The 57,671-nt window shown below is 35.0% G+C and carries 48 protein-coding genes, 6 tRNA genes, 3 rRNA genes and 17 pseudogenes (2 of these 74 cut by a window edge); 7 read left to right on the top strand and 67 right to left on the bottom strand.

Features of this window, described 5'->3' with window-relative positions:
* On the top strand, window positions 1-1,097 hold the 3' portion of the coding sequence (locus ABLV90_RS14485) for a mannitol-1-phosphate 5-dehydrogenase (protein WP_460872818.1). 7 nt of this gene lie to the left of the window's left edge; only the last 1,097 of its 1,104 coding nucleotides appear in the window; the start codon falls outside the window, past its left edge; it ends in the stop codon at window positions 1,095-1,097.
* 99 nt (window positions 1,098-1,196) lie between these two features.
* On the opposite strand, the gene glmM is transcribed toward ABLV90_RS14485, so the two are convergent.
* The 19 genes and pseudogenes from glmM to ABLV90_RS14580 all read right to left on the bottom strand — a co-directional run bounded on the left by glmM (window position 1,197) and on the right by ABLV90_RS14580 (window position 17,920).
* A complete protein-coding gene (gene glmM, locus ABLV90_RS14490; RefSeq protein WP_427706774.1) occupies window positions 1,197-2,552 on the bottom strand; it encodes a phosphoglucosamine mutase in 1,356 nt (451 codons plus the stop codon).
* A gap of 29 nt (window positions 2,553-2,581) precedes the next feature.
* The gene (locus tag ABLV90_RS14495; protein ID WP_427706772.1) at window positions 2,582-3,514 is read right to left on the bottom strand and encodes a CdaR family protein; all 933 of its coding nucleotides are present in this window, start codon (window positions 3,512-3,514) and stop codon (window positions 2,582-2,584) included.
* A gap of 1 nt (window position 3,515) precedes the next feature.
* Window positions 3,516-4,322, bottom strand: a complete 807-nt coding sequence (gene cdaA / locus ABLV90_RS14500; RefSeq protein WP_460872819.1) for a diadenylate cyclase CdaA — start codon at window positions 4,320-4,322, stop codon at window positions 3,516-3,518.
* 137 nt (window positions 4,323-4,459) lie between these two features.
* Complete coding sequence (gene rocF / locus ABLV90_RS14505; RefSeq protein WP_046466187.1) at window positions 4,460-5,365, bottom strand: arginase; 906 nt, start codon at window positions 5,363-5,365, stop codon at window positions 4,460-4,462.
* A 289-nt stretch (window positions 5,366-5,654) separates the two neighbouring features.
* Window positions 5,655-5,727, bottom strand: a tRNA-Lys gene (locus tag ABLV90_RS14510).
* Between the two features lie 4 nt (window positions 5,728-5,731).
* A tRNA-Gln gene (locus tag ABLV90_RS14515) sits at window positions 5,732-5,806 on the bottom strand.
* Between the two features lie 4 nt (window positions 5,807-5,810).
* Window positions 5,811-5,894: transfer RNA gene (locus tag ABLV90_RS14520), tRNA-Tyr, on the bottom strand.
* Window positions 5,895-5,910: 16 nt separating this feature from the next.
* Window positions 5,911-5,986: transfer RNA gene (locus ABLV90_RS14525), tRNA-Val, on the bottom strand.
* Window positions 5,987-5,994: 8 nt separating this feature from the next.
* A tRNA-Glu gene (locus ABLV90_RS14530) sits at window positions 5,995-6,066 on the bottom strand.
* A 3-nt stretch (window positions 6,067-6,069) separates the two neighbouring features.
* Window positions 6,070-6,144, bottom strand: a tRNA-Asn gene (locus tag ABLV90_RS14535).
* An 11-nt stretch (window positions 6,145-6,155) separates the two neighbouring features.
* Window positions 6,156-6,270: ribosomal RNA gene (rrf, locus tag ABLV90_RS14540) — 5S ribosomal RNA — on the bottom strand.
* An 81-nt stretch (window positions 6,271-6,351) separates the two neighbouring features.
* Window positions 6,352-9,276, bottom strand: a 23S ribosomal RNA gene (locus ABLV90_RS14545).
* A 289-nt stretch (window positions 9,277-9,565) separates the two neighbouring features.
* A 16S ribosomal RNA gene (locus tag ABLV90_RS14550) occupies window positions 9,566-11,118 on the bottom strand.
* Together the 16S, 23S and 5S rRNA genes with 6 tRNA genes alongside form the textbook arrangement of a ribosomal RNA operon.
* Window positions 11,119-11,612: 494 nt before the next feature.
* Window positions 11,613-12,677, bottom strand: coding sequence for an Mrp/NBP35 family ATP-binding protein (locus tag ABLV90_RS14555; RefSeq protein ID WP_277582589.1), 1,065 nt, complete (start codon window positions 12,675-12,677; stop codon window positions 11,613-11,615).
* A 339-nt stretch (window positions 12,678-13,016) separates the two neighbouring features.
* A pseudogene (locus ABLV90_RS14560) lies at window positions 13,017-13,468 on the bottom strand (SepA family multidrug efflux transporter).
* A gap of 237 nt (window positions 13,469-13,705) precedes the next feature.
* Window positions 13,706-15,035, bottom strand: a pseudogene (gene sdrM / locus ABLV90_RS14565) (multidrug efflux MFS transporter SdrM).
* Between the two features lie 375 nt (window positions 15,036-15,410).
* Window positions 15,411-16,095 (bottom strand): annotated as a pseudogene (trhA, locus tag ABLV90_RS14570) (PAQR family membrane homeostasis protein TrhA).
* A 19-nt stretch (window positions 16,096-16,114) separates the two neighbouring features.
* The gene (locus ABLV90_RS14575) at window positions 16,115-17,302 is read right to left on the bottom strand and encodes a UTP--glucose-1-phosphate uridylyltransferase (protein WP_427706766.1); all 1,188 of its coding nucleotides are present in this window, start codon (window positions 17,300-17,302) and stop codon (window positions 16,115-16,117) included.
* Window positions 17,303-17,416: 114 nt separating this feature from the next.
* On the bottom strand, window positions 17,417-17,920 hold the full coding sequence (locus ABLV90_RS14580) for a metal-dependent hydrolase (RefSeq protein ID WP_285323802.1): 504 nt from the start codon (window positions 17,918-17,920) through the stop codon (window positions 17,417-17,419).
* Window positions 17,921-18,097: 177 nt separating this feature from the next.
* Here ABLV90_RS14580 and ABLV90_RS14585 point away from each other — a divergent pair, with 177 nt between their 5' ends.
* Together ABLV90_RS14585 and ABLV90_RS14590 are read left to right on the top strand one after the other, a co-directional pair.
* Window positions 18,098-18,358: a SunI/YnzG family protein gene (locus ABLV90_RS14585; protein WP_002507009.1), complete on the top strand. Its 261-nt coding sequence runs from the start codon at window positions 18,098-18,100 to the stop codon at window positions 18,356-18,358.
* Window positions 18,359-18,528: 170 nt separating this feature from the next.
* Entirely contained in the window at window positions 18,529-18,843 is a 315-nt protein-coding gene (locus tag ABLV90_RS14590) for a heme oxygenase (protein ID WP_046465798.1), read from the top strand.
* 140 nt (window positions 18,844-18,983) lie between these two features.
* On the opposite strand, the gene ABLV90_RS14595 is transcribed toward ABLV90_RS14590, so the two are convergent.
* From ABLV90_RS14595 to ABLV90_RS14605, 3 genes are all read right to left on the bottom strand, one after another.
* Window positions 18,984-20,357 carry a YjiH family protein gene (locus ABLV90_RS14595; RefSeq protein WP_285323800.1) on the bottom strand — a complete coding sequence of 458 codons (1,374 nt, stop codon included), beginning with the start codon at window positions 20,355-20,357 and terminating at the stop codon, window positions 18,984-18,986.
* A 493-nt stretch (window positions 20,358-20,850) separates the two neighbouring features.
* The gene (locus tag ABLV90_RS14600) at window positions 20,851-21,912 is read right to left on the bottom strand and encodes an alanine/ornithine racemase family PLP-dependent enzyme (protein ID WP_427706764.1); all 1,062 of its coding nucleotides are present in this window, start codon (window positions 21,910-21,912) and stop codon (window positions 20,851-20,853) included.
* A 2-nt stretch (window positions 21,913-21,914) separates the two neighbouring features.
* The gene (locus tag ABLV90_RS14605) at window positions 21,915-23,672 is read right to left on the bottom strand and encodes an IucA/IucC family protein (RefSeq protein WP_460872820.1); all 1,758 of its coding nucleotides are present in this window, start codon (window positions 23,670-23,672) and stop codon (window positions 21,915-21,917) included.
* Window positions 23,673-24,102: 430 nt separating this feature from the next.
* Here ABLV90_RS14605 and ABLV90_RS14610 point away from each other — a divergent pair.
* Window positions 24,103-26,065, top strand: a pseudogene (locus tag ABLV90_RS14610) (IucA/IucC family protein).
* A gap of 373 nt (window positions 26,066-26,438) precedes the next feature.
* Here ABLV90_RS14610 and ABLV90_RS14615 read toward each other — a convergent pair.
* The 6 genes and pseudogenes from ABLV90_RS14615 to ABLV90_RS14640 all read right to left on the bottom strand — a co-directional run bounded on the left by ABLV90_RS14615 (window position 26,439) and on the right by ABLV90_RS14640 (window position 31,864).
* Entirely contained in the window at window positions 26,439-26,939 is a 501-nt protein-coding gene (locus ABLV90_RS14615; RefSeq protein ID WP_460872821.1) for an Asp23/Gls24 family envelope stress response protein, read from the bottom strand.
* 68 nt (window positions 26,940-27,007) lie between these two features.
* On the bottom strand, window positions 27,008-27,247 hold the full coding sequence (locus tag ABLV90_RS14620; RefSeq protein WP_002506999.1) for a DUF2273 domain-containing protein: 240 nt from the start codon (window positions 27,245-27,247) through the stop codon (window positions 27,008-27,010).
* A gap of 12 nt (window positions 27,248-27,259) precedes the next feature.
* Entirely contained in the window at window positions 27,260-27,796 is a 537-nt protein-coding gene (gene amaP, locus ABLV90_RS14625) for an alkaline shock response membrane anchor protein AmaP (RefSeq protein ID WP_460872822.1), read from the bottom strand.
* Window positions 27,797-27,922: 126 nt separating this feature from the next.
* Window positions 27,923-29,552 (bottom strand): annotated as a pseudogene (locus ABLV90_RS14630) (BCCT family transporter).
* Window positions 29,553-29,814: 262 nt separating this feature from the next.
* Window positions 29,815-30,834, bottom strand: a complete 1,020-nt coding sequence (locus ABLV90_RS14635) for a zinc-binding alcohol dehydrogenase family protein (RefSeq protein WP_460872823.1) — start codon at window positions 30,832-30,834, stop codon at window positions 29,815-29,817.
* A gap of 21 nt (window positions 30,835-30,855) precedes the next feature.
* Window positions 30,856-31,864, bottom strand: a pseudogene (locus tag ABLV90_RS14640) (NADP-dependent oxidoreductase).
* 147 nt (window positions 31,865-32,011) lie between these two features.
* On the opposite strand from ABLV90_RS14640, the pseudogene ABLV90_RS14645 reads away from it, so the two are divergent.
* Window positions 32,012-33,011 (top strand): annotated as a pseudogene (locus ABLV90_RS14645) (LLM class flavin-dependent oxidoreductase).
* A 67-nt stretch (window positions 33,012-33,078) separates the two neighbouring features.
* Here the strand turns inward: ABLV90_RS14645 and ABLV90_RS14650 are convergent.
* The 36 genes and pseudogenes from ABLV90_RS14650 to rpsJ all read right to left on the bottom strand — a co-directional run bounded on the left by ABLV90_RS14650 (window position 33,079) and on the right by rpsJ (window position 52,832).
* Complete coding sequence (locus ABLV90_RS14650) at window positions 33,079-33,957, bottom strand: alpha/beta hydrolase (RefSeq protein ID WP_427706748.1); 879 nt, start codon at window positions 33,955-33,957, stop codon at window positions 33,079-33,081.
* Between the two features lie 213 nt (window positions 33,958-34,170).
* Window positions 34,171-34,563, bottom strand: coding sequence for a 30S ribosomal protein S9 (gene rpsI, locus ABLV90_RS14655; RefSeq protein WP_002506992.1), 393 nt, complete (start codon window positions 34,561-34,563; stop codon window positions 34,171-34,173).
* 19 nt (window positions 34,564-34,582) lie between these two features.
* Window positions 34,583-35,021: pseudogene (rplM, locus tag ABLV90_RS14660) on the bottom strand (50S ribosomal protein L13).
* A gap of 207 nt (window positions 35,022-35,228) precedes the next feature.
* A pseudogene (gene truA, locus ABLV90_RS14665) lies at window positions 35,229-36,032 on the bottom strand (tRNA pseudouridine(38-40) synthase TruA).
* 6 nt (window positions 36,033-36,038) lie between these two features.
* Window positions 36,039-36,846, bottom strand: a pseudogene (locus ABLV90_RS14670) (energy-coupling factor transporter transmembrane component T family protein).
* Window positions 36,836-37,699, bottom strand: coding sequence for an energy-coupling factor transporter ATPase (locus ABLV90_RS14675; protein WP_460872824.1), 864 nt, complete (start codon window positions 37,697-37,699; stop codon window positions 36,836-36,838). The pseudogene ABLV90_RS14670 and the gene ABLV90_RS14675 overlap by 11 nt, the downstream one beginning before the upstream one ends.
* Window positions 37,696-38,505 carry an energy-coupling factor transporter ATPase gene (locus ABLV90_RS14680; protein ID WP_427706744.1) on the bottom strand — a complete coding sequence of 270 codons (810 nt, stop codon included), beginning with the start codon at window positions 38,503-38,505 and terminating at the stop codon, window positions 37,696-37,698. Before ABLV90_RS14680 ends, ABLV90_RS14675 begins: the two co-directional genes overlap by 4 nt.
* Window positions 38,506-38,919: 414 nt before the next feature.
* Window positions 38,920-39,288 (bottom strand): 50S ribosomal protein L17, encoded by a 369-nt coding sequence (rplQ, locus tag ABLV90_RS14685; protein ID WP_002506986.1) that lies wholly within the window; start codon window positions 39,286-39,288, stop codon window positions 38,920-38,922.
* An 18-nt stretch (window positions 39,289-39,306) separates the two neighbouring features.
* Window positions 39,307-40,250 (bottom strand): annotated as a pseudogene (locus ABLV90_RS14690) (DNA-directed RNA polymerase subunit alpha).
* Window positions 40,251-40,327: 77 nt separating this feature from the next.
* Window positions 40,328-40,717 carry a 30S ribosomal protein S11 gene (gene rpsK / locus ABLV90_RS14695; RefSeq protein ID WP_460872825.1) on the bottom strand — a complete coding sequence of 130 codons (390 nt, stop codon included), beginning with the start codon at window positions 40,715-40,717 and terminating at the stop codon, window positions 40,328-40,330.
* A 23-nt stretch (window positions 40,718-40,740) separates the two neighbouring features.
* Window positions 40,741-41,106 (bottom strand): 30S ribosomal protein S13, encoded by a 366-nt coding sequence (gene rpsM / locus ABLV90_RS14700; protein ID WP_002506983.1) that lies wholly within the window; start codon window positions 41,104-41,106, stop codon window positions 40,741-40,743.
* Window positions 41,107-41,127: 21 nt separating this feature from the next.
* Window positions 41,128-41,241, bottom strand: coding sequence for a 50S ribosomal protein L36 (rpmJ, locus tag ABLV90_RS14705; RefSeq protein WP_002482634.1), 114 nt, complete (start codon window positions 41,239-41,241; stop codon window positions 41,128-41,130).
* 31 nt (window positions 41,242-41,272) lie between these two features.
* Window positions 41,273-41,491 (bottom strand): translation initiation factor IF-1, encoded by a 219-nt coding sequence (gene infA, locus ABLV90_RS14710; protein WP_001118443.1) that lies wholly within the window; start codon window positions 41,489-41,491, stop codon window positions 41,273-41,275.
* Window positions 41,492-41,663: 172 nt separating this feature from the next.
* Entirely contained in the window at window positions 41,664-42,314 is a 651-nt protein-coding gene (locus tag ABLV90_RS14715; protein ID WP_427707952.1) for an adenylate kinase, read from the bottom strand.
* 17 nt (window positions 42,315-42,331) lie between these two features.
* Window positions 42,332-43,624, bottom strand: a pseudogene (gene secY, locus ABLV90_RS14720) (preprotein translocase subunit SecY).
* The gene (rplO, locus tag ABLV90_RS14725) at window positions 43,624-44,064 is read right to left on the bottom strand and encodes a 50S ribosomal protein L15 (protein WP_460872826.1); all 441 of its coding nucleotides are present in this window, start codon (window positions 44,062-44,064) and stop codon (window positions 43,624-43,626) included. Before rplO ends, secY begins: the two are co-directional and overlap by 1 nt.
* Before the next feature lie 16 nt (window positions 44,065-44,080).
* Complete coding sequence (gene rpmD, locus ABLV90_RS14730) at window positions 44,081-44,260, bottom strand: 50S ribosomal protein L30 (RefSeq protein ID WP_021338399.1); 180 nt, start codon at window positions 44,258-44,260, stop codon at window positions 44,081-44,083.
* 16 nt (window positions 44,261-44,276) lie between these two features.
* Window positions 44,277-44,774 carry a 30S ribosomal protein S5 gene (gene rpsE / locus ABLV90_RS14735; RefSeq protein WP_460872827.1) on the bottom strand — a complete coding sequence of 166 codons (498 nt, stop codon included), beginning with the start codon at window positions 44,772-44,774 and terminating at the stop codon, window positions 44,277-44,279.
* Between the two features lie 20 nt (window positions 44,775-44,794).
* A pseudogene (gene rplR, locus ABLV90_RS14740) lies at window positions 44,795-45,158 on the bottom strand (50S ribosomal protein L18).
* 31 nt (window positions 45,159-45,189) lie between these two features.
* The gene (gene rplF / locus ABLV90_RS14745) at window positions 45,190-45,726 is read right to left on the bottom strand and encodes a 50S ribosomal protein L6 (protein ID WP_046465815.1); all 537 of its coding nucleotides are present in this window, start codon (window positions 45,724-45,726) and stop codon (window positions 45,190-45,192) included.
* Between the two features lie 27 nt (window positions 45,727-45,753).
* Window positions 45,754-46,152, bottom strand: coding sequence for a 30S ribosomal protein S8 (gene rpsH / locus ABLV90_RS14750; protein WP_002506975.1), 399 nt, complete (start codon window positions 46,150-46,152; stop codon window positions 45,754-45,756).
* Window positions 46,153-46,182: 30 nt separating this feature from the next.
* Window positions 46,183-46,368 (bottom strand): type Z 30S ribosomal protein S14, encoded by a 186-nt coding sequence (locus tag ABLV90_RS14755; RefSeq protein ID WP_460872828.1) that lies wholly within the window; start codon window positions 46,366-46,368, stop codon window positions 46,183-46,185.
* Between the two features lie 21 nt (window positions 46,369-46,389).
* Window positions 46,390-46,930 (bottom strand): annotated as a pseudogene (rplE, locus tag ABLV90_RS14760) (50S ribosomal protein L5).
* A gap of 25 nt (window positions 46,931-46,955) precedes the next feature.
* Entirely contained in the window at window positions 46,956-47,273 is a 318-nt protein-coding gene (gene rplX / locus ABLV90_RS14765) for a 50S ribosomal protein L24 (RefSeq protein WP_460872829.1), read from the bottom strand.
* A gap of 41 nt (window positions 47,274-47,314) precedes the next feature.
* Entirely contained in the window at window positions 47,315-47,683 is a 369-nt protein-coding gene (rplN, locus tag ABLV90_RS14770) for a 50S ribosomal protein L14 (protein ID WP_002506972.1), read from the bottom strand.
* A gap of 30 nt (window positions 47,684-47,713) precedes the next feature.
* Entirely contained in the window at window positions 47,714-47,977 is a 264-nt protein-coding gene (rpsQ, locus tag ABLV90_RS14775) for a 30S ribosomal protein S17 (RefSeq protein ID WP_002506971.1), read from the bottom strand.
* A gap of 26 nt (window positions 47,978-48,003) precedes the next feature.
* Window positions 48,004-48,213 carry a 50S ribosomal protein L29 gene (gene rpmC / locus ABLV90_RS14780; RefSeq protein ID WP_002506970.1) on the bottom strand — a complete coding sequence of 70 codons (210 nt, stop codon included), beginning with the start codon at window positions 48,211-48,213 and terminating at the stop codon, window positions 48,004-48,006.
* Window positions 48,203-48,639: pseudogene (gene rplP, locus ABLV90_RS14785) on the bottom strand (50S ribosomal protein L16). The gene rpmC and the pseudogene rplP overlap by 11 nt, the downstream one beginning before the upstream one ends.
* A 2-nt stretch (window positions 48,640-48,641) precedes the next feature.
* Window positions 48,642-49,298: a 30S ribosomal protein S3 gene (gene rpsC / locus ABLV90_RS14790; protein WP_460872830.1), complete on the bottom strand. Its 657-nt coding sequence runs from the start codon at window positions 49,296-49,298 to the stop codon at window positions 48,642-48,644.
* Window positions 49,299-49,321: 23 nt separating this feature from the next.
* On the bottom strand, window positions 49,322-49,675 hold the full coding sequence (gene rplV, locus ABLV90_RS14795; RefSeq protein WP_002482617.1) for a 50S ribosomal protein L22: 354 nt from the start codon (window positions 49,673-49,675) through the stop codon (window positions 49,322-49,324).
* Between the two features lie 28 nt (window positions 49,676-49,703).
* The gene (gene rpsS / locus ABLV90_RS14800) at window positions 49,704-49,982 is read right to left on the bottom strand and encodes a 30S ribosomal protein S19 (protein WP_002482616.1); all 279 of its coding nucleotides are present in this window, start codon (window positions 49,980-49,982) and stop codon (window positions 49,704-49,706) included.
* 36 nt (window positions 49,983-50,018) lie between these two features.
* Window positions 50,019-50,883: pseudogene (rplB, locus tag ABLV90_RS14805) on the bottom strand (50S ribosomal protein L2).
* 28 nt (window positions 50,884-50,911) lie between these two features.
* Entirely contained in the window at window positions 50,912-51,187 is a 276-nt protein-coding gene (rplW, locus tag ABLV90_RS14810; RefSeq protein ID WP_002506966.1) for a 50S ribosomal protein L23, read from the bottom strand.
* Window positions 51,187-51,810 carry a 50S ribosomal protein L4 gene (rplD, locus tag ABLV90_RS14815; RefSeq protein WP_002506965.1) on the bottom strand — a complete coding sequence of 208 codons (624 nt, stop codon included), beginning with the start codon at window positions 51,808-51,810 and terminating at the stop codon, window positions 51,187-51,189. The genes rplW and rplD overlap by 1 nt, the downstream gene beginning before the upstream one ends.
* Window positions 51,811-51,836: 26 nt before the next feature.
* Window positions 51,837-52,496 (bottom strand): 50S ribosomal protein L3, encoded by a 660-nt coding sequence (rplC, locus tag ABLV90_RS14820; protein ID WP_021338403.1) that lies wholly within the window; start codon window positions 52,494-52,496, stop codon window positions 51,837-51,839.
* A gap of 27 nt (window positions 52,497-52,523) precedes the next feature.
* On the bottom strand, window positions 52,524-52,832 hold the full coding sequence (gene rpsJ / locus ABLV90_RS14825) for a 30S ribosomal protein S10 (RefSeq protein ID WP_002482611.1): 309 nt from the start codon (window positions 52,830-52,832) through the stop codon (window positions 52,524-52,526).
* A gap of 359 nt (window positions 52,833-53,191) precedes the next feature.
* Between rpsJ and ABLV90_RS14830 the strand changes: the two genes are divergently transcribed.
* Entirely contained in the window at window positions 53,192-53,578 is a 387-nt protein-coding gene (locus ABLV90_RS14830) for a hypothetical protein (protein ID WP_427706742.1), read from the top strand.
* 315 nt (window positions 53,579-53,893) lie between these two features.
* Here ABLV90_RS14830 and ABLV90_RS14835 read toward each other — a convergent pair whose 3' ends face one another.
* The 3 genes from ABLV90_RS14835 to ABLV90_RS14845 all read right to left on the bottom strand — a co-directional run bounded on the left by ABLV90_RS14835 (window position 53,894) and on the right by ABLV90_RS14845 (window position 57,478).
* Window positions 53,894-55,228: an NCS2 family permease gene (locus ABLV90_RS14835; RefSeq protein WP_046465820.1), complete on the bottom strand. Its 1,335-nt coding sequence runs from the start codon at window positions 55,226-55,228 to the stop codon at window positions 53,894-53,896.
* A 110-nt stretch (window positions 55,229-55,338) separates the two neighbouring features.
* Window positions 55,339-57,168, bottom strand: a complete 1,830-nt coding sequence (locus ABLV90_RS14840; protein ID WP_460872831.1) for a DNA topoisomerase 3 — start codon at window positions 57,166-57,168, stop codon at window positions 55,339-55,341.
* Entirely contained in the window at window positions 57,158-57,478 is a 321-nt protein-coding gene (locus tag ABLV90_RS14845) for a toprim domain-containing protein (protein ID WP_460872832.1), read from the bottom strand. Before ABLV90_RS14845 ends, ABLV90_RS14840 begins: the two co-directional genes overlap by 11 nt.
* 121 nt (window positions 57,479-57,599) lie before the next feature.
* Here ABLV90_RS14845 and ABLV90_RS14850 point away from each other — a divergent pair.
* Window positions 57,600-57,671, top strand: a pseudogene (locus ABLV90_RS14850) (GNAT family N-acetyltransferase); it runs 799 nt beyond the window's last position.

A 57,671-nucleotide genomic window follows, 5' to 3' on the forward strand; every position in this document is an offset into this window, starting at 1 on the left:
CATTACACTTTGGTGCGGGTAACATAGGTAGAGGTTTTATCGGTTACATCTTAGCAGATAATGACGTTAAAGTAACATTTGCAGATGTGAACGCTGATATTATCAATGCTTTAGATGAAAAACAAGAGTATGATGTCATTTTAGCTGATGAAGCTCATACAACAACACGCGTGCATAACGTTGATGCAATTGATTCAGGTTCCCTTTCCGAAAGTTTGAAAGAAGCAGTATTAGAAGCAGACTTAATTACAACTGCTGTTGGCGTTAATATCTTACCAATTATTGCTAAATCATTTGCGCCCTATTTAAAAGAAAAAGAAACACCTGTAAATATTGTGGCCTGCGAAAATGCTATTATGGCTACGAACACTTTGAAAAAAGCGATTCTAGATATAACTGGTCCTTTAGACGACCATATCCATTTTGCTAATTCAGCAGTTGATAGAATCGTACCAATGCAAAAGAATGAAAATATTTTAGATGTCGTAGTTGAACCATTTTATGAGTGGGTTATCGAAAAAGATGCATGGTTCGGTCCAGAATTAAATCACATTAAATATGTAGATAACTTAACACCATATATTGAAAGAAAACTGCTAACTGTAAATACTGGTCATGCTTACTTAGCTTACGCAAGTCGATACTTTAATCAACCTACAGTATTAGATGCTATTAACGATGAGCATATTAAACATGATTTAGATAAAGTTCTTAAAGAAACAAGCCAGTATATTACAAGTCAATTTGATTTCACAGAAAATGAACAAGCACAGTACGTTGAAAAAATTATTGGACGTTTTAAAAATCCTAACTTATCGGACGAAGTTACACGTGTCGGTCGTGGCACAATTCGTAAAATAGGGCCTCAAGATCGTATCATTAAACCATTAAATTATTTATATCAAAATAATTTAGCCCATGACGGTTTAGTTAAAGCAATTGCATTGTTGTTAAAATATGATGACACAAACGATCCAGAAACAGTAGAGAAAAATGATTATATTAAAGCACACGGTGTTGAATCATTCTTAAAAGATTATGCTAAAATCGATGATCAATTAACTACAGAAATTATTCAAGCATACAACGTACTTTAATATTTTGAAATTGCTGTAAAATAGTAACAAAAAAAGCTTGGAACAAGGGTTTTAACACTTGTTCCAAGCTTTTTTATTTTAATCAAAATTGGAATTTGTTTATTCGTCTAATCCCATTTTATCTTGTACAACATCTGCAATTGTTTGCGCGAAACGTTGTGCATCTTCATCAGTTGAAGCTTCAACCATTACACGAACAAGTGGTTCTGTACCTGAAGGTCTTACTAATATACGGCCTTCGCCATTCATTTCTACTTCAACTCTTGTCATTACTTCTTGAACATCAATATTTTCTTCTACACGATATTTATCTGTAACACGTACATTGACTAATGATTGAGGATATTTTTTCATTTGGCCCGCAAGTTGACTTAAACTCTTACCAGTCATTTTAATAATACTTGCCAATTGTACACCTGTTAATAAGCCGTCACCTGTCGTATTATAATCCATAAGCACGATATGACCAGACTGTTCGCCACCTAAATTATAATTGCCTCTTCTCATTTCTTCAACAACATAGCGGTCTCCAACTTTAGTTTTGTTTGATTGAATACCTTCATTTTCTAAAGCTTTATAAAAACCTAAATTACTCATCACTGTTGAAACAATCATGTTGTTGTTAAGTTCACGATTTTTAGACATCGCTTGCCCGATAATAAACATAATCTGATCACCATCAACGATTTCTCCATTTTCATCAATAGCGATAAGTCTATCTCCATCACCATCAAAAGCAAGTCCAAAGTCACATTCAGATTCTACAACTTCCTTAGCTAAAGTTTCAGGATGTGTTGAACCAACCTCTTTATTTATATTATAACCATCTGGATTACATCCAACTGTCACAGTATCTGCTTCTAAATCTCCGAATAAAAATGGTGCTAATGATGAAGTAGAGCCATTCGCTCCATCTAAGCCAATTTTCATACCGTCAAGATTTACATCTACTGTTGATTTTAAATAACTGATATATTTTTGACTACCTTCAAAATAGTCAGAGTAATGAACGATATCTTCTCCAATTGGTCGAGGTAAGTCGGGATTTTCTTGATCTAAAAGTGTTTCTATTTCTTGTTCTTGATCGTCTGACAATTTAAAACCATCTGAACCGAAGAATTTGATACCATTATCTGGAACTGGATTATGAGAAGCAGAAATCATAACACCTAAATCAGCTTCCATTGCACGAGTTAAATAAGCAACTCCTGGCGTTGATATAACACCTAAACGCATTACCTCTGCACCAATTGAAATAAGTCCTGCAATTAAAGCAGATTCTAACATTTCTCCAGAAACACGCGTATCTCTACCAACGAGTACTTTAGGGTGCTTTTCCCCTTCATTATGTGCTAATACGTAACCACCGTAGCGTCCTAATTTAAATGCAAGTTCAGGGGTAAGTTCTTTATTCGCTACGCCCCTTACGCCGTCTGTTCCAAAATATTTTGCCATTATATATATCTCCTTTATTTTAAAAAAATCTATTTGACTGTAATTGTTGCAGTTGTATCTTTAGGACTTACTTTAGTAACCTTATCAGGCACTTCAAACGTAATATCTTTTTCAGTAGAACCTGCCACATTATCCAAATCAATATTGGCTGTAATTTCATCAATATCTTCTAGATCTTCTTTATTACCATAAATTTCAACTTCCTCATTATCTAATTCGATATTATCTACTTCACGACCATTTGATAATGAGCCTACTGCTTTAGTTTTTACTTTCACTTTTTTACTATAGTCTTCTACTTTCACACTTAGATTGACTTCATTTGGTTGAACCATCACATCAATTTTATTTAAGTTTCTATCAAATGCAGTAATTTGTGCAACATCTGTTGTGTCTTTAGAAATTTTACTTTTGTTTTTATATGTTGCTTTTAAATAAGCAATTTTATCAATTTGATTTTTACCGCCAGTCACTTTAACAGTTTCTGGTGACACGCTCTGTTCACTTACTTTATATTCCGGATCCAAATCATTATTACTTACATCTGGTTCTACTTTTAATGTTTTACTTACTTTCTCTTCCAGATTTATTGTTGTTTCTTTCGGTTTCACATTATAATCAATATCTTTATTTAACCCATTCACTTGGAATTGTGTAGTATGCTTACCTGCTTTTTCTTCACTCAAGTCTAATACGGCCTTGATACTTTCACCATTTTCAGCCTTCAGTACTTGTGATTGTGGTCCAGATATTTCTACATCTACTTTATTTGGAACTTCACTCGCATACAATGATGTGTTGTCATACTTCACTTGAACAGGTACATCTTCAATTGTTTCTGAAGATTTCTGTCCTAAGTTATCAGCATTAAAAATATTACCAAACATATTATTAACTGATAAGAAAAATACTAACGCTAATACAAGTGCGATTAACCTTAATCCCCACTTACTTTCTAGCATATTATTTCACACCTTTCTTGTTAAAGTGTGTGCCAAACCAATGTTCAGCCAATAATTCTTCAAAAGCTTCGTTAGAAATATCTTTTCTTAATTTACCATCAAATGTAACAGAAATTGATCCTGTTTCTTCAGACACAATAACTGTAAAAGCATCGGATACTTCAGAAATACCAACTGCCGCTCTATGTCTTGTACCTAGGCTTTTAGCAATCTTGGCACTATCTGATAATGGTAAATAACTCGCGACACTTGCAATTTTATTTTCTTGTATAATCATCGCGCCATCATGTAAAGGTGTATTAGGCACGAATACGTTTGTTAAAAGTTCTTGTGATATTTCCGAGTTCATGGCAATACCAGTTTCGATATAATCTTGTAATCCTGTTTCATTTTCAAAAACAATCAATGCACCAATACGTCGTTTTGCCATATACTGCACTGCTTTGGATACAGAAGATATAAGTTTTCCTTCATCACTATTTAAATTAGTTGAATAGCGTTTAAATAGACTTCCACGACCAAGTTGTTCTAATGCGCGTCTAATTTCTGGTTGGAATATTACGATTAAAGCTAACACACCCCATTGAATAACTAAATCAAACAATTTGGCTGTGGCTGTTAAATTTAACATTTTACTCACTTGTTGACCAATAACTATTACGACAATTCCTTTTAATAGTTGAATGGCTTTGGTACCTTTAAAAACTGTAATGAGAAGATAAAGTACATACCATACTATGAGCAAATCGAGTACACTTGCAATTATTTTTACTGTACTCCAGTCATCAAAAAAGTTGGATAAATCCATAACATCTCCTCCGGTTATCTGTTCCCATGTTATATATTATACCAATCATAAAGCCAACTGTCATATTTAGTATTTAATTTTATAATAAAAATTAAAAAAACTGATATGGATTATATCCATATCAGTTTCATTACTAATTATAGAAGCGTTTCTCCAAAGAAACTACCTACTAAACCAACCGCTTGTTTAGCTGTATCATTGGTGTGATCTATTAATGGGTTAACTTCAACTATATCCATAGAAGTCACACACTTCGAGTTATGTAATAACTCTAATGCAAAATGACTTTCTCTATATGTCAAACCACCTAAGACTCTAGTGCCTGTTCCTGGCGTTTCAACAGGATCCAACGCGTCAACATCTAATGATAAATGTATACCATCTGTTTTAGGTTCTAGATATTCTATCGTTTCATCTATAACTTGGTTAATACCATATCTATCAACTTCCGCCATGGTATAAGTTTTAATATTATTTTCTTTTATGTAACGGCGTTCGCCATCGTCTAAATCTCTCATCCCTATAAGAACGATGTTTTCTGGTTTCACTTTAGGTGTATAATTTGAAATATTAACTAAGCGCTCATCCCCATCTCCGGCAAGTACACGTAATGGCATACCATGTATATTACCTGATGGTGATTCTTCGGGTACATTTAAATCTCCATGTGCGTCGTACCAAATAACGCCTAAGTTATCATAGTGTTTACTTACGCCAGATATTGAACCTATAGCAATTGAATGATCTCCTCCAAGAATTAATGGAAAATTATTTTTTTCAATACTATTTGAAACTGCTTCACTTAAGTTGTTAGAAACAGTAATAATTTCGTCTAAATTTCGTAAGCCCTCTTGCTCTGAATTAAACTTATCTAAATCAATTGCTGGTACTTCAATATTACCAGAATCTACAACGGATAAGCCTATCGCTCTAATACGATCAACAATGCCTGCGTATCGTATAGCATCTGGACCAAAGTTAACCCCTAATTTCCTTTGTCCATATGTTGATGGTGCTCCAATTATTTCTATTTTTTTATTCATGTTAAAAACCCCTTTGTTTTCATCTGTTACTAGAATAATCGAAAGCGCTTTATGTTTCAAGTTAATGTAATATCATCATTTTTTTATAAAATCATCATTTTACATATAAAACCAGTATAATGATTTATAATTCATAAAAAGGCCTTATATTGCCTTTTACATACTATTCTAATCATAAAAATGTATAGGATTTTTTTCACTTTTTTTATTATATTATCATTTAAAGATTTTCAGAAGTTTTAATTTTCAGCACAAAAAAAGCATTTCTCTTATGAGAAATGCTATAGAGTGAGCCATAGTGGGCTCGAACCACTGACCCTCTGATTAAAAGTCAGATGCTCTACCAACTGAGCTAATGGCTCTAAATGGTCGGGCTAGTTGGATTCGAACCAACGAGTGACGGAGTCAAAGTCCGTTGCCTTACCGCTTGGCTATAGCCCATTAATGGTGGAGGGGGGCAGATTCGAACTGCCGAACCCGAAGGAGCGGATTTACAGTCCGCCGCGTTTAGCCACTTCGCTACCCCTCCGCTATTAAATTAAAAATGGTGGAGGATGACGGGTTCGAACCGCCGACCCTCTGCTTGTAAGGCAGATGCTCTCCCGACTGAGCTAATCCTCCAATATGTATGACCCCGACGGGACTCGAACCCGTGTTACCGCCGTGAAAGGGCGGTGTCTTAACCGCTTGACCACGGGGCCATATGGCTCCACAGGTAGGACTCGAACCTACGACCGATCGGTTAACAGCCGATAGCTCTACCACTGAGCTACTGTGGAATAATTAAATTGCCTGGCAACGTCCTACTCTTGCGGAACGTAAGTCCGACTACCATCGGCGCTAAGGAGCTTAACTACTGTGTTCGGCATGGGAACAGGTGTGACCTCCTTGCCATTGTCACCAGACAATGAACTGTATAAAAATTATACATTCAAAACTAGATAGTAAGTAAAATTTGATAATGCCAAACAAAACACTTTTTAAATTTGATTAAGTCTTCGATCGATTAGTATTCGTCAGCTCCACATATCGCTATGCTTCCACCTCGAACCTATTAACCTCATCATCTTTGAGGGATCTTATAACCGAAGTTGGGAAATCTCATCTTGAGGGGGGCTTCATGCTTAGATGCTTTCAGCACTTATCCCGTCCATACATAGCTACCCGGCGATGCCGTTGGCACGACAACTGGTACACCAGAGGTATGTCCATCCCGGTCCTCTCGTACTAAGGACAGCTCCTCTCAAATTTCCTGCGCCCACGACGGATAGGGACCGAACTGTCTCACGACGTTCTGAACCCGGCTCGCGTACCGCTTTAATGGGCGAACAGCCCAACCCTTGGGACCGACTACAGCCCCAGGATGCGATGAGCCGACATCGAGGTGCCAAACCTCCCCGTCGATGTGAACTCTTGGGGGAGATAAGCCTGTTATCCCCGGGGTAGCTTTTATCCGTTGAGCGATGGCCCTTCCATGCGGAACCACCGGATCACTAAGTCCGTCTTTCGACCACTGCTCGACTTGTAAGTCTCGCAGTCAAGCTTCCTTATGCCTTTACACTCTATGAATGATTTCCAACCATTCTGAGGAAACCTTTGAGCGCCTCCGTTACTCTTTAGGAGGCGACCGCCCCAGTCAAACTGTCCATCTGACACTGTCTCCCACCATGATAAATGGTGCGGGTTAGAAATCCAACACAGCAAGGGTAGTATCCCACCAACGCCTCGACGTAAGCCGGCGCTCACGTTTCAAAGGCTCCTACCTATCCTGTACAAGTTGTACCGAATTTCAATATCAGACTACAGTAAAGCTCCACGGGGTCTTTCCGTCCTGTCGCGGGTAACCCGCATCTTCACAGGTACTATGATTTCACCGAGTCTCTCGTTGAGACAGTGCCCAAATCGTTACGCCTTTCGTGCGGGTCGGAACTTACCCGACAAGGAATTTCGCTACCTTAGGACCGTTATAGTTACGGCCGCCGTTTACTGGGGCTTCGATTCGTAGCTTCGCCGAAGCTAACCACTCCTCTTAACCTTCCGGCACCGGGCAGGCGTCAGCCCCTATACATCACCTTACGGTTTAGCAGAGACCTGTGTTTTTGATAAACAGTCGCTTGGGCCTATTCACTGCGGCTCTCCTGGGCGTTAACCCTAAAGAGCACCCCTTCTCCCGAAGTTACGGGGTCATTTTGCCGAGTTCCTTAACGAGAGTTCGCTCGCTCACCTTAGAATTCTCATCTTGACTACCTGTGTCGGTTTGCGGTACGGGCACCAAAATTCTAGCTAGAGGCTTTTCTTGGCAGTGTGAAATCAACGACTCGAGGAAACAATTTCCTCTCCCCATCACAACTTGACCTTAAGAGTGCCGGATTTGCCTAACACTCAGTCTCATTGCTTGGACGTACAATCCAATAGTACGCTTCGCCTATCCTACTGCGTCCCCCCATCGCTTAAAACGAAATTTGGTGGTACAGGAATATCAACCTGTTATCCATCGCCTACGCCTATCGGCCTCAGCTTAGGACCCGACTAACCCAGAGCGGACGAGCCTTCCTCTGGAAACCTTAGTCAATCGGTGGACGGGATTCTCACCCGTCTTTCGCTACTCACACCGGCATTCTCACTTCTAAGCGCTCCACATGTCCTTGCGATCATGCTTCAACGCCCTTAGAACGCTCTCCTACCACTGTCCTTACGGACAATCCACAGCTTCGGTAATATGTTTAGCCCCGGTACATTTTCGGCGCAGTGTCACTCGACTAGTGAGCTATTACGCACTCTTTAAATGATGGCTGCTTCTAAGCCAACATACTAGTTGTCTGGGCAACGCCACATCCTTTTCCACTTAACATATATTTTGGGACCTTAGGCGGTGGTCTGGGCTGTTTCCCTTTCGAACACGGACCTTATCACCCGCGTTCTAACTCCTAAGATAAAATTGATTGGCATTCGGAGTTTGTCTGAATTCGGTAACCCGATAAGGGCCCCTCGTCCAAACAGTGCTCTACCTCCAATAATCATTACTTAAGGCTAGCCCTAAAGCTATTTCGGAGAGAACCAGCTATCTCCAGGTTCGATTGGAATTTCTCCGCTACCCACAACTCATCCGCTCACTTTTCAACGTAAGTCGGTTCGGCCCTCCATTCAGTGTTACCTGAACTTCAGCCTGGTCATGGGTAGATCACCTGGTTTCGGGTCTACGACCAAATACTCAACGCCCTATTCAGACTCGCTTTCGCTACGGCTCCACATTAGTCGCTTAACCTTGCATCAAATCGTAACTCGCCGGTTCATTCTACAAAAGGCACGCCATCACCCATTAACGGGCTCTGACTACTTGTAAGCACACGGTTTCAAGTTCTATTTCACTCCCCTTCCGGGGTACTTTTCACCTTTCCCTCACGGTACTGGTTCACTATCGGTCACTAGAGAGTATTTAGCCTTGGGAGATGGTCCTCCCGGATTCCGACGGAATTTCTCGTGTTCCGTCGTACTCAGGATCCACTCAAGAGTGAACAAACTTTCGACTACAGGATTATTACCTTCTTTGATTCATCTTTCCAGATGATTCGTCTAATTTGTTCTTTTGTAACTCCGTACAGAGTGTCCTACAACCCCAACAAGCAAGCTCGTTGGTTTGGGCTCTTCCCGTTTCGCTCGCCGCTACTCAGGGAATCGATTTTTCTTTCTCTTCCCGCGGGTACTAAGATGTTTCAGTTCCCCGCGTCTGCCTTCAGATATGCTATGTATTCACATATCGATAACACGACATAACTCGTGTTGGGTTTCCCCATTCGGAAATCTCTGGATCAAAGCTTACTTACAGCTCCCCAAAGCATATCGTCGTTAGTAACGTCCTTCGTAGGCTTCTAGTGCCAAGGCATCCACCGTGCGCCCTTAATAACTTAATCTTTTCGACCTTCAACACGAAAAAAATCGGTTGAAAATCTAAAATGTTATTAATCTGTGAGTGTTCTTTCGAACACTAGCGATTATTTCTATTTTTTTGAATTCAAGCTTTTTAAAACTCTAATTCACTCGGTTTTGCTTGGTAAAATCATAAATTTTACTTACATATCTAGTTTTCAATGTACAAAATAACGCAATGAATACTCGTAATGAGCATTCAAAACTGAATGCAATATGTCAATGTCATTCCTCTTCATCTTCTCAAGGAAGATGTTCCGAATATATCCTTAGAAAGGAGGTGATCCGACCGCACCTTCCGATACGGCTACCTTGTTACGACTTCACCCCAATCATTTGTCCCACCTTCGACGGCTAGCTCCATAAATGGTTACTCCACCGGCTTCGGGTGTTACAAACTCTCGTGGTGTGACGGGCGGTGTGTACAAGACCCGGGAACGTATTCACCGTAGCATGCTGATCTACGATTACTAGCGATTCCGGCTTCATGTAGTCGAGTTGCAGACTACAATCCGAACTGAGAACAACTTTATGGGATTTGCATGACCTCGCGGTTTAGCTGCCCTTTGTATTGTCCATTGTAGCACGTGTGTAGCCCAAATCATAAGGGGCATGATGATTTGACGTCATCCCCACCTTCCTCCGGTTTGTCACCGGCAGTCAACCTAGAGTGCCCAACTAAATGCTGGCAACTAAGTTTAAGGGTTGCGCTCGTTGCGGGACTTAACCCAACATCTCACGACACGAGCTGACGACAACCATGCACCACCTGTCACTTTGTCCCCCGAAGGGGAAGGCTCTATCTCTAGAGTTTTCAAAGGATGTCAAGATTTGGTAAGGTTCTTCGCGTTGCTTCGAATTAAACCACATGCTCCACCGCTTGTGCGGGTCCCCGTCAATTCCTTTGAGTTTCAACCTTGCGGTCGTACTCCCCAGGCGGAGTGCTTAATGCGTTAGCTGCAGCACTAAGGGGCGGAAACCCCCTAACACTTAGCACTCATCGTTTACGGCGTGGACTACCAGGGTATCTAATCCTGTTTGATCCCCACGCTTTCGCACATCAGCGTCAGTTACAGACCAGAAAGTCGCCTTCGCCACTGGTGTTCCTCCATATCTCTGCGCATTTCACCGCTACACATGGAATTCCACTTTCCTCTTCTGTACTCAAGTTCCCCAGTTTCCAATGACCCTCCACGGTTGAGCCGTGGGCTTTCACATCAGACTTAAGAAACCGCCTACGCGCGCTTTACGCCCAATAATTCCGGATAACGCTTGCCACCTACGTATTACCGCGGCTGCTGGCACGTAGTTAGCCGTGGCTTTCTGATTAGGTACCGTCAAGATGTGCACAGTTACTTACACATTTGTTCTTCCCTAATAACAGAGTTTTACGATCCGAAAACCTTCATCACTCACGCGGCGTTGCTCCGTCAGACTTTCGTCCATTGCGGAAGATTCCCTACTGCTGCCTCCCGTAGGAGTCTGGACCGTGTCTCAGTTCCAGTGTGGCCGATCACCCTCTCAGGTCGGCTACGTATCGTTGCCTTGGTAAGCCGTTACCTTACCAACTAGCTAATACGGCGCGGGTCCATCTATAAGTGATAGCAAAACCATCTTTTACTTTAGAACCATGCGGTTCCAAATGTTATCCGGCATTAGCTCCGGTTTCCCGAAGTTATTCCAGTCTTATAGGTAGGTTACCCACGTGTTACTCACCCGTCCGCCGCTAACTTCAAAGGAGCAAGCTCCTTATCCGTTCGCTCGACTTGCATGTATTAGGCACGCCGCCGGCGTTCATCCTGAGCCAGGATCAAACTCTCCATAAATGAATTATGATGTTTGATTAGCTCATAAAATACTAATTTGTGTGTTATCTCTAACACGTTTGAACCAACAATTTAATGTTGCGTTCGGAATTAACGTTGACATATTGCAATTCAGTTTTCAATGTTCATTTGGATAATTGCTTTATTACTATACCATTTCAATTGACGTTGTGTCAATAAAAAATTAATATTCTTTAACAATCATTTAACATTACTTTAATAATATTAAAGTATTTCTTATAAAATTTCAAGTATATTTTTTACACTTTTTCGAAATTGAATTAAATAATGTTTTTGTCGTTTTTGACGACTTTTATATAATATCAATTTCACAAGAGAAAGTCAATACTTTATTTTGTTTATTGTGATTTGTTACGTTTACGCTGTATCATGCGTTCGTTGGTCACAAGAAATAATTCTACCACCATTCAAAAAAATTGCAAGAGAAAAGTGGATAAAAATTAAATTAATTTCTACCCACTCCTTAAATGCTACTATTTTCTAGTCTTTTCAATGATTTGTTGTGCCATTGATTGGTATATTTCTCCTAATCTATCCTCTGGTTGATAAATAGAAGGAGCGAAATCTTTTGGATTCCATGATGGTTGCTCTAATGGTAGGTGACCTAATAAGTCTGTTTGTAATTCTTCAGCAAGCTTTTCACCGCCACCTGTTCCAAATACATATTCTTTATTTCCAGTTTCTTTACTTTGGAAGTAAGACATGTTTTCTATTACACCTAAAATCGTGTGTTCAGTGTGTTTTGCCATTGCTCCAGCTCTTGCCGCAACAAATGCTGCAGTAGGATGAGGCGTTGTTACGATAATTTCTTTACTTGATGGCAACATCGTATGTACATCTAAAGCAATGTCCCCAGTACCTGGTGGTAAATCTAAAATCAAATAATCTAAATCTCCCCATCGCACTTCAACAAAGAAATTCGTAAGCATTTTACCTAACATTGGGCCTCTCCATATAACTGGTGCGTTCTCTTCAACAAAGAAAGCCATCGAAATGACTTTCACACCATGACGTTCAACTGGTATGATTTCTTTACCTTGTACACCTGGTTTTTCATCAATTCCCATCATGTCTGGAACGCTAAAGCCATAAATATCAGCATCAACTAGACCAACTTTTTTACCTTCTCTAGCTAATGATACTGCTAAATTGACTGCTACTGTGGATTTTCCAACGCCACCTTTACCAGAAGCGATGGCAATAAACTCTACAGGATTGTCTTTAGATAATAAGCCTTCTATTGTTTGTTGCTCGTCATCGCTCGTACCTCTATATTGTTCTACTACATCAGATGGTAATTCTTCAAATCTAATGCCAACTGTATTAGCCCCATTTTCTTTTAACACTTCAACTACGGCCATCTGTAAATCTAATTGAGGTTGTCCCCCTAATTGAGCCATAGCTATTTTGACACTTACATGCTCTATTTCTTCTTTAATAGTAACCTCTACTATTCCATCGGTTTCTTTTAAAGGTACATTTATTATTGGATCTTTTAATTCTCCAACAAGTTCTTTAACTTGCTCAGTCGTTAACACAATGCGTCCCCCTCTTTATAAAATAATCATTATTTATATTCTAACAAACAAAACTTAAGTTTGCTTTAAATAGTTTATATTCAGTATAAATATAATCAGCTTATTAAAAAAGAAGTTAGCTCACTTCACTCTCTATTAAAGAATAAATAAACTAACTTCTTATAGTAATTGCTATTTCATTGATATTATTCTTGTCTTCTTAAATGGTTACTTTAATTATCAGTGATAAGGTTACAATATTACAGTTTCTACTATATATATTAATGCTATGTTCAATCTTTATGATCAATACAGTTTAAACACTTCAATTAACCGAATTGATTTTCTATAGTACCTTGCTTATTTTCCATTTAAGTTTTCACTATCTGGATAAAATATTTCCTTACATATAAATAAGAGTCCAATGATAAATACAATCACCCAAAAATCAATATTTATATAGGCATAATGGATATGCACTATGAAGTAAAATAACAAAGTTGTTACTGTGAAAGTAATTAAGTGATAAGTTATGCCTTTAAAATATGGGTTATCTGGTATTTTTTTCTAAAGTAATCCATTAAATTCTCTATTATAAACAAATTAAAATAACCTAATACAATATAACTGCCATAATAAATTAAGTTATCGTAAAAGTTTTTATTATATCCAAAATACGCAAGGTGGAAATAAATAAGGATTCTACTCAAGCCATATAATCCAAATCCTAAAAATGTTAAAAATATAGCCCCAGAAATAATAAATACCGAAAGTACAATAAGCGTTGTAAATAAATATTTTATATATTTCATTGCTTACTGTCCTCCCTTTTCACTCTATTTCGATATTCCGCTTAATAATCACCTAACTTTTATTACAATCTCGCTGGTTTTTTATTATTAAAACTATAATCGCATAAACTATATTACCATTATAACAACTCACTACCAAATACAAATTAACACAAAGCTCTACTATTCAAATTATAACGTTTATTAATGAAGTACATCATGTTTTAATTATATAGATATAGCTTACTAATGCGAGTTTTATTTCTGTTCTCTATAAATTACAGCCCATAAAACCATTAGTATAATCAATATAACTAAACTAAGTAAGATAACATTGTGTATTTGTAGACTGATAAAAGTAAATGATAGTGCATAAATGTAACCCATCACAGTAGAACCTATTGAGTTACCTAAACTCTTGGTTAATGTATAGAACGACATCATCCGCTTCATGTTATTTAATGAAGTCTCTTCTTGAGTAATAACACTGTCTTTTGTATAAACTGTGCCAAAGCTAACTCCCGCAAGTAATAAACTAAATGCTATAAATAATGGCGACTCGGTGCCTATAAATACTAAAATGCCACATAGCATTAATAATGTGAATGCAAAAATATATAATCCTTTTCTACTCATTCTAACCTCTAATTTATCTAATGAAAAATTAAGCGCTAACCAAGCGAATGAAATTGGAAATATTACAAAGCCACTTTGTAATGGTGAGAGACCCATTTCCTCTTGTAAATAAATAGGCATATATAAGTTGTAACCCATCAGAATAATTGCATAAGCAAAATCGGTGAAGAATATTAAAATAATCGTCTTATTAAATTCTGCAACTGGTACAAATGGTGTTTTTACGTTTTTTTCATTTTTGTAAAGAACTACTGCCATTACACAAGCTAAGATAAGTGAAATTATGTTTAAATATAAATTCGCTTTATTCATAACTGTAAACATTAAAAAGAAGATTAATACATAGAAATACATTAAGCCCTTCACGTCTAATTTGTTCGTTGTAGTTGTATTTTCATTTTCAAAATGGAATGTGATTATCACCAATACCATAGTCGCGATTGCAATCGGAATATTCACGAAGAATAACCAGTGCCACGTTGCAAATTCTAAAATAGTTCCTCCCAAAACTGGACCAATAATGCTAGAAATCCCCCATACACTACCAACAATTCCCATAATTTTATAACGTAATGGAATTTCAAAGGCAAGTTTAGGTACGATTTGACTCAATGCCATCATTACACCGGCGCCTAAACCTTGTATGAAACGGGACATGATTAGTATGCTTGAAAGTACCACTTATCCCGGATAAGAAACTACCTATAGTAAAAAGCAATAATCCTAAAAGCGTGATATAAATAATTTTCGTTCTATCTAGTAGTTCTCCCACAATCGGATTAGCTATGACAATTGCAATAAAATAAACTGCAAAAATCAGTGAAATGGATGAAGTAACGTTTAAGTCATCTCTTATAGTAGGTATTGCCAAAGAAACTATGGATGTTTCTATGGCCGACATAAACATAATTAATATTAATGCAACTACGATACCTAAAGACTTAACATTCATAATTTACCTCCTTGCATAACAAATTAAAATGCTTTCAAGTATAATCAAATCAATATGTTGTAATCAGTTTCAAATCTACTTCGTTAAATTAAAACTATGCTTTATGATAATTTGTTTAAAAAAAGAGCGGGATAGAAATCAAAATTTAAAATTTGATTTCATATTCCCGCCCCCACAAAGCCTACTAAAAAATAATACAAGCACTGAAGTTCTTGCATAAGAACTACTCGTCTTCACAAATGTAGCAGTAGTTCTTTAAAAACTAGTTATAAGTTCATTTAGATATCAGACAGCTAGCGCCAATATAACAACTGCGACTAAAACCTGTCTTGATGTTCTAGATACTATTAAATCACAATGTATTTTTCTTAAAAATTACATAAAATATAAAATAGCTATAAAATGAAATACGGATGCAATCACTATAAAGAAGTGCCAAATCATATGAAAGTATGGACGATTTTTTTGTGCATAGAACCATGCTCCGACCGTATAAGCAACCCCACCGAATAGAATAAATAGCATAAATGTTACCGATGAATCGAAGATAATTGTCGGTAAAAATAAAACGCCAATCCATCCCATAACTAAATACATTGTTAAGCTTAATTTATGACTAACATTTTTAGCTAATGATTTGTATAGAATGCCCCAGAGTGTAATACCCCAAAGCACTGCCATTGCAGTCCATCCTAGCCAGACCACCGATTAACACTAAACATATTGGTGTATATGTTCCGGCAATTGCGATATATATCATACTGTGATCGATAATTCTGAGTATATATTTATGTGAAGAATTATTAGGCATCGCATGGTAAACCGTTGAAGATATAAACATTAGAAAAATACTGATCACGTATAGTGAAACGCTAAACGAACCTAATATGCCATGATCCATAAAACTTTGTATTGCCGCATACGGCAATACGCATAAAGCAATGAATGCAGCTACCCCATGTGAAACTGCATTTCCAATTTCCTCACCAAACGTTAAAGGTACAATATTTTTAAATGTTTTAGCCACTTTGCTATTATCTACATCTACTGTATGAGACATAAGTGTAACCACCCTTTTATTAAATCAAATTCATACGTTTCAAATCAGCTGTAGCTGTTTCAACACTATCTTTACCTTCTTTATTTTTTAAAGGAGAAAATTCTTCTTCTCTCGGTACTTGTAATGTAATAAAGCTATTAGCATACTGGAAAATATCAAAATAGAATAATTCAAACTTAAGCGTTGGTTGCTCAATTACGCCAAAATCATCATCTAGCTGTTTTAATTTTTTAATCGCTAAATGATATGGCAATGCATGATCAACCACATTGTTAATAAATAAAAGTTTAAATGTATGTATTCCTATATTAGCGTTATTAAATTCATTAGCAACTTCAGGGTCTAATTCTGAATATTCAAGTACAGTATCTTTTTGATTAGCTGTAACTAATCTACCTACACTTTCACCCTCTTTAGGTTGAATTGATTTTGTAGTGATATCCATACTTTTTTGGAATGTATAACCTGCAAATAATGGGTCCAATACTTTCACAAGAACGTTATCAATATTATTCAAGAAAATATATTCCACACCATTGTCTGTCATTTCATCTAAATAGCCTGAATTTTTGAGTGATTTAAACACGCCACCATTACCGTTAGGCGTTTCTAGGATGTTACCATCTACGTCTAAAACTAACTTGCCTTCTTCAGATAAGGCAACAATGTTTTCTTGCTTGAAAAAGTGCACATGTGATTTATCATATCCAAAATAATCTTTAGCTTCGAAAAACAGTTGTGTTTCTTTGTCATTTACTTTGCTAGTCATGATATACCAATCGACAGCTACACCTGTTTGTTCTTTTAATGCTATTAATTGCTGTGCTTGAATTTCAAATAAGCTAACGCCTTCAATTTCAAACGAACCTTTAGGTCCTTTATAACCTAAACGCGTCCCTTGCCCACCTGCCATTAATAACACTGCAAATTTGCCTTTTTGAATTGCGTCTAAACCAACTTCTTCATATTTTTTGATTTCTTCTTCTGTAAATTCTTTTTTAACTTCATATTTCACTTCATTAATAGAAGAAACATCATCGATTACTTTTTTATTTACATATAAATCTTCATATAAATCTTGAATATCAGATAAGTTTAAAGAGTCTACTTTATTAGCTAATTGTTCTTTTTCATTTGTACTCATTAGTTTTTCAAATTCAATTAAATGGTCTTGATTAAACTTTTCTAAACCTTTCTTATCTAGCATGTTCTCTCTCCTTAATATTCAAATATTAGATAAAAATAATATCTTATTACTGACTTGAATATATAATTTCACTATTTGTACTTTATATTATTATGATTATATGCACAACCTTAATCATAACCATTTAAAAAACAGTTGATTAATAAACGGTTGAAAAAACACATAAGTTGCGCCTATAGTTAACGCACTCGCAAGTGATAAATCAACGAGACCACCTGTTTTAAAAACCAAAGGGAATTTCACACTGATAGGGATAGGATATAAAAATTTAACTCCCCTAGGTGTTAACATATCTAGTATAACATGAGATAGCAATCCGAATATAATCGTAATTAAATAATAAATTGGTGTTTGGATAGCATATAATAGACAAATTATAATTGAAATAAATAATAGTGAGTGTGTAAATGTCCTGTGACCAAATAATATTCTAATAAAAAAGCTCAAAACTTTTAATCGTCTACCAATTTTACTCTGTGCATGACAAATATCAGGTAATAAACTTGATATAACCGCAAGCGTTATAACCGTAATTGATGTAAACAAATCTGTATGGAAATATTCTATAGTTAATGCGCCTACTAATAAACCGCATGATGCGTGGGTTTTACCTGTCATTTTCACTTCTCCTTATCGCAATATATTTTATCATATCTTTTATATCAATGCGAACGTACTTTCGTAACAAAGCATTGAGTATAACATATTCACAAAAAGTATCACACAATTACTTGAAAACGATTGCATGTTGTTGTATGATGTAGCTATAAATTAATTAAAGGATGTGTTCTAGATATGGCAATGACAGTTAAAAAAGATAACAATGAAGTAAGAATTCAATGGAGAGTTGCAGATATTAAGATTCCAACAAGTGATATTAAGAACATTTCACAAGATCAAAATATCCATGAAATTCCAAAATTAGATAGAAATAAAGTTTCGAGAATTGGTTCTACTTTCGGAAAAACGAACCGTGTTATCATCGACACTAATGACCATGAATACATTATTTATACGCAAAATGATCAAAAAGTATATAATGAAGTAACAAAATAGTATTAAACAATTAACAACAAAAAGACGAAATTCTAATCCCACGTTAGAATTTCGTCTTTTTTATATTAATTACGTCTTAAACCTATTTAACTTGAATAAGGGATATCAATTAACCTCTAATTCACAATGATGATATACTATAGCTAAATCTTAGAAAGTGGGTGCATATCATGTACGTTGTTACGAATAGAATTGATGTAAAAAAAGGGTTTGCAGAGAAAATGGCGCCTAATTTTACTAAAAAGGGCAAAATTAATGAATTAGAAGGCTTTCGTAAAGTTGAAGTTTGGCTTATTGAAGACGAAACAGACCACGATCAGATGTATGTGAATACTTGGTGGGATTCTGAAGATAATTTCAAAGCATGGCTAGAGAGTGATGCTTTTAAAGAAGCACACGCAGGTAAGTCAAAATCTAAAAGCGAAGATTCACCAGTCATAGGGAATAAAGTTGTTAAAGCTAATGTTTTATCAACACTTAATTAATCAAATGATTTTGTAAGTTTAAATCAAGAAAACAATCAATATTGCAAAACACCCCAAAAATTAGATTTCATCTAACTTTTGGGGTGTTTTATTATATTCATATTCGATTGTTGCTTATTCATATTTCATATTGTTTTAAACTAATTAAAATACAGATGCGCCATCAACGCTATAATTGGTAATGCAATAATTGTTCTGATTAAGAAAATAACAAACAGTTTAAAGATACTGACTGGAATTTTTGAGCCTAGTATCACTCCACCTACTTCTGATAAGTAGATTAACTGACTAATACTTAATGCACCGATAACGAATAATGTAATATCATTACCTACACCTTCAATTAATATAGATGGTAAAAACATATCGGCAAAGCCTATTAATATTGTTTCTGATGCTTGTGCGGCTTCAGGAATTTGCAGTAATTCTAAATATGGTACAAACGGTTTACCAATAATTGCGAATATCGGTGTGTATGTCGCAACGATTGTCGCTAGTGTACCAATACTCATAACAACTGGTAAAATAACAAACCACATATCTACAACTGTTTTAAGTCCAGATTTGAAAAATGATTTGAATCCTGGCGCATTGATACCTGTTTCAGTCGCCATGTCAAAACCGTGACCTAATGCAGTTTTATTTTCTGGTAATTTTTCAGTTCTCATTTCTTCAGATACTTCTTTTGAATATTCATCTTTGATAGATTTTAATGGCCAAATTCTTGGCAAAATCAATGCACAAACAATACACGAAACAATAACTGAGAAGTAGAAATAGAAGAAATGGTTTTGCATATGTACTGTTTCTGCAATGACGATTGCAAATGTTATAGATACTACACTGAAAGTAGTAGCAATAACTGTCGCTTCACGTCTAGAATAAAAACCACTTTCATATTGCTTACTTGTTATTAATACCCCTACTGTGCCATCTCCGATAAACGATGCTAAGTTATCTACTGTAGAACGTCCTGGTAATGTGAATAAAGGTCTCATAATAGGTCTAAAGATTGGCCCTAAAAATTCTAACAATCCATATTCCATAAGTAATGGTAAAAATAATGCTGCAAATAAGAACACAGCAACTAATGTTGGCAATAGACTTTCAAATACAAGCCCGCCAGTATCTGCAGAATAAATTACTTCAGTACCGACTTTCAAATAAGTCATCCATACAAAAACAACTGCTAATATTCTTAATAACAACCAGACGATTTTCACATTAAATGCATTATATAAAAGTCCTTCCGGTTCTAATTTATTTTTCAATATTGTGGAACATAAAATTGATAATATGCCTGATATTGTGATAATCAAAACAATAATTAATGGCATGGCGTCCCCGAGTACATCTTGCAATAGTCCTGCTAAAAACGCGACGGGTAATGTGGTTTGTTTAACACCATCTTCAGTCACAGTAATAGGTACCAAAAACAAGATAATACCAATCAATGACATGACTATGAACTTTAACCTACCTCGCACTAATTGTGATTTACTATATTTATTCATTTCATTCACCCCTTAGGTGTTTATATTTTTATATACACTTAAAAAAGCAACAGCAATAATTATAACCTATTATGTATAAATATGTAAATCAATAAATTTAGGTTTTTATTGTCTTCTTGTATATGTATAAATAAAATAATTGACCCTAATCTTATTTAGGGTCAATTACACTTTATATGAAAACGCTTACTTTTGCAATTTATTTTTGAATTATATTTTTCTTAATAAATTAAAGCGTATCGAGTGCCGACAGCGACAACAATTATATCGACAGTAATATCTATAAGTTAGTGCGTATCTCTTGCTAACACATCACTCATGGTCAATAGGCGTACACTAATCAAACCTAAAATAAGTAGGGTATGGATGTGCTTATGCTCGACTATTTTTTGTGCCCCATGCTATGCAATAAGCCAAAAAAACGCATTCCTCCTACGACTGAAATTGAAGCGACTGATGAAAATAATAAAATCTTTTTAATGTTTAATGCTTTTTACAATGAATTAAACACTTGATTTTTAATGTTTGTAATTGCTTGCTCAATACCTTCATCATGTATATATACCTTTGCTATATTAGGCATATACATACTTTGTGCTAAAGCTTTATAATCTAGACTAAATTGTATTTTGTCTCCTAATTGATAAAAATCCTGATTTAATAAATCAATCATGACATGATCACTTGTTGCGCCTAATATTTTCACTTGATGATGCACAGGCGTAATTGTTTCGACATGCGTATCTAAGCTACCAATATCAATGATAGCTTGTAAATATTGTTTGCCTGTATCATAGTTTATACGTGGCTTAATCTCTACTATTTCTGCTTCTAAAATAATTGTATCTTGATATAACATTGCAATTGGATGATTTGTTGAGGTCTCAATTCCTCTGAAGAGCGTTTCGCCTATTCTCAGTTCGTTAACTTTACCTAAATCACTATAAGCCATTTGCGTTAACAAACTTGAATTCCCGCCTGATATGATTTTAAATCTTATATTGGTCACTTCTTCAATAGAGTTTACAAATTGATTAATCATTTTCACATCTTCCTCAGTAGGTGCATTCGACTGAAAACACATAAAGTTGAATGCTAACCCTGCAAGATTAAGATGATGCATCTGAATTATTTCTTTAATATAATCAATTACATCATAAGTTAAGATGCCTTCTCTTGCATCTTTCCAATCCACCATGAGTAAAATTTGGTGCTTCACTTCTTGTTTACCCGCAAGGTCATTTAATTGTCGAATCGTCGCTATCTCAGTTTGAATGCTTATATTCGTATAACGTACTACATCTTCAAGTCCATATTGATTTGTAGTGCCTATCATTGCAAAAGATATATTTGGATCTTTACTCTTCGTAATATTATCAATTCTGGCGTCTGCAAAGTGTGTAATACCGATGTCTTTTAACACTTCTATAATTTTGCTATCGCCAGCCACACACTTGGTTACAGGTGTAAAACAAATATTATTTTGACTGCACAAGGCATTTAATACATGGGCGTTATATTGAATTTTAGATAAATTAATCTGTAATTGTGCCATGTTTACACCTCTTTATATAATGGATTCTTTAATTTTATCGTTACGTACTGTTTCACTTTATTTTCCATTCTCATACGCAACAATGCTTTGACTGAAATCTTAGGTCCAAACAAAACTGCTTTCAACACTTGAGCATGTGCTTTTTGTGGATCTATTGCTTCGTATACTATGTCACCTACTACTTCGAATAACGCCCTCTCGTCTACTTCATCATATTTTGAAAAATGATGAATCAGTTCTGCGATTTGATTTTGAATTACTGAATGTTGAAATTTTTCGATCACCGCTTCAATATTTTCAGCAATGAGACTTGTATTCGTTATATCAATATGAGGTAATTTATACTTTAAAGTTTCTAAATCTATTCTTGAACCACCTAAATCTCTGATGATAAATTTCATTTGATTATTCGGTCCAAGATTTACAATAGTATTTTGCATATGCGCTTCCAAGGCAATACCATAATCTTGTATATATGCAATTAATGGTTTGATTAAAGTTTTCGCATAACTACACATAAATTGTTTGATGGCGATTGATGTAGGTCCTACTCCCATCCACTCCAAGTAACTGTCTACAATGACTTGGTTATCAACTGGATTTTTATTAACTAAACTAGCTGTCACCAATGTCGTCCCATTATCTGCAATATAAGGTTTGTGTCTCACTATGCAAGCCAATTGACGTGCGACTTCGTCATCTATATTTACATGAATACCATAAGGCTCCAAGGCGACTTGTAATTGTGGGTATAGATCTAACATATCTTGTAATTCATAACTGAGTTTAGGCCCATCTACTGTCGTCACAGCAGAAACGGTTCTAATGGCACTTGTAGCTTGAATATTTACTGGTAATTTAATATGGAATGGTTTATTGATTAATGCCATTGTTCTAAATGATAAAGTTGCTTTGGATTCTATTTCAAATGGTGTGGGTAATAATCTTCCTTCTTTAATACACTTCGCAAATTGATGCACAATCACATTGTCATATTGCCATGGATGTACGAGTACTACTCTATAATCCTCTAGCTCAAACTGGTATGGTTCTAAAAATGCTTTAAGTTTATAACGATATTCAGGAATAATATGATTCAAAATATATTGTTCATCATCTTCCATTGACGTTGTAATACAATCTGCTTTATGAATAAGCATTACTTTTAATCCAATAATCTTTTCAAACTCTGGCGCATATAATTTCACTTCTTCCTTTGTTAAAGGCAATTTCGTTTTAGACAAGGGATGCGTCGGATGTCCTTCTACAACTATACTCTCCGAATAAGTTAAATCATTAATTTCTTCTGAATCCTCAAAATGTTTTAACCAGGTAAAGAAATTAATAGTTTCAGGCATTCTCGAAAATTTCAATGTTGCATGAATCAATGCTTGTCTATGAGAAAAATGATCATACGTCCATACAAAGCCATCTCTACTAGAAATCAGTTCTTCTCTCAATCTGTTGCTAATTGGTATATCAAATTGGTTGTCCAATACGTCGAGTAATTGTTCTACAGTTTCGATTGTCATTCTAGTGTTACCTTTGATATAACGTATCTTTCCTTTAAATACATATCTTTCCATATCACTTTTACGTACTTTATCCACTTGTAAAAGTTGTCCGTGATATTGTAATTCAATACAATCTTCAAACTCATTAACTATCATTTTATCAGGAAAAATATGTTCCTTAATAATCGCGTTATAAATACGGTACTGTACGTTTTTATCTGCAGTTTGCCGTGTCTGATCCGTCATACAAGATTGCCCCCATTTTTTCTCGGTCTATTTATAATACTGAATCATATTGTATTCACAAATGTATTCAATTCTATTATGCTAATCATATCTAAAAATTCTATTGTAAAGCGCATGATTATTGTACTTAAAGTAATGTACTTCTACTTTTTCATTTTAATATTCCCTATTTTCCCTCTATTTTCCAAAATCAACACGGTACTGAAAAATAAATGATACGGTGTTCATTCACTTTGAGATGTTAAAATACATAGAAGAGTGGTAAATATAAATGATGAAACTGTTATCTTTCATATTTCATACAATTTAGCTAAATAATACTATGCTAAAATCCGCACTTAATTTGATAATTGATAACAATTATCAATGCAACTAATATAGATTATATAAATACCTTATGCTTTTGTAAAATAATTTTAAGAGGTGCCTTATGAATTCAAACATAGACTTTAACAATTCAATTAACAAACTAACTAATGATGAACAATATGCCTTAACCTATTTAGAATCTATCAACGATGAATGGCGTGATGCATTTGTTAAAACGTTATTAGTCAGTAGAGATAAAATATCCCGACGACTCATCACTTCTTTACATCGAGAAAACTTAATTAATAGTCGCGATTATAGTCACATAATTGCAACAAAAGATGCACCAGTAAACTTAGCAACTAATCAGGTACAAACATTAAAAATAGCTTTCCCACACACTCAAAAAACTTTATATGCACCTATTACTGGAATACATGCATTCGATAGAATTGATGTTGAAGGACCATTTTATTTTGAAAATAAGGATAATTTTGAAAGGATTTTACATCCAGAAGAGATATTAACTTGTATTTTAACCGAAGCACCAACACTTGATAATGATGCGAGTCATCAATTTAGAGAAGATATAAATAATAGCGTAGCTAATATGGCTATTTCACTTAGCTTTCAAACGATTACCTTAGCCGATGAAACTTTACCTCTTGGTCAAGTAATTATGGAAGCAGAAGATAGTTATTTAAGATCCGAACAAGCAGTCGTTGAAGGACATCCCTTACATCCTGGTGCAAAATTGCGTAAAGGCATGACACCCGAAACTACAATTAATTATTCTTCTGAGTTCAACAATGCTATAGGCTTAAAATTTATCTTAATGCATAAAGATATTGCAAAAGTTGAATCATTATCCAAAAATTACAATGAAACTTTATATGGTTTATTCGAAGACTTATATTCTGAAGTTTTAAAAGAGGTTGGTTCTGAGTTTATTGATACATACTATATCATGGTCGTACATCCATGGCAGTATAATAAAATATTAACCAATCAATATGCCAATGAGCTTAAAGAAAAACGAATCATTCCAATACGCTACCAACTTGATTATCACGCTGGTCTATCGTTTAGAACACTCATGCCAAAACTACCTATAACTTCACCCCACATTAAACTATCCACTAATGTGCACATCACAGGTGAAATTAGAACTTTATCAGAACAAACAACAATTAATGGCCCTCAAGTCACACAAATTTTAAATGATATTAAACATAACGATACCTTATTTCATAATATTGCTTGGCGATACGATTGATGAAATTGCTGGCATCCACTTTTTAAAACAGACGATTCACGTGATATCCAAACTATTAGAAGTGAACAATTAGGTTCGTTATTTAGAACTAATATTTATGATCTTATTGATAATAAAACAACGCCTATGATTCCATCAAGTTTAGTCGCCAACTATGCTTATAACTATGAAACACCGATCAATACACTTATCAAAAAGTATGCACAAACACATACTTGTGATTCTTATAAAGAAGCATGTATCGCTTGGATGGAACATTATAGCCAAGCACTAATTGATATTACGCTACCTTTATACATTAAATACGGCATCGCTCTCGAAGCACATTTACAAAATACTATCGCTACATTTAATAGTGATGGCTCATTAAACAAATTATATGTTCGTGATTTTGAAGGCTTACGTATTGATGAAGCTTATTTGAATCACCAGGGATATAACACTCAAAATTTTCATGAGAAATCCTTAATTTTAACGAATCAATCACAAACTGTTTTTAATAAAGTATTTTATTCTAGTATTCAAAACCATCTTGGAGAATTGATCTGTAGTTTAGCAAAATCAAGTGCTATTAATGATTTAGAACAAAGTATCTGGTCAACTGTCAGTGATCTATTGGCTAACAAGTTAAATGTCATTGCTCGATACTATGGATGATCCTAAAAGAATTGATGCAATTCGAGCACTATTATTTGCGCCTAAAATTGACTATAAATGTGTAACAACGATGAGGCTAGAAGATGAAGCAGATATTTATACTTATATACAAGTGAATAACCCCTTACATCGGAGTCATGCATCTCATTAAAAACAGTATATCAAGGCTTTATTAATAATTAAAACAGGCTGAGACAAAATATATGTCTCAGCCTGTAGTCTTCGGCCAGTATTTTTCCCGTAGGAGTCGGACCAAATCACTGCCATTTTTTAAATAATATTATGATTCATTGATTGTATTCTTATAAAGGCCAACACACATAGAAATGAGTATAATTGAATTAGCAAAAAATATTCATTTCATATAAGCTTTAAACAGTGAAATGAATGAACAAAGATAGTCTCAAGAGAATAATATCTATAAACACAAAATAATTACTTTTATAGTAATTGGTTTTTCGACATTTTAAAACCGCTAAAGCAAATTACTTTAGCGGTTTTTATTTAGTTTGATACTCAATTAATTATTGTAAGCCTTTTTCCTCGTTATTTGAGCTTTGGCTTTTTTCATTTTTTTGAGACCATTCTTTTTTAGTCATTACATCTTCAACGCGCATGTTAACTTCAACTACGTCAAGACCAGTAATATATTTAACTTGTTCTTTAACTAAGTCTGTTACTTTACGGAAGATTTTAGGTGCTGATTCACCATATTCTAATATTACTTTCAAATCTACAGTCGCTTGTTTTTCTCCAACCTCAACGCTTACGCCTCTTGAAACGTTCTCGTTGCTTCCGAATGAGTTAGAAATACTATCGACGAATCCGCCTTTCATTTCTAAAATACCACTTACTTCACGCGTCGCGATACCCGCAATTTTTTCAATTACTTCATCAGAAAATGATAACTTATTTGAAAATTCCGGTTCTTGTTGTTGTTGTTGTTGTTGTTTTTCTACTTCTTGTTCATTAACTCCAGTTTGATTATTATATGCTTGTTTTGCTTTGTTATTATCTACTGCCATATTAAAATCTCCTTTGTCTTCTCAATTTTAAAAAATTTAATTTTAAGCCTTTTCAATATTTGAAAATACTAACTCCATCGATTTAAGAAATTTAAAAAGTCTTGCTTACGGTCTTTAGTATACCCGATTGCAATTCCAATCAAACATAACACTAAGATTAATATTGTACTCCAGAAACCAAGAGTTAAGAATAATATTGCGATAATCAAGAATGCTAAGAATCCAATGATTCTCCATTTAAATACTTTTAAGAAATCAACAACTTCTTGTGTAGAATCTTGTCCATTTTGGTGATTATTATTAGTCATGATAACCCTCCCTTACAACACACGTTTGCCTGAGGTTTTTTGATCTCTAACGTTGACCTCTAGTTTTGATACTGGTAATTCAGTAAAGTGTTCTACGTTCTGCTTAATGTCATTTCTAATTTCTTCCGTTAATGATTTAACTTGAACATCACCTGGCACAAAGAAATCTGCTTTCAAAGCAATATGTGATTTCTTCTTCTTGTTATACAATTTTGCAATCACATTCGGTTGACGAATTTGTTCATATTGTACAAGTGTATCGTATGCTGATTTTTCAACTGCTTTTCTCGATACATAAATATGACCATCATTGAAATCTTTGTAAAGTCCGGGTTTTCTATACGTAGGTTTAAACAAGCTGAATAGTAGTATCAGACCAATTAAAATAAGTAACGTTGCTAAAGTTATTAAGGTCGGTTGAAACCAATTAAATTGAGTTAAGTAATCTTGATACTGAGTAATTCTAGAATCTTTGATATACATAAACAGTAAAACACCAACGATTACTACAATTAAAAGTCCTAATATGAAATTTTTAAGTCGCTTCACCTCGTATGACACCTCCTATGTTTCTAGATTATGTACTTGTCATATAAGACTAATACCCTTTTAAAAAATCTTAGAAACATTTTTATTGTATATTTTAAATAATTTCTATGGCAAAATAAGTTTGCTCTAGCTATTTCTCTTATGATCTTCAGTTGTTTCTATTTCTTTATCGTCTTGTTTTGCTTTATTTTCTTGATTTTCTGAATCCTCTTGATTTGCTTTACGATATTGTAAAAGCTGATTATCCGTGACAAGTAATTTATTACTAGGTCTCGGCTTTTCTATGGCTAAGGATTTAAAGAGTGACCATATCATTATTATAATGACGATGGAGAATGGTAAGGCCGCAATAATTAACAGGTTTTGAATCGATTGTGTTCCACCTGTGTAAATCATGATCATTGCAAATAGTGCTAATATAATGCCCCAACTGACTTTGACTAAACCAGAAGGATTAATACTACCTTTAGAACTCAACATACCTAATACATATGTTGCTGAGTCAGCTGATGTTACAAAGAAAATCATAATAACTATTAGCGTAACAATACTTAATACAAATCCTAATGGGAAATGTTCCAACGTGGCAAAGGTCGCCGTTTCAGTTGCCTCTTTCGCGATATTCGCAATACCATTTTGTTGTAAATAAATTGCTGATGCACCAAACACTGCGAAAAATAGGAAACATACAAGTGCCGGTACAAATAGCACCCCTAATATAAATTCTTTAATTGTTCTACCACGAGACACACGAGCGATAAAGATCCCAACAAATGGCGCCCATGAAATCCACCAAGCCCAATAGAAGATCGTCCATTGTTGTAGCCACTGGAATTTTTCGCCACCTGATTGCGGTATACGTAAACTCATATTAAAGAAATTAGCAATATAATCACCTAATGAATTGGTAAATGTATTTAATATCGTTAGTGTAGGTCCTACACAGAACAATAAGAGTAATACAATGAATGCTAATGCCATATTAATATTACTTAAGTTCTTAATACCTTTATCAATACCTGACCAAGCTGACCAAGTAAATAATAAGGTTGCTACGATAATGATAATCACTTGAGTCCCAAAATTAGAAGGAATTTCAAATAAGAAGTTCAATCCTTCATTGATTTGTAACGCACCAAAACCAAGTGTTGCGGCAACACCAGTTACAGTAGCGATAATTGCAAGGACATCTATCGCCCCACCGATAGGACCTTTCATCATTTTACTACCTAAAACAGGTATTAACGTAGCGCTGACTAATCCCGGATAACCTTTGTGGAAATTAAAGTACGCAAAAACGAGTCCCACGATACCGTATACAGCCCATGCGTGCACGCCCCAATGAAAGAATGAAAATTGCATCGCATCGTTAATTGCAGTTTGTGTTCCTGCTTTATGTAATGGCGTTAAAGTAAATGCATGACTGATAGGTTCAGCAGTCGTCCAAAAGACTAAACCAATTCCCATGCACTGCACTAAATAACATTGCGAACCATGATTTTAATGAAAATTCAGGGTCTTCGCCTTCTTCACCCAATGTAATAGATGAATATCTAGAAAATAATAGATAAATACATACAATTAATATGACTAATACAAGTAATAAATAATACCAACCAAAATTAACTGCTATAAAATTTGTAATAGTTTGAGTAACTGATTCTAATTGTTTCGGCAATATTGCGCCATAGAGCACAAATAACGTACAAATAGCTAATGCCACCCAAAATACTACCGTCATTTTTTTAAAATGCATAACAAAAATACACACTCCCTTTATTTTATGTAACATACATACCCTATCATACTTAATATAATCCATAATTGTAACCACTTTTAAGGATTATAAAAACTTATTTAAACACTGTAATTCGATTTACTAAAAATTAAATTATAATAAAATAACATATTTAAAAGCCTTCCAAACAATTATTCACCAATAAGGTAATTGTTTGGAAGGCTTATCTAGCGTATTAACTTCATAACACAGTAACATGACAGATTTTAATATTTATAACTTATGATTCTTGATTGAGTTGAATTACTAATTTACCAATCATGTTTTGATTTTCAAGTTGCTTATGTGCATCGAACAGACTATTTGCTGTTAAACCATCTATCACTTTATTTAATGTAGGTTGATATACGCCCGCTTCTATTTTTTCAGAAATATCCGTTAAATATTCACGATGTAAAGTCATATCTTCAGTTTCATGTAGTGGTCTTGAATACATATATTCATGTGTAAATGTAATACTTTTGTCTTTTAGTAAATTTAAATCTTGTTTATTTTTAAAAGCGACAATGGTTGCAATGATTCCTCTTGGTTTTACGAGTTCGATCATTTTTTCATAGTATTGGTCTGTATCAAACGTACAGAAAATATAATCAACTTCACTTATTTCATATTTTTCAAACTCTTTAATTAAATCATTTTTATGATTTAACACAATATCCGCACCCATATCCTTAGACCAATTATACGTTTCTTCTCGTGAAGCAGTTGTGATGACATGGAGTCCATGGTGTTTGGCTATTTGTGTTGCAATACTTCCTACGCCACCTGCACCATTGATAATTAAAATAGACTTACCTTTATTATCTTCTGGATTATGCGAAATTTTAAATATATCAAATAATGTCTCTGATGCAGTTAGTCCTGTTAAAGGTAAACTAGCGACTTGAGTCGCAGTTATATTCTTAGGTTTTTTAGCAACAAGACGCTCGTCAACAAGTTGGTATTCTTGATTAGAACCTTGATATGCAGGAGAACCCGAATAAAATACTTCGTCGCCAACTTTAAAATGATTAATCTCTTCACCTACTGCTTCTACCACACCGACAGCATCAAACCCTAGAATTCTTGGTGGTTGGTCAACAGGAGACTGTCTTATTTTCGTGTCTACAGGATTAATGCTAATAGCTTGTACGCGTACTAAGAGCTCGTATTGCGTTGGTTCCCGTCGTTCAACTTCAAATTCATAGAACTGATTTCCTTCATCTAGATCAAAACGAGTATCTGCACCTATTGCTTTCATATTACATATCTCCTTTAATGTTTAGATATTGTCTGACACTTGTACTACTTGTTTCCCAAAGTTATCGCCTGTAAATAAATTTCTAAATGCTTCTGGTATATTTTCAAATCCGTTCATGACTGACGTTTTTGTTTTTATCTTATCTTCTTGAACCCACTGTGCAAGTTGTTTACTCGCATTTGCAAAATCATCTGCATAATTTGCCACAATAAAGCCTTTCATTAACGCTTGTGATTTTATCAGGATGGGTTGAATACGTGGACCATGTTCAATCGTTGCATCATTGTATCCAGAAATTGCGCCACAAACAGGAATTCGAGCAAATTGATTTAAGTGTTTCATTACTTCATCAGCGATTGATCCACCTACGTTTTCGTAATAGACATCTACACCATTCGGTACTGCTTTAGCAAATTGTTCTGAAAAATCATCTGATTTATAATCCACACTCACATCAAAACCTAATGTTTCTGTTAAGTATGTTGTTTTTTCAGGGCCACCTGCAATACCTACAACATAAGCACCTTTTAATTTAGCAATTTGTCCTACCACAGACCCAACTGCGCCAGATGCTTGCAGATACAACAACTGTTTCGCCTTCTTTCGGTTGTCCAATTTTTAATAGCCCATGGTATGCTGTTTGACCCGGCATGCCTAACACACTTAAATATAAATGTAGTGGAACATCTGTGTTAGATACCTTAATAACATGCTTTGCTGGGACATTGCTTAGTTTTTGCCAAGGGAATTGTCCAGTAACAATGTCACCTTTTTCAAAACCATCTGCTTCTGATTCAATGACCTTCCCAACAACATGGCCTGATAAAGGTTCATCAATTTGGAATGGTTTGATATAAGAGTCACTATCATCCATACGTCCGCGCATATATGGATCCACTGATATATATAACGCTTCTACTTGAATTTCATCTTTTTTCGGCACATCTATTTCAACAGTTTCATATTTAAATACCTCATCTGAAGGAATACCTTCAGGTCTCTTAGCTAATACGATTTGTTCTGTATTCATTATATTGCCTCCATTCACTATTTTCTTTCATTTTATAGTGATACAACGGTGCAATCAATCAAATCGCTTATTCAACTCTATACGGTCATGTTATGCTTACTTTAAATTCATATACTGACCGATATAAAGTAATAAGGAGATATTTAAGTGAAACTAAGTATTTTAGATTATGTTCCAATTTTTGAAGGCCGCAACGCGACACAAGCTTTAAATCATACCGTTGAATTAGCTCAATTAGCTGAGTCATTAGGCTTTTATCGCTATTGGGTTGCAGAGCATCATCAAGTGTTCTCTGTAGCCTCTAGTGCGCCTGAAATGGTTATGATGTCACTCTTAGAACAAACATCTTCTATTCATATTGGAAGTGGCGGTATTATGCTGCCTCATTATAGTGCATATAAAATTGCAGAACAATTTAAATTAATGGAAGCACGTCACCCTGGACGCGTCGATTTAGGCACAGGACACTCACCTAGCTTCAAAAATGTAAATCAGGCTTTAAATGAGTCTAAAACAAAGGATATAAGTTACAAAACACAAATTAATGATTTAATGCATTATTTTAATGATGACAATACTCATAATCATCGTTTTAAAGGCTTACAAGCGACGCCATTAATCGATACGAAGCCAAGTATGTATATATTAGGTATGAGTAAACAAAGTGTCGCCATTCGTCGCGGAAAAAGGATTACCTTTCGTAGTTGCGCTTATGGGTCAAGCTAACCACAATATTGAAAATGTTATTAACCATTATCGTGGCTTATTTGAACAATTTCATCCTGAAAGCAAATCTTATGTTATTATTTCTACGTTTGTAATTACTGCAGAACAGCAATCACAAATAACGCAATTAGAGCATGCATTTCATTTATGGTTAGTGCGCATTGGCTATTTGGATCAGCCTGAGTTTTATCCTTCAATTGAATTTGCAATGCATCGACAGCTCTCAACACGTGAACAAGATAAAAAGAATTTTAACCAAAATAGAGTGATTTCAGGTTTACCTAATGATGTTATGAAAGCACTGAATGATGTTGTTCTAGGATTTAATGCTGATGAAATTATGATTCAACCCCACGTTTTTGGTGAAACACAGCGGAAAACACTGCTAGAGTTAATTGCCAAGGAAAATATGACAAAATAATAAAAGCAACATATCGCACACATTTAACTGTCGGCTGATATGTTGCTTTTTTGCATGATATTTTAATTTAAAGATCTTTATCCCATAAGAATTCATTTATTTTATCTTGCACTTTTTTATTATTTGCTAGTTTTCCATGCTCTGCATTAGGGCCATGCACTTTAAATTCATCATATGATTTTACGCTGTCACCTAATAAATACTTTAATGACCTTGAAGATACATTAGTCACCCTACCATCTGAATCTGTGCCATCTTCTATGTCTCCATATATATTTAGCACATTTACGTTATCAGTATATTTATGTTTCATTGCTCGTAATTCTTTATAATCATCCATCATTTTATTAGGCTTACCATTTTTATCTAATTCAACATTTAATTTTTTACCATCTACATCTACCTCACCATTAAAGTTTCCAGCTAAATTTACTACTTTATTTAAAGTAGGTAGTTGTTCATCGTCTCCATAATTTAACATATAGTAACTAAATGATTTATTACTCATAGAATGTGCGACAAAATTGAATTTTTCAAAGTTATATTGATAGTTCGTAGCAATGATGACATTTCTTATCCATTTTGCATTTTTTTCTACATTTTCATTATTATTATCTTCTAACTTAATTTTAATAATTGGATATTTAGATTTACTTGTTAAGTTTCCATCGAATGTCACCTTTCCATCAGATGAAACATATGCTTGAATAACCTCTTTTGATGCACCCGACTTAATAGCTGAATTTACTAGAAAATTTCCTGAATCAGCTGAGCCTTTATATCCATGAAGATAAAATGTAGGTATCGCTTCCTCGGAATCACTTCTGACAGGATATTCGTTATTTCCATAATATTTAATTACTAAAATAGCTACACTTAATAAGGCAACGAGCAAAATGATAAGTAGTACTGTGTAGAAATTACGAGAGTTCTTTTTATCTTCCATGTAATCACGCCTTATATTATAGAGTTATTTTCTTTAATTACCCAACATCTTATCATACTTAACGTTTTAAAATAAATTTTTATTTTGTAATACAAAAAAAGCACTTTCCAATATAATTGGAAAGTGCTTTTTAATATCGAACACAAACTGTCTACACTAATTTGCGTACTGTATCCGGAAGCGAATAAGTTCGCAACAGTTGCAGTAGTAATATTAACGTTTTGAGAACTGTGGTGAACGACGAGCTTTTTTAAGACCTGGTTTTTTACGTTCTTTCATACGAGGATCACGAGTAAGTAATCCAGCGCGTTTTAAAGAACCTCTGTATTCAGGATCTGCTTCTAATAATGCACGAGCAATACCGTGACGGATTGCTTGAGCTTGTCCAGTAAATCCACCGCCGTGAACGTTAACTAAAACATCATAGTTACCTTTAGTTTCTGTAACATCAAACGGTTGGTTTATATCTAAAATTAATGATTCAAATGGTAAGTAGCTACGTACATCGCTGCCGTTAACAGTAATGTTACCTTCACCTGGTACTAAACGTACACGTGCTACTGAGTTTTTACGACGGCCTGTGCCTTTATATTCAACTTGTGCCAATGTAATTTCCTCCTTTTAATTAACCACGTAACTCGTAGTTTTCTGGTTGTTGTGCGGCGTGTGGATGTTCAGCGCCACCATATACAAATAATTTTTTACCTTGTTTTTCACCTAAACGCGTGCTTGGTAGCATACCTTTAATTGAATTTTCAAGTAAACGTTCTGGGTTCTTAGCTTTTAACTCACCAGCAGAAATTGATTTAATTCCGCCTGGGTGGTTTGAGTGACGATAATACATTTTATCTTGTTCTTTGTTACCTGTAAAATGTATTTTTGAAGCGTTGATGATAATTACATAATCACCTGTATCAACGTGTGGTGTATAAGTTGCTTTATTTTTACCGCGTAAAATAGTTGCTACCTCTGAAGATAAACGACCAAGTGTTTTATCTTCAAGCATCAATAACATACCATTTGCGCTCAATGTTTGATTCATTAGCCATAAATGTTTGACGCATATAATTGTCCTCCTAGAATAAATAAATGTTTCTTGTTTAATAGTTATTACTTTTAAGTTTAGATGTCATTTATTTTGTTAATTTTTTGTTCTTGTTCTACGTGCTTCTATATCTTGTTACACAATAAGATTCCGGGGCTTATCGTGGGTGATATAAAACAATACCGTTAGTAATCGTATAATTTTTAAGCCGTTTTGTCAATCTTATTTAATCATTTTGTGATGATTTTTTTGATGTATTTTTATATTACTACCAAAGTCATTGATTAACGCTGAAGGTGTCAAATAAATCCGCTCTAAATATAATCCTTCTGATGGTGCAGTATACGGCACCTGATTACGATCTTTCATCATTAATAGTTCAGGTACCTCTTCAGGATTACGCTTTCCTTTGCCAACTTCTAATAGAAACGCCATAAGCACACGTACCATATTATATAGGAATCCTGAGCCTGTGACAATATAATCTAGACCATTTTCTGTAATTTTAATTCGACTTTCATACAATGTGCGAACTTTACTCTCTACTTCTGTTTTTTGTGAACAAAAACCCGTAAAATCATGCGTTCCCACAAATAATTGGGCTGCCCTATTCATTTTTTCAATATCTAATGAATCAGTAATATATGTTTTTAAACCACATTGAAAAGGATCCTTATGCTCAGATTGATAAATTTTATAACGATAAGACTTACCGACACAATCATATCTACAATGAAAATCATCGTCCACGAAGGTTACATCATTCACATATACATCATCAGTGCAAAGCGCGATTCATTACGTACTTCCATTGCGGTGCGGCGATGTTTAATTCCGTATCAAAATGAAAATATTGCTCTAGTGCATGCACACCTTTATCTGTTCTGCTACTTGGGTGAATTCGCACATGACGTTTATGCATTCTTTTAAGTATTTTCTCAAACTGTTGTTGTACCGTTCTACCATTTTGTTGTATTTGAAAACCAAGAAACTGACTTCCTTGGTATGAAATATTTACTAAAACACGCATCATGCATTACACTCCTATATATTTTAAAACAAACAATATCACTGCTATTGGTATTAGTAATGTGAGTACTAATACATCTGTCCATCGCCATTGCAACTTACGATAACTCGTACGTTGTTTTTTAGTATCGTAGCCTCTTACTTCCATGGCGATAGCTAAATCTTCTGCTCTTTGAAACGCAGAAATAAACAATGGTATTAATAATGGTATAAATGCTTTTACTCGATTAACCAATCCTCCGAGCGCTTATTTCTGAGCCACGAGATTTTTGAGCTAAAATAATTTTATCTAACTCATTCATCAGTGTTGGTATAAATCGCAATGCTATCGACATCATCATGCTCAACAGATGTACAGGTATTTTAACAAGTTTCAATGGTGATAATAGCCTTTCAAATGCGTCTGTTAAGTCAATAGGACTTGTCGTTAGCGTTAATATCGTTGAAATCATAATGATGAACATAAGTCTCAAGACAATATAAATACCCTCTAAAATACCATTTGTATCGATGGAGATAAATGAAAGCTCAAATATTCTTGTACCACCTTTGGTTAGAAACAAATGCATTAGAAAGGTAAAGATGAGAAATATCCAAATTGGTGTCAATCCTTTTACTAAAAACCATAATTTAATATGGGCTAACTTCATAAAACTTAATATTAATAGAAACAACCAAAAATAAGTAGCAAACGAATGTGCAAAAAAGATTAATACAATAAATAAGAAGACAAATATCAATTTTGAACGAGGGTCCAAACGATGGATTATTGTATCTAACGGAAGATAGCGACCTATGATAAATTTATCTCTCATTTTGTTGCCACTCCTTATACATTTCAATAAATTCTGCTTCAGTTAATGCGATTTTATTAAAATAATATTGATGTTTATCTTCAATATCTCTTTGCAGTTTCACAATGTTTGGTACATCTAAATGCATTTGATTCACGTAATTCGTATCACTAAATAGTTTACGTGGTGTACATGAATCAATAAGTTTGCCATTGCTCATAATTTTAACTTCATCTACATATTTGGCTACATCATTCATTTCATGCGTTACAAGGATGATTGTTTTTTGTTGTTCTACTTGAAGTTTTTTTATTAATTCCATGATTTGTTTTCTACTCTTTGGATCAAGGCACGCAGTAGGTTCATCTAAAATAACAATATCTGGATCCATTGCCAATATTGATGTAATTGCAATCTTTCTCATTTGACCACCTGACATTTGAAAAGGAGACTGCTGCAATACATCCCTATTAAAACCAAATTCTAATAGTAAACGAAACGCACGTTCTTTTACTTCGTTAAGAGGCATATTAAAGTTTTGAGGACCAAAAAGAATCTCCCTTTCAACCGAATCTTCGAATAGCTGTGACTCTGGGAATTGAAATACAACTCCTACTCGTTTACGTACTTGCTTTAAAAACTTATCTTTAGTCTTATGGGTGATTGTTATATCATCTACTTCTAACGCACCATTAGTTGGCTTTAAAAGGCCATTGAAATGCTGAATCAATGTTGATTTACCAGAACCAGTTTGTCCTATCACAGCATAGTATTTTCCTTGTTCAAATGATGTGACAATGTCTTCCAACGCGAGATACTCAAACGGTGTGCCATTTTGATATACATAACTAACTTGGTTAAAATGAACCGTCATAATTTTCTTACCAACCCTTCATAAGTTATGTAATCAGTAACGCCTAATAACTGCTGATTCATCCGCATTGAAAATGGAAGGTCTAAACCAATCTTTGTGAGTTCATTACCATCACTAAAAATTTCTTGTGGTAAGCCCGATTGATATACAGTACCTTCATTTAACACCACTACATGGTCGGCCTCTACTGCTTCTGACAAATCATGTGTAATAGAAATAATCGTAACATCTTTATCGTCTTTTAAACGATGAATCAATGAAAGTAACTCATTTCTACCAGCAGGGTCTAACATAGATGTAGCTTCGTCTAATATAATGATATCTGTATCCAAAGCGAGAACCCCTGCAATTGCAACACGTTGCTTTTGGCCTCCTGAGAGAGACTGGGGTTCGTATGTAGCTCGTTCTAACATTTCTACGTCAGCTAATGCTTCAGGCACAATAGTCTGCATGCTTTCATATGTTACGCCATTATTTTCTAAACCAAATGCAACGTCATACTCCACTGTAGACCCTACAAATTGATTTTCAGGATTTTGGAACACAATGCCAATGTGCTGTCTTAGGTAATTCAAATTATCTTCGTGAACTAATCTATTACGCAAATAAATATCACCATCAAATGGTGATTCTATGCCTATCATAAGTTTGGCGATAGTAGATTTACCCGAGCCATTATGTCCTACAATTGATGTCCATTGTCCTTTTGGAATCTCAAAAGATACATCATTTAACGCAAATCGTTCATCACTATTATATTTAAATGAAACATGATTAAATGTAATAATATTATCTCGCGTTTCCATATCAATTGCCTCCCAAAATTTATATTCATCTTTGTTGTATACTTATCCTATTTTACATGAAACTTTCTAAAGAAGCACTAGTAAAGTCTAAAGAAACACTGCTATAAAGAAGTACTTTAAAACTTTTATAATATAGCTCTTTTGACATTTGCGCATTAGTGTAAGTGTTCAACCTTTGCTAATGTGTTAATATCAGAGGTTCACAATTGATTTTCAATTGCATAAGGCCCCCTCAATTCATACAGAATTGAGGGGGCCTTATAAATAAAAAAGCGCGCACCCCATCATATTTTTGAGTTCACGCTTTAAAGTTTATTAAGTTTGATGGGGTACTCTGAGCTAGACAATATTTGTATGTGGCAAACATTATCGTTGCACTCATTTGCTTTATACATAGTAGTACGTATATTTAAATTAAACTAATTCGATAATTACTGATTCAGCTCCGTCACCGCGACGAGGGCCTACTTTAAGAATACGAGTGTAACCGCCTTGACGTTCTGTATAACGTTCGGCAACTTCACCGAATAATTTTTGTAGTGCAGTTTGAATTGATTCATCATCATTTAAGATTTCAACATTACGTAAAGTTTTAGCGGCTTGACGACGAGAAGCTAAATCTCCTTTTTTACCTAAAGTGATTAATTTTTCAACAACACTACGTAGTTCTTTTGCACGTGCTTCTGTAGTTTCAACACGTTCACTAACGATAAGTGAAGTAGCTAAATCGCGTAACATAGCTTTACGTTGATCAGAAGTACGACCTAATTTTCTGTAACCCATGAGTTAACCTCCTTTATATTAATCTTCTTTTCTTAAGCCTAAACCTAAATCTTCAAGTTTATATTTAACTTCTTCTAAAGATTTACGACCTAAATTACGGACTTTCATCATGTCAGCTTCTGATTTATCAGCTAACTCTTGTACAGAGTTGATACCGCGCGTTTTAAACAGTTGTAAGAACGTACAGATAAATCTAATTCTTCAATTGACATTTCAAGAACTTTTTCTTTTTGATCTTCTTCTTTTTCAATCATGATTTCAGCATTTTGTGCTTCATCAGTTAATCCAACAAAGATATTCAAATGTTCAGTTAAGATTTTTGCGGCTAATGAAACAGACTCTTGTGGCGTTATAGAACCATTAGTCCAAACATCTAACGTTAATTTATCAAAATCACTACTTTGACCTACGCGCGTGTTTTCTACAGTATAGTTAACACGTTCTACAGGTGAATATAATGAATCAACTGGAATTACACCAATTGGTAAATCACTAGTGTTATTTTGTTCTGCTAATGCGTAGCCTCTACCTTTATTCGCAACGAGACGGATTTTTAAATGTCCACCTTTAGAAACAGTTGCAATTTTAATCTCAGGATTCAGTATCTCTACATCACTATCATGAGTAATGTCACTTGCAGTTACTTCGCCTTCATCTTTAACATCGATTTCCAAAGTTTTTTCTTCTTCAGAATAGATTTTTAATGCTAGTTTTTTGATGTTCATAATAATTGCAGAAACATCTTCAACAACATTATCTATAGCTGAGAATTCATGTAATACGCCTTCAATTTCAATGTATTTAACGGTCGCACCTGGTAATGAAGATAGTAGGATACGACGTAAGGAGTTTCCTAGTGTAGTACCGTAGCCACGTTCTAGTGGTTCAACAACGAACTTACCGAATTTAGCATCATCACTAATTTCAATTGTTTCAATTCTAGGTTTTTCGATTTCAATCATTTACAAATATCCTCCTTGATTACGTCGACTTGATTTGTACTGTAATTTCTCAGTGACCTGCGACAATAACAATAAAATTATACGCGACGACGTTTTGGTGGACGACAACCATTATGTGGAACTGGAGTAACGTCACGGATTGCAGTTACATCTAATCCAGCTGATTGTAACGCACGGATAGCTGATTCACGACCAGGACCTGGGCCTTTTACAGTGACTTCAACAGATTTCAAACCATGTTCCATAGCTGATTTAGCGGCAGTTTCTGATGCCATTTGAGTCGCGAATGGAGTTGATTTTTTTGATCCTTTGAATCCAAGTGCACCTGCTGATGACCATGATAACGCATTACCAAATTCATCAGTAATTGTTACGATTGTATTATTGAATGTTGAACGGATGTGAGCCACACCATTTTCAATATTCTTTTTCACTCTACGTTTACGAGATACTTGTTTACGTGCCATTTAAATTTTGCCTCCTTTACCTATTATTTTTTCTTGTTAGCTACAGTTTTAACTGGGCCTTTACGAGTACGAGCATTGTTCTTAGTCTTTTGTCCGCGTACTGGTAAGCCACGACGGTGACGGATACCACGGTATGATGAGATTTCCATTAAACGTTTAATGTTTAAGTTTTGCTCACGACGTAAGTCACCTTCTACTTTATAGCTATCTACTACTTCACGGATACGACCTAATTCATCATCAGTTAATTCGTTAACGCGTGTATCTGGTGAAACGTTAGCTTCTTCAGCAATTTTATTCGCTGTAGTAGTACCGATACCATATACATAAGTTAATGAAATAACAATACGTTTTTCACGTGGAATATCTACTCCTGCAATACGTGCCATAATTATTTACACCTCTCTTTATTAGCCTTGTCTTTGTTTATGTTTTGGGTTGCTACAAATTACCATTACTTTACCTTTACGTTTAATGACTTTACATTTTTCGCAAATTGGTTTTACTGATGGTCTTACTTTCATTTTAATACCTCCCTATATTATGGAGTGACGATTATTTATAACGATACGTAATTCTTCCGCGTGTTAAATCGTACGGAGACATTTCTACAGTTACTTTGTCGCCAGGCAGAATACGAATATAATTCATTCTGATTTTACCACTTACGTGAGCTAAAATCTCATGACCATTTTCTAATTCTACTTTAAACATTGCATTTGGTAAAGTATCTAACACAGTACCTTCTAATTCAATAACATCTTGTTTAGCCATTTATTAACTTCCCCCTTTTTGCAATAGTTGGTTATCGTCAACAATCAACTCTAACCATACGAGTCTATAAGTGTTGTTAATAAGTTTAACAAAATTAAAATGAATTACTATATCGCATTGTCACTCTTATTCAATTATACTTTCGACATTCCATAGACCGTACAAGTTGATATTATTTTAAGTTTTCTAAGATATCGATAACGTCTTCAGTAACGACTTTAATATCTCTTGAACCATCAATGTTTTTTAATACTTTTTTATTATCATAGAATTCTAAGATAGGTTTAGACTGTTTAACATTGACATTTAAACGATTTGCAACTGTTTCTGGGTTGTCATCTTCACGTTGGTATAATTTACCACCATCAAGATCACAAATACCTTCAACTTTAGGAGGATTGAATACAAGATGATAAGTTGTTCCGCATTTTTCGCAAATTTTACGACCAGTTAGGCGGTTCATTAATTCTTCTTCAGCTACCTCTATATTGATAACAGCATCAATTTTTCTATCTAATTCTTGCATAATTTCATTTAATGCTTCAGCTTGTTCAATAGTACGAGGAAAGCCATCAAGTAAGAATCCTTTTTTTGCATCGTCTTCAGAAATTCTATCTTTAACGATGCCCACAGTTACTTCATCAGGGACTAATTCTCCACGATCCATGAATGATTTAGCTTCTTTGCCTAAATCTGTTCCATCTTTAATCGCTTTTCTGAACATGTCGCCAGTAGATATGTGTGGAATTGGGAATTTCTTTACAATTTCACTCGCTTGAGTTCCTTTACCCGCACCAGGTAAACCCATTAAAATGATATTCATAAGTGCCCTCCTACAATTTATCTACCACCAAAGCCTCTATAATCTTTCTGAGTCACTTGAGCTTCAAGACTCTTCATTGTTTCAATTGCTACACCAATTACGATAAGTAAGCTAGTACCACCAAGCTGAATAGATTGAGGTAAGCTCATTACTTTAGTAGCAATGATTGGCAGAATCGCAATTACAGCTAAGAATATTGACCCTACAAATGTTAAACGATAGAGAACTCCAGTAATATATTTTTTTGTTTGTTCACCAGGTCTAATACCTGGAACATAACTTCCTTGTTTCTTGAGATTATCTGACATCTTTCCAGGATTGACTTGAACAAATGCATAGAAGTATGTGAATGCAATAATAAGCACCACATAAACAATCATACCGATATTACTCGATGGATTTGCCACGTCTGAAATCTTCTGCGCCCAACTAGCGTCAGGGAAGAACAATGTTAATGTTCTAGGTAACAAGAAGAATGCCATTGCAAAGATAACCGGGATAACCCCAGCTGACGTTAACTTTCAAAGGTAAATATGTTGCTTGTGAACCTAATCGTTGTGTTGATTGCTTTTTCGCATATTGAATTGGAATTTTACGAATAGCTTGTAATACAAATATTGCACCGACTGTTAATAATACCATTCCAATAACTAATCCTAGAACTTTTAACCATGCCATTGTAGTATCATCTTGACCTACGAATGACTGTTGATAGAACTGAATTAATGATGAAGGTAGTGATGACAAAATACCACCAAAGATGATAATTGAAATACCATTACCGACACCGAATTGAGTGATTTGATCACCCATCCAAATCAAGAATGCTGTACCGGCTGTTAATACAACAGCGATTAATAAATAACTAAGGATTGATTGATCAATAATCAATTGACCCTTTAGATAATTATTAAATTGGAACGCCATACCAATTGATTGGATAAAGGCAAGTACAATAGCAAAATAACGTGTGATGTTAGTAAGTTTTTTCTACTGCATCACCTTGTTTTGCCCACTCAGAAAACTTCGGAACAATATCCATTTGTAATAGCCGCATCACAATTGATGCAGTAATGTAAGGCATTATACCCATGGCAAAGATTGAGAAATTCTGCAAGGCTCCGCCACCAAATGTATTTAACAAATCAGTGACACCTTGAGATCCTTGTCTACTGTCAAAAGCAGCTGGATTTACACCAGGTGCTCGGAATATAAGTACCTATCTTAAAAATAACTAACATTGCGAGAGTAAAAAAGATCTTGTTACGAACTTCTTTAGTTTTAAAGAAGCTCACAAGCGTTTGAAACATTAGATCACCTCGTGTGCTCCGCCTTTTGCATCAATAGCATCTACTGCAGACGCAGAGAATTTGTTAGCTTTCACAGTTAACTTTTTGTCTAGTGAACCTTTACCTAGTACTTTAATACCAGATTTTTCGTTCTTAACTACACCAGATTCTACTAATAAAGCAGGAGTTACTTCAGTACCATCCTCAAATTTATTAAGTTGGTCTAAGTTAACAATAGCATATTCCTTACGGTTAATGTTAGTAAAACCTCGTTTTGGTAAACGACGGAATAATGGTAATTGACCACCTTCGAAACCTGGTCTTACACTACCACCTGAACGTGATTTTTGACCTTTTTGTCCACGACCACTAGTTTTACCGTTACCAGTAGGCGCACCACGTCCAACACGGTTACGTACTTTACGAGAACCTTCTGACGGTTTTAGCTCATGTAATTTCATTTCGGCACCTCCTTAATTATTTTTCTTCTACTGTCACTAAGTGACTTATTTTGTTGATTTGCCCACGAATAGCGGGGTTATCTTCAACAACTACTGAAGAGTTCGTTTTTTTCAAACCTAGAGCTTCAACAGTTTTACGTTGTGTTTCTGGACGACCTATAACACTACGAGTGAGGGTAATTTGTACTTTAGCCATAACTTATTTTCCCTCCTTAATTGTATAATTCTTCTACTGATTTGCCGCGTAATTTCGCAACTTCTTCAGCATTTTTAAGGTTTTTTAATCCATTAATTGTTGCACGAACCATGTTGATTGGTGTATTTGATCCTAAAGATTTACTTAAGATATCAGTGATACCGGCTAATTCTAATACCGCACGAACAGGGCCACCTGCAATAACACCAGTACCTGGTGTTGCTGGTTTCATTAAAACATTACCTGAACTGAAACGACCATTAATAATGTGAGGTGTTGTACCTTCAACACGTGGAACAACTACTAAATCTTTCTTAGTCGCTTCTACTGCTTTTTTGATTGCTTCTGGCACTTCTTGTGCTTTACCAGTACCGAATCCAACGCGACCGTTTTTATCTCCAACCACTACTAAAGCAGTGAAACGGAAACGACGACCACCTTTTACAACTTTAGCAACACGGTTAATTGTAACAACGCGTTCTTCAAATTCTTTCACTTCTTCTCTACGAGCCATGTAAATGTCCCTCCTTCAAATTAAAATTCTAATCCATTTTCACGAGTCGCATCTGCTAAGGCTTTAACACGGCCATGGTATAAATATCCTCCACGGTCAAAAACAATTGTTTTAATACCTTTATCGCTAGCTCTTTTAGCTACAGTTTCGCCGACTTTAGCTGAAAGTTCAACTTTTGAACCTGTTTCATTTGCTAAGTCTTTTTCTTGTGTTGATGCTTGTGCTAATGTTTTGCCATTAACATCATCGATAACTTGTGCGTAAATATGTTTGTTTGAACGATAGATGTTTAAACGTGGTTTTTCAGCTGTGCACTGACAATTTATTACGGACACGAGCATGTCTTTTCAAACGCACTTGGTTTTTATCAATTTTGCTGATCATTTTATTACTCCTTTCTTTTGAAAGTTATTTATTATTTACCAGTTTTACCTTCTTTACGGCGAACGAATTCTCCTTGATAGCGAATTCCTTTACCTTTATACGGTTCTGGTGGTCTTGTTGCACGAATGTTTGAAGCGATAGCGCCAACTGCTTCTTTAGAAATACCAGTTACTGTAACTTTAGTATTTTTTTCAACAGCGAAACTAACACCATTATCAGCTTTAATTTCAACTGGGTGTGAATAGCCAACATTAAGGATTAAGTTTTCACCTTGCATTTGAGCACGGTAACCTACACCTACTAGTTCTAATGTTTTTTGGTATCCTTCTTTAACACCGATGATCATATTATTAATTAAAGTACGAGTTGTACCATGTACTGTTTTATCATCTTTAGAATCAGATGGTCTCACAACTTCTAAAGTACTTTCATCTTGTTTATATGTCATTCTTTCATCCATAGTTTTAAACAATTCACCTTTAGGACCTTTAACAGTTACTGTATTGCCTTCAATAGTTACTGTTACGTCACTAGGGATGTCAATAATTTTTTTACCAACACGACTCATGTTATCGCACCTCCTTGTTATTTATTATTACCAAACGTAACCTAGGATTTCTCCGCCGATATTACGTTTTCTTGCTTCTTTATCAGTGATAACACCTTCTGAAGTAGAAACTAATGCAATGCCAAGACCGTTAAGTACTTTAGGTACTTCGTTAGCTTTAGCATAAACACGTAAACCTGGTTTAGAAATACGTTTTAATCCAGTGATAACACGTTCATTGTTTTGACCATATTTAAGGAATAAACGGATAACCCCTTGTTTATCGTCTTCAACAAATTCTACGTTTTTAATGAAACCTTCACTTTTTAAAATTTCAGCAATTTCTTTTTTAATGTTTGAAGCAGGTAATTCTAATTTATCGTGACGCACCATGTTGGCGTTTCTTACACGAGTTAGCATATCTGCAATTGGATCGTTGATTGTCATTGATTGTTGCCTCCTTTCAGACTTTTTATATTACCGACTAGCTTTACGAACGCCAGGGATTTGGCCTTTATAAGCTAATTCACGGAAACAAATACGGCATAATTTGAATTTACGATATACGGAATGTGGACGACCACAGCGTTCACAACGAGTATATTCACGTACTTGGAACTTTTGTTTTTTTTGTTGCTTAGCAACCATTGAAGTTTTAGCCACTTAATTAGCCTCCTTTAGAGATTATTTTTGAAATGGCATACCGAATTGTGTTAACAATTCACGAGCTTCCTCGTCAGTGTTAGCAGTTGTTACGATAACGATATCCATTCCTCGTATTTTACTTACTCGGTCATAGTCGATTTCAGGGAAAATTAATTGTTCTTTAACACCTAAAGTGTAGTTACCTCTGCCATCAAATGCAGATTTAGATACACCACGGAAGTCACGTACACGAGGTAGTGATACAGAAATTAATTTATCTAAAAAGTCATACATTCTTTCACCACGTAAAGTTGTTTTAGCACCAATTGGCATACCTTCACGTAAACGGAATGTTGCAACAGATTTTTTAGCTTTTGTGATTAATGGTTTTTGACCAGTGATAGCTTGTAATTCCTCTACAAGCATCATCTAATACTTTAGTATTTTGTACAGCGTCACCGACACCCATATTTACTACGATTTTATCAATTTGCGGCACTTCCATTACTGAACTATAGTTGAAATGTTTCACTAAGTTTTGAGTAACTTCAGAGTTGAATTTTTCTTTTAAACGGTTCACAGTGGATCCTCCTTTCAATTAGTTATTAATTATTAGTTTTGATTTCTTCGCCTGATTTTTTAGCGATACGAACTTTTTTGCCATCTTCGAATTTATAACCTACGCGTGTTGGTTCATTCGTTTTAGGATCTAATAATTGTACGTTAGAAACATGGATTGTCGCCTCTGTTTCTAAGATTCCACCTTCAGGATTAAATTGAGTTGGTTTTTGGTGCTTTTTGATTGTATTGACACCTTCCACAACGACACGGTCTTTTTTAGGTTCAGTTGCAACAACTTTACCTTCTTTACCTTTGTCTTTACCTGCGATAACTTTTACGTTGTCACCTTTTTTGATATGCATGTGTGGCACCTCCTTAAATTTATATATTTATAAATGTATTATTAAAGTACTTCTGGAGCTAATGATACAATTTTCATGAAGTTGCCTTCACGTAATTCACGTGCAACAGGTCCAAAGATACGAGTACCGCGTGGGCCTTTATCGTCGCGAATAATGACACATGCATTTTCATCAAATTTGATGTATGAACCATCGTTACGACGTACGCCTGATTTAGTACGTACGATAACAGCTTTAACTACTTCACCTTTTTTGACAACGCCACCTGGTGTAGCATTTTTAACACTTACTACGATAACGTCACCAATATTCGCTGTTTTACGACCAGATCCACCTAATACTTTAATTGTAAGAACTTCACGTGCACCAGAGTTATCTGCTACTTTTAATCGTGTTTCTTGTTGGATCATGAGTTAAACCTCCTTTATCTTCACTATTTATTAAATAATAACTGATTCTTCAACAATTTCTACCAAACGGAAACGTTTAGTTGCCGATAAAGGACGTGTTTCTTGTATTTTTACTGTGTCCCCTAATTTAGCTGAGTTGTTTTCATCATGAGTTTTGTATTTTTTAGAGTATTTTACTCGTTTACCATATAATTTGTGCATTTTGTATGTTTCAACAAGTACAGTTACAGTTTTATCCATTTTATCGGAAACGACTCTACCTACATAAACTTTACGATCATTTCTTTCGCTCACTATAGTAACCTCCTCTTTAAATTAAATTATTGATTAGCTTTACCTTGTTCAATTTCTCTTTCACGAACAACAGTTTTTAGACGTGCAATCGTTTTTCTTACCGTGCGAATACGTGCAGTTTCTTCTAATTGACCTGTTGCTAACTGAAAGCGTAGGTTAAAAAGCTCTTCTTTTGAAGATTTAATTTGTTCTTCGATTTCTGAAGTGGTTAAGTCTCTAATTTCCTTAGCTTTCATTTGTTTCACCACCCAATTCTTCACGTTTTACAAACTTAGTTTTCACTGGAAGTTTGTGACTAGCTAAACGTAATGCTTCGCGCGCAACTTCTTCGTCAACGCACTGCGATTTCAAATAAAATTCTACCTGGTTTTGCTACTGCAATCCAGCCTTCAACCGCACCTTTACCAAGCACCCATACGTACTTCTAAAGGTTTTTTAGTGTAAGGTGTATGTGGGAAGATTTTAATCCAAACTTTCCCGCCACGCTTCATGAAACGTGTCATTGCAATACGAGCTGATTCGATTTGACGAGATGTGATCCAAGAAGTTGTAGTTGCTTGTAAACCATACTCACCAAATGTTACATAGTTACCGCCTTTAGAACGACCAGTTGTTTTAGGACGATGTTGGCGACGATATTTTACACGTTTTGGTAGTAACATTATTATTTTCCTCCTTCACTAGTGTTCTTAGTAGTAGGAAGAACTTCTCCACGATAAATCCATACTTTGACACCTAATTTACCGTAAGTAGTGTCGGCTTCTGCATGTGCATAACTAATGTCGGCACGTAGTGTATGAAGTGGAACAGTTCCTTCTGAATATTGCTCAATACGAGCGATGTCAGCTCCGCCTAAACGACCTGAAACTTGTGTTTTGATACCTTTAGCGCCATTTTTCATAGCTCTAGTAATAGCTTGTTTTTGTACACGACGGAACGATGCACGGTTTTCTAATTGTACTGCAATATTTTCAGCAACAAGTTTAGCATCTAAATCAATTTTCTTGATTTCAATAACGTTGATGTGTACTTTTTTGCTTGTTAATGAGTTCAATTTATTACGTAATTTTTCAATTTCTGAACCGCCTTTACCGATTACCATACCTGGTTTACCAGTATGAATAGCGATGTTGATACGGTTAGCGACACGCTCAATTTCAACTTGAGAAACTGATGCTTCTTTTAATGCGTTATCAATAAACTTACGGATTTTTAAATCTTCGTGTAATAATGATGCGAAGTCTTTTTCTGCATACCATTTAGCTTCCCAATCACGGATGATACCAACACGAAGTCCGATTGGATTAATTTTTTGACCCACAGTGTTCCCTCCTTAAAAGATTATTAAGCTTCTTTAGCTTCTTCTTTACCGTCACTTACGACGATTGTAATGTGGCTTGTACGTTTGTTGATCGCACTTGCACGGCCTTGTGCACGTGGACGGAAACGTTTTAATGTTGGTCCTTCATTAGCATAAGCTTCTTTAACTATTAATTCATCAGTGTTCATGTCATAGTTATGTTCAGCATTTGCTAAAGCGGACATTAATAATTTTTCAACTACTGGTGATGAAGCTTTGTTTTTTAATTTTAAAATCGCTATAGCTTCACCAGCGCTCTTGCCTCTAATTAGATCTAATACTAATCTAACTTTACGAGGTGCGATTCTTATTGTTTTAGCAACCGCTTTTGCTTCCATTCGAATTTCCTCCTCTACTTGTTAGAAGTTATCTTCTAGTTTTTTTGTCATCTGCCGCATGACCTTTAAAAGTACGTGTTGGTGCGAATTCTCCTAATTTATGACCAACCATATCTTCAGTTACGAATACAGGTACGTGTTTACGTCCATCATATACTGCGAATGTATGTCCGATAAAATCAGGGAAAATAGTTGAACGACGTGACCAAGTTTTGATTACTTGTTTTTTCTCGCTTCCGCTTTGAGCCTCAACTTTTTTCTTTAGATGATCGTCAGCAAAAGGTCCTTTTTTAATACTACGAGCCATAGTGGCGCCTCCCTTCTTATTGTGAGCGTGCGACAATCATGCCGCACACGCAAATAAGTCATTTTTATTTTTCTTCTTACGTCCACGAACGATAAGTTTGTCTGAAGATTTTTTACCACGACGAGTTTTCTTACCAAGCGTAGGTTTACCCCAAGGTGACATTGGAGATGGCATACCGATAGGTGCACGTCCTTCACCACCACCGTGTGGGTGATCGTTAGGGTTCATTACAGAACCACGAACTGTTGGGCGTTTACCTTTCCATCTAGAACGTCCTGCTTTACCAACGTTAACAAGTTCATGTTGGATGTTACCAACTTGACCAATAGTAGCACGGCAAGTTGAAAGAATCATACGTACTTCACCAGATCTTAATCTGATTAAAACATATTTACCTTCTTTACCAAGTACTTGTGCACTAGCACCGACTGAACGAGCGATTTGTCCACCTTTACCAGGTTTCAACTCGATATTGTGTACTACTGTACCTACTGGGATGTTAATTAATGGTAATGCATTACCTAATTTGATATCTGCATTTTCACCGTTTTCCAATACTTGACCTACTTTAAGGTTTTTTGGAGCGATGATATAGCGTTTTTCTCCATCGAGCATAAACTAATAATGCAATGTTTGCTGAACGGTTTGGATCATATTGTATTGAATCAACTTTAGCGTTGATGCCGTCTTTATTACGTTTGAAATCAATAACACGGTATTGACGTTTATGTCCTCCACCGCGATGGCGAACTGTCAATTTACCTTGGTTATTTCGTCCCGCTCTTTTCGGTAGCGGTTGTAATAATGATTTTTCTGGAGTTGTTTCAGTGATTTCTGAGAAATCATAACCAGTCATATTACGACGACCATTAGTAATTGGCTTGTATTTTTTTAGAGCCATTGTCGTTTACCTCCTTATTGGTAATGTTTTAGTTGAATAGATCGATTGATCCTTCTTTTAATTTTACAATTGCTACGCGTCTTTTATTTGTATAGCCTTGGTAACGGCCCATACGTTTTTTCTTTGGTTTGTAGTTGATGATGTTTACATTAGCAACTTTTACGTCAAAGATTTCTTCAACAGCGATTTTAACTTGTGTTTTATTAGCACGAGTATCAACGTCGAATGTGTATTTGTCTTCTGCCATAGCGACAGATGATTTTTCAGTGATTACGGGGCGCTTAAGAACGTCTCTTGCTTCCATTATCCTAGCACCTCCTCAACTTTTTTAGCAGCTGATTCTGTAATTACTACACTGTCAGCGCTTGTGATATCTAGAACATTTAAACCTTGAGCTGTAGTAACTTGTACACCAGGAATGTTACGAGCAGATAATGCTACGTTTACATCTTCTGATTCAGTAACTACTAATACTTTTTTAGGTTGTTCTAAATTTGAAAGTACAGTTTTGAACTCTTTAGTTTTTGGAGCTTCTAAGTTTAATGTATCAACAACAGTTAAACCTTTTTCTTGTACTTTATAAGATAATGCTGAGCGTAATGCTAAACGACGCATTTTCTTAGGCATTTTGTATGAGTAGCTTCTTGGTGTTGGTCCGAATACGATACCACCACCACGCCATTGTGGAGCACGGATTGTACCTTGACGCGCACGTCCTGTACCTTTTTGTCTCCATGGTTTAGCTCCGCCGCCTCGTACTGCTGAACGGTTCTTGACAGCGTGTGTACCTTGGCGTAATGAAGCACGTTGTAAATTAATTGCTTCAAAAAGAACACTATTGTTTGGTTCGATTGCAAATACTGCATCGTTTAATTCAACTGAACCTGATTTAGTTCCATCTACTTTTAATACATCATAATTTGCCATTATGCATATCCTCCTTTCATTCTATATTATTTATTACCTTTAATTGATGAAGTGATTTCTAAGAAACCTTTTTTAGGTCCAGGTACATTACCTTTAACTAAAATTACATTGTTTTCAGTGTCAACTTGAACTACTTCTAAGTTTTGAACTGTTACTGTGTCTCCACCCATACGTCCAGGCATTTTTTGTCCTTTAAAGACTTTTGAAGCATCTGATGCCATACCTATTGAACCAGGTGATCTATGGAAATGAGAACCATGTGACATTGGACCACGTGCTTGATTATGACGTTTAATGGCACCTTGGAAACCTTTACCTTTAGATACGCCTGTTACATCAATTACGTCTCCGGCTTCAAATGTATTAACTGAGACTTCTTGACCTACTTCGTATTCATCAACATTAACGTTTTTGAATTCACGAATGAAGCGCTTAGGTGCTGTGCCTGCTTTTTTAGCATGGCCTTCAGCTGGTTTGTTAGCATATTTGCTTGTTTTACTACCTTTTTTATAAGCTCGTTTATCTTCGTAGCCTACTTGTATTGCGTTGTAACCATCAATCTCTTCAGATTTCTTTTGTAATACAACGTTTTGGCTTGCTTCTACTACTGTTACTGGGATTAAATCACCGTTTTCTCCGAAAACTTGTGTCATCCCGATTTTTCTTCCTAAGATTCCTTTGGTCATCGAAAGTCCACCTCCTAAATTTTTCTATTATAATTTGATTTCGATGTCTACGCCAGATGGTAAGTTTAAGCCCATAAGAGCATCAACTGTTTTTGGTGTAGGGTTAACAATATCGATCAAACGTTTATGTGTACGTTGTTCGAACTGTTCACGTGAATCTTTGTACTTATGCACGGCACGAATTACAGTATAAACTGATCTTTCAGTCGGTAACGGAATTGGTCCAGATACATCCGCACCAGAACGTTTTGCTGTTTCAACAATTTTTTCTGCTGATTGATCGATTACGCGGTGATCATAAGCTTTTAATCTGATTCTGATTTTTTGTTTTGCCATAATTTTCCCTCCTTATTCGTCTACATTTAAGTGATAGACTTCTCCACGAAAACTATCTCACACAGCGCCATGGCAAAGCGGCCGGGTGTGTCAGTAACCTTTCGCTTCATCGCGTGTTCTTAAAGTCCAACATTAGATATGTTACATGAAAAGCAGTGATTAATCAAGCTTTTCTGCAAAAGTTTTTATACTTTTTGTCTAACACATACTTTGTTATTGTACTTGAATACGCTAATCACTTCAACCTTTTTTGAAATCTTTTTAAAAATCTTTTTGAATCTCTAGAATTCATTATTACTTATTGTTATTGAAATCCATTGGTTTGTTTTATAATAGTAGATATTAGGTGGTGATATGATATGAAAAGGGGTATTCGTACTACGCTTATAATTTTGAGCTTTATACTCCTAATAGGAGAGTTTGTTTATGGTATTCCATTTCTTGGTGGTAGCATTATTCTTAGTTTTGGTTGGCAACCATTACTCATTAACGCCCTATTATACCTTGTAACTATGATAATACTCATAGTAGATAAACAAAACTCAATTAAACCAATGATGGTTATTCCATTATTAGGTGTTATTGGTTCATTCATTGCATTTTTACCTTTCATCGGTATGGTTGTGCATTGGATTTTATTCTTTTTAATGCTTTTCTTTATATTCGTACTCTTTTCAACTCCTCTGTATGTAGCTAACAAAAATGCAAAAGTAGTATATACAGAATATAGAGAAACTCAAAAATAATTAGTCTTTCTTTTTAAATTTTTTTATAAGTTCTGTTAGTTAGGATTAACTATTTTTCATCGAGCGTATATTATATGAGTCTTTGTTTGGTTAAATCATACCAATTGGGTAAATCGATTCTTTATTAACAAGCATAACTTTTATTACCTTTTCATAAATTGCTATTATAATGAAGAAACTTGTTTTTACTTCTTGTATAATATGTATTTGATGTATAATACCTTATACGATTTCTAAACAGTTCCAAGTTAATTATTTGTAAAATATAAAAGCACATTGTTGCGTCGCTTTGACGTTCAACAATGTGCTTTTGATTTATCCGTGAACAAACACGAAATAGAGAATAAATAATACCATTAAACCATACATGATAGGATGTACTTCTTTATGTCTTTTAGAGATTAACATTGTAATTGGATAGAATATAAATCCGCAAGCAATACCTGTCGCAATTGAATATGATAAAGGCATCATGATTATTGTGACAAAAGCTGGTACTGCAACTTCAAATTTCTTCCAATCTATTTCTGCAAAGTTTGAAGCCATTAAGACACCAACTACAACTAATGCGGGTGTGGTAACTGCACTCGTCACTACTTCCATAAGCGGACTAAAGAATATCGCTAATAAGAAACAAAAACCTGTTACTACACTTGCAAATCCTGTCCGTGCTCCGACAGCAACACCTGATGTTGATTCAATATATGTAGTCGTTGTTGTGGTACCAAAAATCGAACCTACAATTGTCGCTAATGAGTCTGAAAAAAGTGCACGTCCAGCTCTTGGAAGTTTGTTATCTTTCATCATACCAGCTTGACTAGCTACTGCTACTAAAGTTCCTGCTGTATCAAAGAAATCTATGAATAAGAATGTTAGGATAACAATTAGAAATTGAACAGTAAATAATTGCGATGGATCTTTAAAGGCTTCAAAAGCCGCACCGAAAGTTGGTTCAATACTTGGCACTTGACCTACAATGCCACTTGGCGTATGTATAAGACCAGTAATCATACCAAGAATAGATGTAAGCATCATACCAATAAATATTGCTCCTGGCACTCTAACTGCATAGAGTATAACAGTGATAATGATACCAAATATAGTTAAGAGTACAGGTCCGTCAGTAATTTGCCCCAATGTAACTAACGTAGAATCATTGGCAACAATAATACCTGAACTTTGTAACCCTACAAATGTGATAAATAACCCGATTCCTGCAGACACTGCCATTTTCATCTGAAAAGGAATTGCGTTTATGATTATTTCCCGTAGCCCCGTCATTGTGAGGACTGCAAATACTAAACCAGAAAATAGTACTCCAGTTAAACCGACTTCCCAAGGAATGCCCATAGTTAATACAACAGTAAATGCAAAGAATGCATTTAAGCCCATACCAGGTGCTAAAGCAATCGGATATCGTGCAATTAGCCCCATAAATAGTGAGCCAACAAAAGCCGCAAGTGCTGTGGCAACGAAAATAGCACCTTGATCCATTTTCATATCGTCAGACACGCCTTCAACGCCTGCTAAACTAAGTACTTGAGGGTTAACAGCTAAAATGTATGCCATAGATAAGAAAGTCGTTAGCCCACCAAGTATCTCTTTCTTATAGCTTGTTCCATGTTTATCAAACTTGAAATACTTTTTCACAGTTAGTTCTCCTTTTTTTAAAATACCTACATATTTTAATATCAATTTAACTATTTTACAATAGCAAACACGAACTTTGTTAAAATATATATTTCGTTTGTTCGATTATTTTAGAATTTAAGGCCTTTTAGTGCATCTTGGAATGGGTTGTTCTCTATACCTTCATCTTTATTCATATATTTTTTCATATCTTTTTTATTTATTTTATCTGACTTTTTATTTTTATGTCGTTTATCCATTTGAGTCTGACTTTCAGTATGACCACAAACACAGCGATAAACAGCGTCCTTCCCTCTTCCGAATAACGTCATTTTTTTATGACAATTAGGACAACGTGCGTTAGTTTTTCTTTGAACATTCTTTTTCGTTTTGCACGTAGGATCCTGACAAACTAGCATTTGTCCATTTTTCGTTTTAACTTTAATCATAAATTTACCGCAAGTTGGACATTCAGTTGTAGTTAAATTGTCATGTTTATAGCTTTGTTCACTTTCCTTAATTTCAGATACAACGTCGTTCGTAAATTGCTTCATCTCTGATATAAACTGTTTCACATCATATTTACCTTGTTCAATGAGTGAAAGTTTTTCTTCCCATTCTGCTGTCAGTAACGGAGAAGTAAGTTTTTTTGGTGCTAATTCTAAAATTTGTTTTCCTTTAGAAGTTACTTTTATTTTGCCATCACGTACTTCAATCGCATTCATATTAAATAATTTTTCTATGATATCCGCTCTGGTTGCTACAGTACCAATACCGCCTGTTTCTTTTAATGTATCATTATGTTTTTTATCATCTAATGCAAAGAATTTCTGAGGGCTTTCCATCGCTTTGAGTAAAGTTCCTTCATTAAAATACGCTGGAGGTGTTGTCTCATGTTGCTCTATGTTCACACGAGTGATTTTAAGTGTTGCACCTTTTTGCATTTGAGCAATTTGTTCATTTGCTTTTTCTTGAGTATCATAGACTGCTTTAAAACCTAATTTTGTAGTGATTTTATCTTTAAAAGTAAAGTTATATCCACCCACATTTAATTCTATAGAAACTGCTTCGTATTCATGAGGTGGCATTAGATTTTCTAAGTATCTTTGCGCAATCATCATGTATATTTTTGATTCTCGTTGGCTTAATTGATTCATATCAGGACGTACTTCTGTTGGTATGATAGCGTGATGATCTGATACCTTACTGTTATTTACAAATCTTTGTTTAGCAGAAAACGATTGTGACATTTGCCCTTTTGCTATGTCTTTTAAAGTTGTAGCCATAATTGCTTGCAAACGATCTTTGAGCGTATCTACCATATCATCAGTTAAATAATTTGAATCTGTACGTGGATACGTCACAAGTTTATGTCTTTCATACAACGCCTGTAATGTATTTAAAGTCTCTTTAGGCCCTAAGTGATAGCGTTTATAAGCTTCTTGTTGCAAATCAGTTAAACTAAACAATTGCTGTGGATATGATTTTTTATGACTTTTAGTTATTGTTTCAATCGTTGCTACTTGTCCTTCAATTTCCTTCTTGATACCTTCAAAAACAGTTTTATCAGGATGTGATTGAGGTTTAGTACATTGGAAGTTAAGGCCACCTGCATTCAATTTCATTGTGAAATAAGTCTGTGGTTTGAATTGATTAATCTCATTTTGTCTCATTTGTACTAATTGTATTGTTGGTGTTTGCACACGACCCAGTGACAATTGCGCGTCATATTTGGTTGTCAATGCTCTTGTTGCATTGATACCAACAATCCAATCTGCTTCACTGCGTGCTAATGCGGCGTGATATAAATTGTCATATTTACGTCCATCTTGCAGTTTATTAAAACCATCTTTAATTGCTTTATTTGTTACAGAACTAATCCATAAACGTTTAATTGGTTTTTGATTATGTGCTTTATCTAATATTAATCGCGCTACAAGTTCGCCCTCTCTACCAAGCATCAGTTGCAATGATGATGTCTTTAACATTATTGTTCTTAATTAAAGATTGCACTGTTGAAAATTGCTTTCTTGTCTTACTTATAACAACAGTTTTCATTTTATTTGGTATAATGGGTAAAACATCAAGTTTCCATTCTTTATAATTATTATCATACTGTTCTGGCGTTGCATTCGTTACCAAATGACCCAACGCCCAAGTAACTATATATTTATTATTTTCAAAATAGCCATTGCGCTTTTCATTAACGTTCAAAGTATTTGCAATGTCTCTACCTACTGAAGGTTTTTCAGCTATAATTAGTGATTTCATAATTTCGCCCTTTCAATTTCAATATAATATTTATTGTAACATGTATATAGCACATCGAAACTTCCATTTATATCAAAAAGTTCCTATAATTAACTTAATAGTTTACAGACGGAGGTATTTTATGAAAACTATCAAATTAAACGACTATGACCAGATAGAACAGTTTATAATTAACGCAGATTATCGTTCAGCT

The organism is Staphylococcus sp. 2S1 (assembly GCF_046721335.1).
GTDB classification, from domain to species: domain Bacteria; phylum Bacillota; class Bacilli; order Staphylococcales; family Staphylococcaceae; genus Staphylococcus; species Staphylococcus equorum_A.

What these genes read in the sequence shown, in the direction of transcription:
- ABLV90_RS14715 (WP_427707952.1), bottom strand. Translation starts at nt 42,314, where the DNA reads ATGAATATCATTTTAATGGGTTTACCTGGTGCGGGTAAAGGAACTCAA.
- rpsM (WP_002506983.1), bottom strand. Translation starts at nt 41,106, where the DNA reads ATGGCACGTATTGCAGGAGTAGATATTCCACGTGAAAAACGTATTGTT.
- ABLV90_RS14675 (WP_460872824.1), bottom strand. Translation starts at nt 37,699, where the DNA reads ATGACGGTTCATTTTAACCAAGTTAGTTATGTATATCAAAATGGCACA.
- rplX (WP_460872829.1), bottom strand. Translation starts at nt 47,273, where the DNA reads ATGCATATCAAAAAAGGTGACAACGTAAAAGTTATCGCAGGTAAAGAC.
- rplF (WP_046465815.1), bottom strand. Translation starts at nt 45,726, where the DNA reads ATGAGTCGTGTTGGTAAAAAAATTATTGACATCCCTAGTGACGTAACA.
- rpsS (WP_002482616.1), bottom strand. Translation starts at nt 49,982, where the DNA reads ATGGCTCGTAGTATTAAAAAAGGACCTTTTGCTGACGATCATCTAAAG.
- ABLV90_RS14620 (WP_002506999.1), bottom strand. Translation starts at nt 27,247, where the DNA reads ATGACTAATAATAATCACCAAAATGGACAAGATTCTACACAAGAAGTT.
- ABLV90_RS14590 (WP_046465798.1), top strand. Translation starts at nt 18,529, where the DNA reads ATGTACGTTGTTACGAATAGAATTGATGTAAAAAAAGGGTTTGCAGAG.
- rplD (WP_002506965.1), bottom strand. Translation starts at nt 51,810, where the DNA reads ATGGCAAATTATGATGTATTAAAAGTAGATGGAACTAAATCAGGTTCA.
- ABLV90_RS14845 (WP_460872832.1), bottom strand. Translation starts at nt 57,478, where the DNA reads ATGAAATCACTAATTATAGCTGAAAAACCTTCAGTAGGTAGAGACATT.
- ABLV90_RS14680 (WP_427706744.1), bottom strand. Translation starts at nt 38,505, where the DNA reads ATGGAAACGCGAGATAATATTATTACATTTAATCATGTTTCATTTAAA.
- rocF (WP_046466187.1), bottom strand. Translation starts at nt 5,365, where the DNA reads ATGAATAAAAAAATAGAAATAATTGGAGCACCATCAACATATGGACAA.
- ABLV90_RS14580 (WP_285323802.1), bottom strand. Translation starts at nt 17,920, where the DNA reads ATGACAGGTAAAACCCACGCATCATGCGGTTTATTAGTAGGCGCATTA.
- rpmJ (WP_002482634.1), bottom strand. Translation starts at nt 41,241, where the DNA reads ATGAAAGTAAGACCATCAGTAAAACCAATTTGCGAAAAATGTAAAGTC.
- cdaA (WP_460872819.1), bottom strand. Translation starts at nt 4,322, where the DNA reads ATGGATTTATCCAACTTTTTTGATGACTGGAGTACAGTAAAAATAATT.
- ABLV90_RS14605 (WP_460872820.1), bottom strand. Translation starts at nt 23,672, where the DNA reads ATGACGGATCAGACACGGCAAACTGCAGATAAAAACGTACAGTACCGT.
- infA (WP_001118443.1), bottom strand. Translation starts at nt 41,491, where the DNA reads ATGGCTAAACAAGATGTTATTGAATTAGAAGGTACTGTGTTAGATACT.
- ABLV90_RS14635 (WP_460872823.1), bottom strand. Translation starts at nt 30,834, where the DNA reads ATGAAAGCAATAGGTGCAGATACTCGTTTTGATCTAGATGAAGGAAAT.
- ABLV90_RS14595 (WP_285323800.1), bottom strand. Translation starts at nt 20,357, where the DNA reads ATGAATAAATATAGTAAATCACAATTAGTGCGAGGTAGGTTAAAGTTC.
- rpmC (WP_002506970.1), bottom strand. Translation starts at nt 48,213, where the DNA reads ATGAAAGCTAAGGAAATTAGAGACTTAACCACTTCAGAAATCGAAGAA.
- ABLV90_RS14585 (WP_002507009.1), top strand. Translation starts at nt 18,098, where the DNA reads ATGGCAATGACAGTTAAAAAAGATAACAATGAAGTAAGAATTCAATGG.
- ABLV90_RS14600 (WP_427706764.1), bottom strand. Translation starts at nt 21,912, where the DNA reads ATGGCACAATTACAGATTAATTTATCTAAAATTCAATATAACGCCCAT.
- rpsJ (WP_002482611.1), bottom strand. Translation starts at nt 52,832, where the DNA reads ATGGCAAAACAAAAAATCAGAATCAGATTAAAAGCTTATGATCACCGC.
- rplQ (WP_002506986.1), bottom strand. Translation starts at nt 39,288, where the DNA reads ATGGGTTACAGAAAATTAGGTCGTACTTCTGATCAACGTAAAGCTATG.
- ABLV90_RS14495 (WP_427706772.1), bottom strand. Translation starts at nt 3,514, where the DNA reads ATGCTAGAAAGTAAGTGGGGATTAAGGTTAATCGCACTTGTATTAGCG.
- ABLV90_RS14830 (WP_427706742.1), top strand. Translation starts at nt 53,192, where the DNA reads ATGAAAAGGGGTATTCGTACTACGCTTATAATTTTGAGCTTTATACTC.
- rpmD (WP_021338399.1), bottom strand. Translation starts at nt 44,260, where the DNA reads ATGGCTAAAGTACAAATTACCCTCACTCGTAGTGTTATAGGTCGTCCA.
- ABLV90_RS14575 (WP_427706766.1), bottom strand. Translation starts at nt 17,302, where the DNA reads ATGCTAGATAAGAAAGGTTTAGAAAAGTTTAATCAAGACCATTTAATT.
- rplW (WP_002506966.1), bottom strand. Translation starts at nt 51,187, where the DNA reads ATGGAAGCAAGAGACGTTCTTAAGCGCCCCGTAATCACTGAAAAATCA.
- glmM (WP_427706774.1), bottom strand. Translation starts at nt 2,552, where the DNA reads ATGGCAAAATATTTTGGAACAGACGGCGTAAGGGGCGTAGCGAATAAA.
- rplV (WP_002482617.1), bottom strand. Translation starts at nt 49,675, where the DNA reads ATGGAAGCAAAAGCGGTTGCTAAAACAATAAGAATCGCACCTCGTAAA.
- ABLV90_RS14615 (WP_460872821.1), bottom strand. Translation starts at nt 26,939, where the DNA reads ATGGCAGTAGATAATAACAAAGCAAAACAAGCATATAATAATCAAACT.
- rplC (WP_021338403.1), bottom strand. Translation starts at nt 52,496, where the DNA reads ATGACCAAAGGAATCTTAGGAAGAAAAATCGGGATGACACAAGTTTTC.
- rpsK (WP_460872825.1), bottom strand. Translation starts at nt 40,717, where the DNA reads ATGGCACGTAAACAAGTATCTCGTAAACGTAGAGTGAAAAAGAATATT.
- ABLV90_RS14650 (WP_427706748.1), bottom strand. Translation starts at nt 33,957, where the DNA reads ATGGAAGATAAAAAGAACTCTCGTAATTTCTACACAGTACTACTTATC.
- rpsE (WP_460872827.1), bottom strand. Translation starts at nt 44,774, where the DNA reads ATGGCTCGTAGAGAAGAAGTGAAAGAATTTGAAGAACGCGTTGTTACA.
- rpsH (WP_002506975.1), bottom strand. Translation starts at nt 46,152, where the DNA reads ATGACAATCAACGATCCAATTGCAGATATGCTAACTCGTGTAAGAAAC.
- ABLV90_RS14840 (WP_460872831.1), bottom strand. Translation starts at nt 57,168, where the DNA reads ATGCTTGGTAGAGAGGGCGAACTTGTAGCGCGATTAATATTAGATAAA.
- rplN (WP_002506972.1), bottom strand. Translation starts at nt 47,683, where the DNA reads ATGATCCAACAAGAAACACGATTAAAAGTAGCAGATAACTCTGGTGCA.
- rplO (WP_460872826.1), bottom strand. Translation starts at nt 44,064, where the DNA reads ATGAAATTACATGAGCTAAAACCGTCAGAAGGTTCTCGTAAAGTACGT.